This window comes from Photorhabdus namnaonensis (assembly GCF_001684335.1).
Lineage (GTDB): Bacteria > Pseudomonadota > Gammaproteobacteria > Enterobacterales > Enterobacteriaceae > Photorhabdus > Photorhabdus namnaonensis.
In genome coordinates, this window is record NZ_LOIC01000018.1 from 108766 (window position 1) to 166436 (window position 57671).

Genomic DNA, 57671 nt, shown 5'->3' on the forward strand with positions numbered 1-57671 from the left:
GCAACAAATTGATCAACATACCCAGAATACGATCGCTACCACGAATAGCTTGCTGTCGTCCTGACATCATGGAGCCAAAAACAACATCGGATTTACCGCTGCATTTGGCAACCACCAACGCCCAAGCCAAATAAAAAATATTCGCAGCACTGATGCAGTGTTGAATAGACAAGCCAATAATCTGTTGCGCTAAACGCGGACCGACCAATTCTCTGACAGTCTCTATTTTCAATCCGTCGTTATAAACATTTAATAACCCGAAAGGCGCGGTGGTTTCAGCAACATCAGACAATTTAGCTTTAAAGTAATCAACACCGCTATTGGATTGATTAGCTCTTAACGAATAAGCAACAAACTCACGATACTGAACCGGGGCAGGTAATAATACATTGGGATCTTCAAGCAAAGCGTGCATTTCTGCAATTTGCAATAAGACAGAAATATGATCACTGAGTAAATGATGTTGCTTTAATAGTAGAAAACACGCATCGCTCTTCGTATCTTTAGCCGCAATCGCTTGCATCATAGGCGCACGATCCAGCTTCATATAGTGGTGTTCAATAGCAGATAATTCTGACAAAGTTTCCAATGCTGAGCAACCTGGAGCAACAGCTTGCCATTGTAAAGGAACAGAAGCAGTTCGATGAACAACCTGAACCGGAGAAGTTAAATCATGCCAATGAATAGAGGTGCGGAAAATATCATGACGCGCCACTATCTTATCAAGCGTATGTAGAAATGCTGTCAGCTTTTGCTCATTAGTAAACTTTATCAGAATGGGAATGATATAAGTATCATGCTCTTCATTCATTCGATGGTGAAAGAAAATGCCTTCCTGCAACGGTGATAATGGGTAAATATCTTGTATGTTACCGGCGCCGCCCTCAACTTGTCGGCAAATAATTGCGATCTCTTTTTCATTCAGAGTCACCATATCCAACATATCAGGCGTGATATGTTCAACGTGCTCTGCAAGCTTGTTAACTACCGCCTCTTGGCGGGTTGACGTTTCCTCATCTTTACGGACACAAGATAGATGCAATGCCAGTTCTGCCAGCGTGTTAGTTCGGTAAATCGCGCGCATAGGCAGTTCATAACCACGCTGAGCCAACTCTGCTCGCATTGACATAATTAATAAAGAGTGACCACCCAGAGCAAAAAAGTTGTCATGGCGGCTGACTTTATTTAAAGCTAATAACGATTGCCACAGTTGTGCTAATACCCGCTCGGCCTCGCCTTCAGGGGCAACAAATTCCTGCTGACTATAATCTTGTTTTTGTGGTAGCGGCAATTGCTTAAAATCTAATTTGCCGTTTTGTGTCAGTGGTAATTTTTCTAACTGCACAACGGCAACAGGCAACATGTAATCAGCCAGTTTGCTCTTCATCGCTAGACGAATAGCATTAATATTAATGGTTCCTTCAGCAACAACATAAGCAATTAATTGCAGTCGATCATCAGAGCCAAGCTGTCGAGGATAGACAACCGCTTCATGAATGCCGGGATAATCCATTAATTGATTGCTAATTTCTTCCGGCTCAATACGAAAACCGTTTATTTTTACTTGGTTATCATTGCGCCCAATAAACTCTAAATTACCGTCGGGTAACTGACGTACAATATCTCCCGTGCGGTAAAGTCGCCCCGGACCAAAAGGATTAGCCACAAAGTACTTCGCGCTATCTTGTTCACGATTAAGATAGCCGCGTGTTACACCTGTTCCACCAATATATAATTCCCCCTGAAACCCTGATGGAACACTTTTTAAATTCGTATCTAATATATAAAGTTGGGTGCCATAATTAGCTTTACCAATGGGAATCATCGCCGTGACATCAGCCAGGGATGCCATGCAATAAGCGGATGCGGTCACGGTTGTTTCGGTCGGGCCGTATGTGTTGATAAGTTCGATAGCAGGACCATGCTCGAACCATTCGCGAGCACTAACGGATTTAACCATTTCGCCGCCTAAGATCACTAAACGTAGTGAAGAATCAATAGGTTGACGACTGTGATTCACCAGTTGATGCCAAAAAGCGGTAGGTAAACTGGTCACCGAAATTTCATGGCGTCGGCAAAATGCCCAAAATGCATCAAAATCGTAATGAATATCATCAGCTCGTAACACCAGAGCGCCGCCGTTGCATAGGGAGCCAAAACATTCTTCCACAGAAATATCGAAGCTGACCGAAGAAAACTGCAAAAACTTATCATATTCAGTCAGTCTATAAGACTCTGTAATATGCGCGACAAAATGGCTCAACTGCTTATGCTCAACCATCACCCCCTTGGGCTGTCCCGTTGTGCCCGAGGTATAAATCACATAAGCCAGATGTTCCAACTGTAAACCAATATTGCTTGCGGATATATTTGCCACAGAACGCAGGGCCAAATGTTCATTAAGCTGAGCATCATCAAGCAATAGTGTTGTAATCTTGCATGCTGCGAATCGATGTGCAATAGAAGACACTGTTATGCAAACAACAGGTTCAGCATCGGTCAGCATAAACTGCAAACGACCATCGGGATAATCTGGGTCCATCGGTACATAAGCAGCTCCGGCTTTCAGCGTCGCCAACATCGCCGCCGCCATCTCGCTCGAACGCGGCAAGCAAATCGCAACACGGCTATCAGGCCGAACCCCCTGCTCAATTAAATAGTTAGCTAACTGATTGGCTTTACTGTTCAATGTGGCGTAAGACATTTGTCGTTCGCCATCCACGATAGCAATGGCATCAGGATGCCGTTCCGCATATTGCTCAATTTGCTCATGTACTAATGTGATGGTCGGGCAAGCAAGTTTTTCGCCTGCCACAGCAGATTGACTTAGATTCCATAGCTCCTGCTCAACGTCTTTACTCACCAGATCAAATGAAGTTAATAACGCTTCAGGCTGTGCAACCATTTGTTCAACCAAAGTCATAATACTTTGCAATAAATGTTCAGCCTGATGTGACGAGAAATAATCATGACGATAGTCTAATTGGAGCTGAGTGCTTTGCTTATCGCCGTAATTACATAATATAACGGTGAGAGGAATATCTTCTCGCCCATGACTAAGGTAATTAGTCTCCGTATCCAAGCCACTAGAGCTGAAATCAAAATCAATCTGTTGATAGTTAAAAACAATATCAAAAAGACGTTCACGACCTTGAGCACGTAAAGACAAATCCTTATATAAAGCACTCGAAGGATAAGAGCGATAACGATAGCCGCTTTTTATCGTACGTGCTGTCATTGCGACTGATTCAGCCACCGACATCCGCTCATTTTGCATGCACATTATCGGTAGCATTGACATAAACGAGCCAACCATATTGCGTTGAGCTGATGTAGTACGATTATGTAAAGGCGTCCCGATGAGAACCCCATCACTTTGGTTGATACGGTTTACTAGGGAAGCAATAGCTGTAATAAAAAGTGGCGATATTGCTAAATTGTATTGACTCGCCTTGGTTAAAAATGACTGATATCTATCAGGTTTGATAAAGTATACAAGCCTGCTATTTTTTCTCGAATCGGCAGTGTCAAAGCCTTCTTTCCTACATTGGAAAGGCACATCCGGCAATTGGTGGAGCAACTCTTTCCAGTACTTAGCAGCCTTTGCGAGTTGCTGACCATAATTCTCCGGTAACGGCTGCGCAGCAAGATCAAGAAACCGTTCCCCCGTATTTTCTTTAGGCGTATTTCCCAGCCCCAATTGCTGATAAGTGTCGAAAATACTTCGAAACCAGTTAGCATAACCAACACCATCAATGATGATGTGATGAGAAATAAAGTATAGCCAGAAACGATTTGTAGCCAACTGAATTAAGCCGACTCGATAAAGAACATCCTGCGCTAATCTAAATGGCTCAGAGAATATCCGCTCAATAATAGCCAAAGCTTTAGATTCCGTCCCTTCTTCATGCGAAAGATCTAAATGAGACAGTTCAAAGTGATGGTCTTGAACAATATGAGCAAATTCAACTGTACTGTTTAGCACATCCGAATCAAAATAACGCGGCATTGAGTACTTATCTACTATTGAACATCGAAGTACCGCGTGTTCTTGGATAGTGTGTTTTATGGCACATTCGAGATTTTTTATATTAATAGATTGTTTAATCTCAACATAACCACCTATATTGAACGCTGCGGTATCCTCTCTATTTATATGATCAAGATAAATTTCTTTTTGCTGTTGGTTTAGTGGAATAACAAGCTGTTCAACTTTATCTAGAAACATACTATAATCCCTTTGAAAGATATTATTCTTGGTTTTTATTATTTACAAGCTCATTAAAATTAGCTCCTCACAATAATTTCAGCTAGCATTTCCTCATACTCTTCATAATAGCCGACTTCTACAAAACCAAAACGTTGATAAAATGATTTATGGCGTTCGCTAGTTTCGTCATAGCAGACAGTAATCCTGTGACAATCAGATTGCTGTTTCATTTCATCCAATAATAACTGCATAGCCATCCTTCCAATACCTTGACTTTGGTAAGATTTATCAATCATCATTCGATACAGATTATATTCGTTGGGTTTGCCTTCATTAACGCAACGCTCATACATTGCAAAACCAACCACATCCTCGCCGTAACAGATCACTCTTGCTCTGCAATATTCATTAAAATGTGATTCGACAATTGACTCTGAGTTTGGTGCGACGAAAACTTCTTGTCCAGGTTCAACTTCAAGAGACATTACATCCTCATAGTTGTCTTTATCGACATCAACCAAAGATACTTTCATAATTAACCTGCTTACTTTTTAAGAAATATAATTAAGATACGGGCGGTACTTCTCGAAAAAACTTTCACGCTTCATTAATCCCAAAAGTCCACATAAACTTAGCCAATTGTAATACAGATTTTCACGCGGCATTTTTTCTTTAATGCTCTTAAAACTTACAATGGCTGAAGCTCGAGTATGAAAATCGACATTAAAAGAAATGCTATCAGTCAACGTTCTTACATGATGCAGCATACCCGCTGGCATGATTAATATATCGCCCTGATGCACTTCAATCGTGGATTTATTTATATTAGCTATCTCACTAACATTCTGAACTTCTGGATTATACTCAAACCAGCGCCACCCTCGACGAGAACAGGCTGCTCTTTCTTCCCAAGGAATAAAAGAGAATCTCTTGCTTCCCTTGATCTGAAAAAATAGATTGTTTGTTCTTAAAGTATCAAAATGCAGTGGCGTTATAGCGCCGGCTGGAGACATAAAAAATTGGGCAAACTTCCACCATTCATTTCGGTAAAGCTTTGGCAAAATAGTTAGCGGAAAATCACTAACGTCATTAAGTAACTTCTGAGCTTGTAAAAAGATAGGAATGTCATGACAATAGGGAATATTATTACCCATCTCTCCTTTTTTATATGCATGCAGAATTTCTAAATAACGATACATCTTGGCTTGCTCAAAACGCACGCCATTTGCATCAAAGAATTTGATCACAACGTCAATTTGAGGAAACTTATCTTGAAAGTATTCAGAATTCCATCGCTTTATCGCAGGCCAGTCTCGCAGTAATCCTCGGTAAACAATCACGTATCCCCGAGCAAGTGTGTGATGGAATTCAAGCTGATTAAACTTAGTAAGCTCTACTACACGGCTCATAATTCTACACTCCCAACTAGAACTTTATTCCTAATCGCCACTAACCGATAACCTTTGGTCTTCACTTTCGCAGTTATTACTATTCCTCGATTTTAAACTGGCGAGAGCCTGTTCTATAATATTCAATCCTTTTACAAGTGTGTCTTCGTCAATGGTCAAGGCAGGCATCAATTTCAACACTTCATCATTGGGGCCACATAACTCCACAATCAAACCATTTTCAAAGCAATGCTTCACCAAATACTGTGTTAATGAGGAATCAACCATCTCTATACCCTGCATGAATCCAATGCCTTTAACTCGCAGTATGAATTCATGGTACTTTTCAGCCAAAGAATTCAAGTATGCCCGAATTAATTCAGCCTTATGTTCAATTATCTTCTGAAAAGCGCTATCACCCCAATATTCATTTAACATCGCTTTTGAAGCGACAAACGCCAAGTTATTACCTCGAAATGTGCCGTTGTCTTCTGCCGGTTTCCACACATCGATATCGGGAGAAATAAGCAGTAAAGACATTGGTAGCCCAATACCGCCAATAGATTTGGAAAGACAAACCAGGTCAGGTTTAATATTTGCGCGCTCAAAACTAAAGAATGTTCCGGTACGACCACAACCAGATTGAATGTCATCAACGATTAATAGAATGTTGAACTCTTCGGTGAGTTTTCTCAACGCCCTCAACCATTCAACAGAAGCAACATTTAATCCGCCTTCTCCTTGCACAGTCTCGAGAATTAGCGCAGCAGGAAGATCAACCCCTGAACTGGGATCGGTAAGTAACTTTCTAAAATATCCTATATAATCAAATTTTCCATCGATATAACCGTCAAATGGTAAGCGCGTAATTTGAGAATATAATCCAGGTTGGCGATGATGTTGACTACCGGTTAGACTGAGCGATACCCCTGTCATACCGTGGAAAGCGTTGGTAAAACAAACAATATTTTCTCTTTTTGTATACTTTCTTGCTAATTTTACCGCAGATTCAATGACGCTCGTGCCCGTAGGGCTGGTAAATTGTAAACGATATTCAAGCTGTCTCGGTTTCAAAATCTTATCAACAAATGTCGATATAAATTCCATTTTCGCTTCTGAATACAAATCAAGCCCCATAATAATACCATCATCTTGAATATACTTGAAAATCTGTTGTTTTATGATTGTATTATTATGCCCATAGTTCAACGCGCCAGCGCCACATAAAAAGTCAATGTAACTTTTTCCCTCTATATCGATTAAGGTAGAACCTATACCATTTCTAAATATTACGGGAAATCTACGGCAATATGAGCGAGCGTTAGACTCATAATTATTAAATACTTCTTCTATTTCCATAATAACTCCACAGTAATCCAGATAAAAGCTAGATTGATTTAAGTCGGAGCAACCTGTTTATATTGAGTTAATCATAATATAATAACTAAAAAAATTATTTCAGTTGTAACTTTTTCATTATAATCTTTAGCTGAAAACCTATAAAACCATCAAGGTAATCGGGTATTCTTTCACTATATCATACAGCCCTAAAGCCTTTCCCGATACATACAGGCTTGAAGCATACTTCATCACACCACTATTTTCTTCACTCATCTATTTTTCTAAGAAAATCTATTCCCATCACCTATAATTGTTATCCGTAATAATTACCTACAATTGTTACTAGTAATTATTACCTATAATTCGTAATTGTTACCGGTAATTTTTACTTCATAACAGGTATGAAATAGGTTTGTGTTAATATAATGCTTTTCTAATCACAGAACTCTGTATATTCCTAATATCTATTTTTTCAATAGTTCCATAACTAAATCTACTACAATTATACATTTGATTAAATCACAGGCAATTTAATGTCGTAATATTTAATTCTGTGCTTCAATATACCGCTGAAAAATAATAACCAGCCAACACATGTGAAGGCAAAAGCAAAATACTGCCTGGAACAATTGTTTATGTTTAGACAATAAAATTAACGTTAACACAAGCTGAACATTAACACAAACACAAGCCAAACACCAATCAAATAAATAGAAAAATAATAGAAAGATTTAATATATTATAAAGAAACTTTACTTGCTTTCGAACTCATGAACCTCTAAACAACAATCGCTTTTACCTATTAACATCAATTGATAAAACTATCGCTGCTAGTGAAGCACTTAAACCATATATAGATCAAGTTGGCTACCGTTATTTATTCTCCTGAAATAAACAGAGCATTGGTTCTTACTTTGCCCTTGGAGTTAATTAACAGACGTTATAATTATGCTCAACAGAAAAAACCAATCAGGCAGCTCACCACTTCGTAGCTCCCGATTGGTGCGTTCTATACTATTCATCATTTAGCAAAAAACAGCTTCTCGAATGACTTCTAATGAGGCAGGATTTTCAATCAGGGAAAGATCACCGGGTTCACGCCCTTCACATATTGCCTGCATAGTTCGACGCAACATTTTTCCTGAACGTGTTTTGGGAAGCTGAGAGACAAAATAGATCCGTGCCGGGCGGCCTACACTGCCAATTTGCTTATTGACCAAATCCATCAAAACTTTTTCCAATACAGCAAAATGCTCGGCGCTTTGGATTTCCTTCCCATCCTTAAGGACAACAAAGGCAACTGCGGCTTGTCCCTTGATTACATCTTTGATGCCAATAACAGCGACTTCGGCAACATCTTCATGGCTGGCAATACACTCTTCTATCTCCCTTGTTCCCAGACGATGCCCGGCCACATTAATCACATCATCCGAACGCCCCAAAATAAAATAATAACCATCACTATCACGGATACCCCAATCGAATGTGGAGTAAACAGTGTGATCAAAGTGTCGCCAATAGGTATTGAGAAAACGTGAATCATCACCATAAATAGTTTGAATACAACCCGGCGGCAAAGGTCCTTCAATAACGAGCATTCCTTTTTCGTTATCACCACACTCCTCTCCGGTCAGTTCATTGATGAGCTTGACATGAAAGCCATACATCGGGAAACCTGTACTGCCAAATCGACTCGGCCTGTCATCCAAAGTGCGGGCGATAGCCATAATCGGCCAACCGGTCTCGGTCTGCCAGTAATTATCTATGACCGGGACATTAATAGCCTCAGCAATCCAGCGCGCGGTATGCTCATCTAGCGGTTCTCCCGCCAAATACAATGATTTAAGTGATGAGATATCGTATTCACCAATACATTCCATCGGATACTTTTTCAGTACACGAATAGCCGTCGGCGCTGAAAACATCCGGGTTACCTGATATTTCTCTATTATCCTCCACCAAATGCCCGCATCCGGCCGTATTGGCAACCCTTCATACATAACCGTCGCCATTCCTGCAATTAAAGGCGCATAGACAATGTAAGAGTGCCCCACGATCCAACCAATATCTGAGGTGCTAAAAAACACCTCACCCGCTTTACCACCAAAGATAATATCCATAGATGTTGCCAATGCGACGGCATAACCACCAATATCACGCTGTACGCCTTTTGGCGTACCCGTCGTGCCGGATGTATAGAGCACGCAGGAGGTTTCATTTGATTCAAGCCAAGTCACGGGTACATCAGCATCAAAGTGTTCTTGCCGCAATGTAGCGAAATCGATATCTCTCCCCGGCACCCAAACCATTTCCGACAGTCCGCGGTTCACCATCAACACATAACGGGGTTTGTGGTTCGCCAGTTCAATAGCTTTATCCAGTAGCGGCTTATAAGGAATCACTTTTCCACCACGTGATCCCCCATCAGCAGACACCACCAACACAGGTTCAGCATTATCCAGCCGAGTAGCAAGGCTCTGAGAAGCAAAACCACCGAAGACAACAGAGTGAACAGCACCGATACGGGCGCAAGCGAGCAAAACAAACAAAGCTTCAGCAACCATTGGCATATAAACTAAAACCCTGTCGCCTTTTTTAACGCCTAGAGAGAGCATCATAGCCGCCGTTCTATTCACTTCCTGATGTAATTCCCTAAAGGTGAATTCTTTCTCACTATTCGTTTCTGTTGAAATCGTGATAAGCGCTTTGGCATCGGGCTGGCTTTCCAGCCAGCGATCCACCGCGTTGTAACATAGGTTGGTTTTTCCCCCGCAAAACCAACGAGCAAAGGGAGGATTGCTATAATCCAGCACTTGCTCAAACGGGTGTTGCCAGAAAATACGTTGCGCCTGTTCAGCCCAGAATGCATTGGGATCATCAATGGATTGCTGATAAAAAGCGGTGAATGACATAATCTCTCCTATATGCTGCCGTAGATGATAGAGCGGCACTTGGGAGAGCGGCCGCCAATAACATTACAAATCTAAATAACGTACAAATCGAGGTATTCGTTTACAGGCATGTTTTCCAGTGACGAACGGTCAAAAGAAACAGACAGGATTCTGCTTTGCTGCGTTTCAGGGAACTGACGTGCCAGATTGGTTCTGAATTTTTTCAACAATAATGGAATGCCTTCCTTACGGCGGCGAGCATGGCCGATGGGGAATTCGACTTTAACTTCATCAAGCCGGCTGCCATCTGTAAACGTAACAGTTAATGCGTTAGCAATAGAGCGTTTTTCCGGATCGTGATAGTCACGAGTAAAATCAAGATCTTCCACACACACTATTTTTTCCCGCAGTGCATCAATACGGGGATCTGACGCAACGCTATCTTCGTAATCCGCCGCAGTAAGGCGGCCAAAAATCAAAGGAATCGCAACCATGTACTGAATACAGTGGTCTCTGTCCGCAGGATTGTTTAACGGGCCTTGTTTATCAATAATCCGTATACAAGCTTCATGGGTACGAATAGTAATTTTTGTAATGTCATTGATGGTCTTACCCACATCTTTCAATTGCTGATGCAGGCTCATTGCGGCTTCCACCGCGGTTTGCGCATGAAATTCTGCCGGGAAAGCGATTTTGAACAGCACGTTTTCCATCACATAAGAGCCATAGGCACGCTGGAATTTAAAAGGCTGACCATTGAACAGAACATCATAGAATCCCCACGTTTTTGCGGTTAATACCGAGGGATATCCCATTTCACCCTTTTGCGCCATCAAAGCCAAACGCACCGCGCGGGATGTCGCATCGCCGGCAGCCCAAGATTTGCGTGAACCGGTATTGGGAGCATGACGGTAAGTTCGCAGTGATTGACCATCAACCCAAGCCAGTGATACCGCACTCAGGATCTCTTCCCGATTCAATCCCAACATTTCAGCAACAACAGCCGTCGAAGCCACTTTTACCAGCACAACATGATCTAAACCGACTTTATTGAATGCATTCTCCAGTGCAAGACATCCCTGAATTTCATGCGCTTTAACCATACTCGCCAAAACATCTTTGATCGTAAGAGGCTTTTTCCCACCAGCAACGGCATTTCTTGATAGCCAGTCAGCTATTGCCAAGATGCCACCGAGGTTATCGGATGGATGCCCCCATTCAGCGGCAAGCCATGTGTCATTGAAGTCTAGCCATCGGATCATCGCACCAATGTTAAATGCCGCCTGTACCGGATCGAGTTGAAACTGCGTTCCCGGCACGCGCACGCCATTAGGTACCACTGTCCCCGGCACAATCGGCCCCAGTAATTTCTTACAGGCCGGGTATTCCAGCGCCTCTAACCCACAACCTAACGTATCCAGAAAACAGTAATAAGCCGTTTCATAGGCGATGGATGATGTGATGGCGTAATCCATAACATAATCCACAATATCCGCAATCACTTGATCATATTCAGGGCGATTGCTTATAACAGAGGTAGACATAATAATTCCTTGTTAAAAAAACAGTCATGCAAGAATCTCTGCACCAAAAATAGTGCTATCCACGTTTACTAATTGGCGTAAATACCTGATTTTCCGGCCCAGTATAGTTAGCCGCAGGACGAATAATTTTGTTATCAATCCTCTGTTCAATGATGTGAGCAGCCCATCCCGCAGTACGGGCAATCACAAACAGTGGTGTAAACATCGCAGTTGGCACCCCCATCATGTGATAAGAAACCGCTGAGAACCAATCAAGGTTTGGGAACATTTTTTTATTGGCCCACATCACCGTTTCTATTCGATCCGCGATATCAAACATTTTGGTTGTTCCTGCCTGTTTGGAAAGCTGCAAAGCCAAATTTTTAATCACTTTGTGACGAGGATCTGAAATGGTATAAACCGGATGACCAAAGCCGATAATGACCTCTTTTCTTTCTAATCGCGCCAGGATATCCCTTTCAGCTTCATCAGGATTTTCATAACGCTGTTGAATTTCAAAAGAGACCTCATTTGCTCCACCATGTTTTGGTCCTCTCAACGCACCAATCGCTCCGATAATGGCAGAGTAGATATCTGTGCCAGTTCCTGCGATAACCCGGCTGGTAAATGTCGAAGCATTAAATTCATGTTCTGCATAAAGGATTAGGGAGGTATGCATGGCTTTCCCCCACGACTCACTGGGTTTTTTACCATGCAGGAGGTGAAGAAAATGCCCGCCTATCGACTCATCATCCGTTTCCACCTCAATACGGCGTCCATTGTGGCTATAGTGATACCAATAGAGCAACATGGAGCTGAGAGAGGCCAGTAATCTATCAGCAATATCACGCGCCCCCGCAAGATTATGATCGTCTTTTTCAGGTAATGTACAACCAAGAACAGAGGTGCCTGTACGCATAACATCCATCGGATGGGCGGCTGCGGACAATGTTTCCAATGCTGCCTTTACGCTACTCGGCAGACCTCGTAATGCTTGTAATTTCGTTTTATAGGCAGCCAGTTCAGCGCAGGAAGGCAATTTTTCATGGATCAGTAGGTATGCAACTTCTTCGAATTCACACTGGGTTGCAAGATCAAGAATATCGTAACCACGGTAATGCAGATCATTACCGGTCTTTCCAACGGTACAAAGCGCAGTGTTACCCGCACTGACGCCAGAAAGTGCTACCGATTTTTTAGGCTTGAAAGTGGTTAACTCAGTCATCGTGTTCTGTTCGCTCATGGGTATCACCTCTACTGTTTTTATGCCATATAAGACGATGAAATCTAGGTGGAACTGTCCATCATTGAGATTTTTTCTGGGAGAAAAGCACATCCAGTTTTTGTTCAAAATCGTAGTAGTTGATGCTTTCATATAACTCATTGCGAGTCTGCATCATGCTAATCACATTCTTCTGTGTCCCTTCGCGGCGGAGTGTGGCATAAACCTGCTCGGCGGCCTTATTCATTGCCCGGAAAGCAGAAAGCGGGTAAAGGGCAATGGAGACGCTCACACTTTTCAATTCCTCAATCGTGAAAAGCGGAGTCGCACCAAATTCGGTGATATTAGCTAGTATTGGAACCCCGGTTGTTGACGCAAATGCTTGATACATATGTAATTCAGTTATCGCCTCAGGAAACAGCATATCTGCCCCAGCTTCAATATAGGCTTTTGCCCGATCAAGGGCCGCTGCTAATCCTTCAACAGCCAAAGCGTCAGTGCGGGCCATAATGACGAAATCTTTATCAGTACGGGCATCGACTGCGGCCTTGATGCGATCAACCATTTCCTCTTTGGATACAATCTCTTTATTCGGTCGATGACCACAGCGCTTCGCACCGACCTGATCCTCAATGTGCAACCCCGCCGCTCCTGCTTTAATCATTGAACACACTGTGCGGGCCACATTAAAGGCGGAAGAACCAAAACCGATATCAGCATCCACCAACAATGGCAAATCGCATACGTCTGTAATACGGCGGATATCTATTAACACATCATCCAGCGTTGAAATTCCCAGATCAGGCATCCCCAATGAACCCGCCGATACACCACCACCAGAAAGATAGATGGCTTTATAGCCAACCCGCTTTGCCAGCAACGCATGGTTAGCATTAATGGCGCCAACGACCTGTAGTGGAGATTCAGCTTTTATAGCCTGACGAAGTGCCAAACCGGCAGAGGAAAGCGCCATACATGACCTCATTGTTATTGTAATGAAACACATTTGTTACTTAGCAATATACGTACCAATAAAATAAAAAATGGCTGATAGATTAAAAAAATAAATACAAATCAGACGCTAGCAATTTGTTTTCTAATTAAAAAAAAATACTAAAAATATTCATTATCTTGTGGCAAAGGGCCATTGATAGAAAAATTCATCTGTTTCATAATGAATCAATTACGTTTCACGAAACACGAATGAAACAATTGCGAAACATTGAATTGTTGTGGCGGGCAAACGAATAAAGTTCATCCAGGAAAAGTGAAAACAGCATACAGAACGTACAGATAGAGGAATAGCATGGCAGAAACACCATCAGCAGAACGTAATAAACCGGTCATTTGGACAGTCTCTGTTTCCCGTCTTTTTGATCTCTTCCGTGATATCACACCAGAGTTCGATCATCAGGCCAATATCACACCCATCCAACTTGGGTTTGAAAATGCGGTTCAACATATCCGTCAGCGGTTAACAACCGAATGTTGTGATGCCGTACTCTGTGCTGGTTCCAACGGAGCCTATCTGAAAAGCCGTTTGTCGGTACCAGTCATCATTGCCAAGGCCAGCGGTTTCGATTTTATGCAGGCATTGGCCCGTGCACGACAAATCAGCTCCCGTATTGGTGTTATCACCTATCAAAACACGTTACCCGCGCTAGAAGAATTTCAGCAACGGTTCAATTTGCGAATTGAACAACGCAGTTACGTAACGGAAGAAGATGCACGGACCCAAGTCAACGCACTAAAAGCCATTGGCATTAAAGTGATTGTCGGTGCCGGGTTGATTACCGATCTCGCCTATGAAGCTGAATTGGTGGGCGTTTTTGTCTACTCTGCTGATTCTATTCGTCAGGCATTCCATGATGCACTGGATATCGCCAGAATGACCAAGCTCAACCAAGCTTCAATTTCTGCCTATTCAACCGAGAATAGTTTGCTTACTCGCCATACTCTCAATGATATCCGGGGAGACTCAGCGGTAATGGAACATGTGCGCAACACTATTATGCTATATGCCCGCTCGCCTGCCACAGTGCTAATACAAGGGGAAAGTGGCACAGGGAAGGAGCTTGTAGCACAAGCCATTCACCATGAATATGCTCTGCGGTATGGTCAGATTGCAGGTAAACATCAACGCCCGTTTGTCGCCGTTAACTGCGGCGCCATTGCTGAATCCCTATTGGAAGCTGAATTGTTTGGTTATGAGGAAGGGGCTTTCACTGGTTCACGACGTGGAGGGCGTGCAGGTCTTTTTGAAGTTGCCCATCGAGGCACGTTATTTCTGGATGAAATTGGTGAAATGCCACTGCCTCTTCAAACGCGGCTATTGCGGGTATTAGAAGAAAAATCCGTTGTCAGAGTAGGAGGACACCGCCCCATTGCCGTTGATGTTCGGATCATTTGCGCCACACATTGTGATCTGGATACCTGGGTACAAGAGGGGCGTTTCCGAACAGACCTGTTCTATCGCCTGAGTGTATTGCGCATCAACATCCCGGCCCTCAAGGAGAGAGGTCACGATATTGGTATATTGGCGCTGGAATATCTGCGACGAGCATTCGCCGCATTGAACTTACCGGTATCACAATCAAGAGTGCAAGAGCTTGCCGCCTGTCAGGAGGCGTTGCAAACCTATCACTGGCCCGGCAATGTCCGGGAATTACGTAATCTCATAGAACGGGTAACGTTATATCTCAGTGCTCATCCTGAGCATACCTTAACACCAGAATTGATATTAGCCCTTTCACCGGAGCGTAAATCTACACTCAAGCTGGCAGAAAAAAGTATAAAACCTTCGTTGACTGAACAATCTTCACTTGTCGCACCACTTTCAGCCCATGAAACCTTGAAACGGTTTTCTGATGATCGCCAAGCCGCCGCGGAATATCTGGGGATTAGCCGCACTACGCTATGGCGACGATTGAAGAAAGAGATGGCGGAGGATAAAGAGAATAAATAGCTAAAATGTCGCTTTGAAGTGCTTACGGTATTCCTGTGGGGTACTACCGAACGCCCGGAAGAAACCACGGCGTAAAGTATCTTCACAGCCAAAACCGCAACGGGAGGCTATGCACTTAAGCGACAACGTAGATTCAACCAAAAGATGACGCGCCGCTTCCAAACGAAATCGCTCCACCGCCTTGGCGGGTGTCATTCCTACATGTTGGCTGTAGTGGCGCACGAAACTACGCTCACTCATATTTGCACGGGCGGCCAAAGCTGTAACTGAAAGATCTCCCGCCAGATTGTTGGTCATCCAGGCGTGTAAATCTGAAAATTTACTCGTGCTGCTTTGTAACGCCAGTGGCGCACTAAACTGCTCCTGTCCGCCAGAGCGTTTTAGAAACATAACGAGCTCCCGCGCAACATCCAGCGCCAGTTTATGACCGAAATCCTCCTCCAGCAATGCCAGAGCCAAATCAATGCCTGCGGTGACGCCAGCAGAAGTCCACACTGGGCCATCCTGAATAAAAATGGGATCACATTCTACCCGCAATTTACTGTAACGCCGGGCCAGCTCGGCACAACTACTCCAGTGTGTGACGACTCTGCGACCATCAAGCAACCCGCAAGCAGCCAGAATGAATGCCCCGCTGCATATAGACACAATACGCCGGGCCAGCGATGCATGCCCCTTTAACCAATCACGTAATGGCAAATGGTTCGACGCTGATTCAACGCCAATACCTCCTGCAACGATCAGAGTATCGGCGGGAGAATCCAACTCAGGTAGGGGTTCTGCCTGCACAGTTATTCCGGCCTGCGTCATCACCTGCCCAGGCTCACAAGCCACGACTTTTATGGCATAAGGCCGCCTGTGGCCGGCTTTCTCTGCTAGTTCATTGGCTGTGGTAAAGACCTGCAATGGTCCTGAAAGGTCCAGCAGATTTACGTTGGGGAAGATGAGAAAATAGAGCGTTTTAATGTCCATAAGGCAATTATGGCAGTTGGCGTAAATCGTCGCAATATTGGCATATACGCCAATTAGTTTACGGTTACAGTTGTTCCATCAATTTACTACCGGGAATACAGATATTCAGCGATCGCTAAAAATAGCGGCACATGAATTTCAGTTCTCGTTTCAATCTCGATAAGGAAAACTTCTCCATGAAAAACACATCTAAGGAACATCCTGCGGCATTATCTTCGTTAACGAAAACATCGGCTGGAGAAAAACCCACTCTCGCCTTTGTCATTTTTCCAGGCATGACGCCGCTTGATATGATTGGTCCCGCAACAGTTCTTGAAGTAGGAGGATGGTTAAATATCGAATATGTTTGGCGCGATTTACTTCCGGTGCGTACTGAGCTGGAATATATATCATTCTCGCCGAGCACTACATTTGAGCAATTAGATAAAGTGGATATTTTGTGTGTTCCCGGTACAGGAAATCCTTATGCTTTGCTTGCCGAATTAGACATGCTTGATTGGATGCATAAAGTGGGAAGTAAAGCATCCTGGGTCACAAGCGTGTGTACAGGATCTATCCTGTTAGGGGCCGCAAGCTTGCTAAAAGGGTATCAGGCGGCGACTCATTGGTCGATGATAGACGATCTCAACGAATTCGGTGCAATACCGGTTAATAAAAGAGTCGTTATTGATAGAAACCGGGTTACTGGAGGTGGAGTCACCGCAGGTATTGATTTCGGTTTAACATTGCTGGCTGAAATCAAAGGTGAAGAATATGCACAAGCAGTCCAATTGGCAATGCAATATAGCCCAGAACCCCCGTTCAATAGCGGCATGCCAGAATTCGCCGGCAAAGAAATAACTCATGCCACGCTTCAAGCTATATTTTCCAATGTGGAAAAACAGACTCCTGATTACAAAGAAATCTTAATTAAAAGCGCCAAGAGAATATCAGATATCTACTGAATATATTTTCGTATGATGGCTTAATTCAACCTGTTTCAGCGGTCGATTATTTACCAATAACGGAAATATTTCCTATTCTGAGAACGACTAATTCATAGGTGCATAAATCCAGATTTTTTTTTAGATTAAAAGGTATAGGCAACCAATCCGGTTGCCGCTTCCAAGAGAAAATTTATCGGATTACAATGTTTCGAATATTATATTTGAGGAATATTCTTTAATTATTCAAATACTATTTCAATTAAAAAGCTTAATACCCGACAGAAAAATTATGATTTCAAACTTATCCAAACAATATACCGCTTCTATGTAAAGTTTTGTGCACTTATTTACACGAACTTTCATGCCGATTAAGGTATCAGCATAAGTCAATCGGCTATTTGTTCAATCTTACTCCGGCTCATCACAATGATTTTAATTATCGTTTCATGGTCTATACCATTGTCTATCATTGCATACACGATTTTCACAAGCGCCAGTTTTCTACCTATCTGTAATCCTTTTCTGTATCCTTCTCTATATCCTTCTCTATATCCTTCTTGGTATGCTTTCTGCGTTAGTTTCTGCGCTATTGTCATCAGTACCTCCTCATATTTCAGGGACTGTTCTGCCAGTCGCCAGACAAGCCCCTCTTTTAACACGAATCGTTAAATACCGATTCAGGCTCTCAGCACGAATCAGTGATGTATTTGTTCAAGTTCTTTCTGGCTCAACCCTGTACTTTTCATTATCGTTTCATGATCGATACCATTATCCATCAACGCACGCGCGATTTTCAGACTCGCCCGTTTTTCACCTTTCTGTAATCCTCCTTGATGTGCTTCTTGGCATTTTTGAAGTCCTTCTTGAAGTCCTTTATGTTTCAATTTCTGCGCTATTGTCATCAGTACCTCCTCATACTTCGGGAACTGTTCTGCCAGTTGCCGGACAAACTCCTCTTCTAACACGAATCTTTAAATCCGATTCAGGCTCTCAGCACGAATCAGTGATGTATTTGTTCAAGTTCGTTCTGGCTCAACCCTGTGTTTTTCATTATTGTTTCACGATCGATACCATTGTTCATCATTCTACAGGCGATTTCCAGAATCGCCTGTTTTTTACCTTTCTGTAATCCTTCTTGATGTGCTTCTTGGCATTTTTGAAGTCCTTCTTGAAGTCCTTTATGTTTCAATTTCTGCGCTATTGTCATCAGTACCTCCTCATACTTCGGGAACTGTTCTGCCAGTTGCCGGATAAAACCTTCTGGATCGGCGGTATCTCCCACCAGTAATATGTAGTTTAGCATGCTTTTTAGCTGCTCATCTGTATAGTAATCATACGCAAACAACATAGCCAGCTTTTGCCGTAACTCCGCCATATCACGTTGCCGGATATGTTTTTGTACTATTTCCAGTAGTGCGACCCGTTTGTGCGTCAGGATTTCATCATCCGGGATTACCGTCACATCTACCAGCGGAAACGCGCTGGAATAGATCTCTTCCGCCAGAGCCGAAGCATCAAAGCAATCGAGCCAGTTGGTACTCCACGGATATGGCCGCGTTTTCCCGTGATAGAACAACACCGGAATAACCAGCGGCAATTTTTCATGTCCCTGCTCCAGATGCCATTGCATCGCTGAAATACTGTAACGCATCAGACGGAATGCCATCATCTTATCCGGGGAACTCTGGTGTTCAATCACGCAATACACATAACTCTCACCCTGCGTAGTTTTTAATGAATACAGGACGTCGGAATAATGTACCCGCAGATTGTCCTCAATAAATGATCCCGATTCCAGTCGCAGTGTATCAAGATCACAAACTGCCCGTAATGTCGCAGGTAAGTGTATCTCTAGAAAATCTCTGGCGGTATCAATATGACTTAAAAACTTTTTAAAAATAGCATCATGTGGCGTCGGTGTATTTTTTCTTTTCATAAGAGGATAGTAACATATTTTTATATTGAAGGAATATTAAATAAATACCGTTTGCGGCTTGAATGCCGAAACGGTATTTAAACTAACAATTAATGTATTTCAGTTAAATAATTCAATAATAGAACGTCTTAAAAATCAAATTTAATTAGTCCAATCAAGCCTAATTAATTATTCTACGGAACTAATTAACTATTCCCATCAATATGACCTTACAGCAGATTTTAATGCATTAATATCCGAAGCACAGAGATAAGGTTTTAAAGCATTAAATTTCTCTTCTGACCAATCATATATCTTTAACGCCAGTAGCTCATTGATAATGTGCGGCTCAAAGCGATATTTAACTAATTTCGCAGGTGTGCCAGCAACAATACTATATGGTTCAACATCTTTAGTGACGACGCTATTAGCAGCGACTATAGCGCCTTCTCCAATGGTGACGCCTGGCATAATCATTGAACGCATACCAAGCCACACGCCATCATGAATATGCGTGTCACCTTTGCCTACATACGCCTCTTCGATATATTCCATGAATGGATATAAACAGAACCAATCCGCTCTGTGTGTATTGTTTCCACCCATAAGAATGATAGTTTCAGCGCCGATGCAAACATAATCGCCAATATACAATTTATCAATTGGCCACTTAGACTCCCATTGAAGACTGATCTTATCACCATACAAATAGCGAACGACAGATTCTTCAAAACCGCCACTCCAGCAATCGCTATAATAGCTATGGGTTCCTTTGATGACAATACTTTGATTAGTTATAGCTTCATGTAAAAATTGGGTTTTCGACCAATGTTTTTCTTTCATGGTAAATAGTCTCTATTAATTATTTATTTACCATAGAATGCTTTCTATGGTGATGTATTCGCACTCAAAATACATCACGCCTAGCTGATTCGGGGTTGATTTAATAATGGGATTCTTTTCATATTAAACGATGAGTTAATTATTAACTTATATTGATTATCATTCTTAAATTCTTTTTATTTAATTTACATCATATCAAAAGGTATATTTTCAATGCGACAGCATTTTCTAAAAAGAATACAGAACTGGAGCGAGCGAAGGGAATCGAACCCTCGTATAGAGCTTGGGAAGCTCTCGTTCTGCCATTGAACTACGCTCGCTTGGGGATAACATAAATTATTATAGCGACTTCGTTGGCATCAGCAAGCCATTATCTGTTTCAGTTGTCTATATTTAAGGCAGTTGAAAATAAAAACTCCCCTGGCAGTTATACTACAGGGGAGTTGGAATTTAAAATTTAATTCAAACTGTTATTTTTGCGGGCGCATTGCCGGGAATAGAATGACGTCACGGATGGTATGGCTATTTGTCAGCAACATAATCATACGGTCAATACCAATACCTAAACCGGCTGTTGGCGGCATACCATGTTCCAAAGCCGTTACATAATCTTCATCGTAGAACATGGCTTCGTCATCGCCTTCGTCTTTCTGGCGAACCTGTTCAGCAAAACGTTCCGCTTGATCTTCGGCATCATTTAATTCTGAGAAGCCGTTGCCAATCTCACGTCCACCAATAAAGAATTCAAAACGGTCAGTGATAAACGGATTTGCATCATTACGACGCGCTAGCGGAGAAACTTCTGCCGGATATTCAGTGATAAATGTTGGTTGAATCAGATGGCTTTCAGCCGTTTCTTCAAAGATTTCACACTGAACACGACCAAGGCCCCAACCTTTTTCCACTTCAATGCCAAGAGATTCAGCGATAGCCACCGCTTTATCCATATCATCCAAATCAGCTATGTTGGTTGCAGGACGATATTGGCAAATGGCCTGTTTCATGGTCATTTGGGCAAATGGTTTACCGAAATCGAATTCCTGCTCGCCATATTTAACCAGAGTATTCCCCAAAATATTTTGAGTCAGCGTGCGGAACAGCTCTTCTATCAGGACAATCAGATCTTTGTAATCCGCATACGCCATGTAGAGTTCCATCATGGTGAACTCAGGGTTATGGCGCGGAGATACGCCTTCGTTACGGAAGTTGCGGTTAATTTCAAACACACGTTCAAAACCACCAACAACCAGACGTTTCAGGTAAAGTTCCGGCGCAATACGCAGATACATATCAATATCCAGCGCATTATGGTGAGTAATAAATGGACGAGCCGCCGCACCACCAGGGATTACCTGCATCATTGGCGTTTCCACTTCCATAAAGCCTTTACTGACCATAAAGCTACGCAGAGCCGATAAGACTTGAGAGCGAATTTGGAAAGTTTTGCGCGATTCTTCGTTGGCGATCAGATCCAGATAACGCTGACGGTAACGAGTTTCCTGATCAGCCAAGCCGTGGAATTTATCCGGCAATGGGCGCAGCGCTTTTGTCAGCAGACGCAGTTCGGTACAGTGAACAGAAAGTTCGCCGGTTTTGGTTTTAAACAGTTTGCCACGAGCCCCCAGAATGTCTCCCAGATCCCATTTTTTAAACTGTTCGTTATAAATACCTTCCGGCAGATCGTCACGGGCAACATATAACTGAATACGACCGCCCATATCTTGTAGCGTGACGAAAGAAGCCTTACCCATGATGCGGCGAGTCATCATACGACCGCCAACCGTCACTTCAATATTCAGTGCTTCCAGCTCTTCCTGAGTTTTGTCGTCGTATTTGGCGTGCAAATCTTCTGAAATATTTTCACGACGGAAATCATTCGGGAACGCAATACCATTTTCCCGTAAAGTAGCCAGTTTTTCGCGGCGAGTTTGCAGTTCATTATTTAAATCGGGAGCCTGTTCAGCACCCTGTTGTTGTTGTGACATTTTAGTTCCTCATAAGCCAGCTTTAAGGCTTGCTTCAATGAATTTATCGAGATCGCCATCCAGCACCGCTTGTGTATTACGCGTTTCAACGCCGGTGCGCAAATCTTTGATGCGTGAGTCATCCAGAACATAAGAGCGAATCTGACTACCCCAACCAATATCGGATTTATTCTCTTCCATTTCCTGTTTATTGGCGTTCTTCTTCTGCATTTCCAGTTCATACAGCTTCGCTTTTAGCTGTTTCATCGCCTGGTCTTTGTTTTTATGCTGAGAACGATCATTCTGACACTGAGTCACAATGTTGGTTGGAATATGGGTAATACGCACCGCGGATTCTGTTTTGTTAACATGCTGACCACCCGCGCCGGATGCACGATAAACGTCGATACGTAAGTCCGCCGGGTTAATTTCAATGTCGATATCATCATCCACCTCGGGATAGATGAAAGCAGAACTGAATGAAGTATGGCGACGACCGCCAGAATCAAATGGGCTTTTACGTACCAAACGGTGCACACCGGTTTCAGTACGCAACCAACCATATGCATAATCACCCATGATCTTAATAGTCGCTGATTTCAGGCCAGCCACCTCACCATCTGATTCTTCTATAATTTCAGTTTTAAAACCTTTGGATTCAGCCCAACGCAGATACATACGCATCAGCATACTTGCCCAATCCTGAGCCTCGGTACCACCAGAGCCGGCCTGCAAGTCAAGATAACAATCCGCACTGTCATACTCACCAGAAAACATACGGCGAAATTCTAACTCACCCAACTTGTCTTCAAGTTGTTCCAGCTCTACCACCGCTTCATTAAAAGTCTCTTCATCGTCAGCTTCTACTGCCAATTCCAGCAGGCCCTGTACATCTTCCAGACCTTGCTCAAGCTGATCGATAGTCTCAACAATCCCTTCCAGTGAAGAGCGCTCTTTACCCAAAGCCTGTGCCCGATCCGGTTCATTCCAAACATCAGGCTGTTCCAGTTCAGCATTAACTTCTTCTAAACGTTCTTTCTTGGCATCATAGTCAAAGATACCCCCTCAGAACCGTTGTCCGTTCAGACAGGTCCTGAATGTGGTTTTTTACCGGATTAATTTCAAACATATTTTCGTGTCTTACGTTGTGTAGTCGTAGATAAATGGATAATTTTCGAACCGCGTATTGTAGCGGATTCGACACAGGGTTTATAGCACTTCAACAGATTTGTCACGTATTCATACAAGCGTACATGACAATAACTGGCTACCTACTGATCGAGCGGTTAATAAGGCCAAAGATGTTGGATCAAAAGCTGTACATTACGGTTGCCACGAAATTCATTAATATCCAGTTTATAGGCAAGTTCTACTTCGCGGACACTGTTATCCGGCCAGCGGGTAGGATCGATATTGAACGCGATCCCGTCTAGCGTCGGCCCACCATTTAATGGCTCCACTATCACCTTTAAATGGCGTTCTCCAACAATACGTTGTTGCAGTAGTTTGAATTTTCCGTCAAAAACCGGCTCCGGGAATGCCTGCCCCCAAGGACCGCCATCACGCAATATCTCTGCAATGTCCAATGACAGCTCGTTGATCGCTAGTTCACCATCACTCCAGATAACACCTTCAAGTTGCGAAATATCTAACCAATCCGCCATTAACGCAGAGAAGTGATGCTGAAATTGTTCAAATTTATCCTGTTCAAGCGACAAACCCGCCGCCATCGCATGACCACCAAACTTAAGTATCAACCCCGGATGCAACGTATCAAGCCGTTCAAGCGCATCACGCATATGCAACCCCTGCACTGAACGGCCAGAACCTTTCAAAATACCATCGCCTGCCGGTGCAAAAGCGATCACAGGCCGATGAAAACGTTCTTTAATGCGAGAAGCCAGAATGCCGACTACCCCTTGATGCCATTCTGGATGATAAAGCGCTAGCCCATAAGGCAACTCAGTGCTAGTACGTTCAAGTTTGTCACAAATTTGCAGCGCTTCCTGTTGCATTCCCTGCTCTATTTCACGCCGGGTATGGTTAAGACCGTCCAGTTCGCAAGCTATCTGCCGCGCCTTCGCCATGTCGTCAGTTAACAATAAAGTGACGCCAATGGACATATCATCGAGGCGACCAGCGGCATTCAGTCTTGGCCCAAGAAAAAAGCCTAAGTCACTGGCTGCTAGCTTATAGGCATCACGTTTGGAAACTTCCAATAATGCCCGAATTCCCGCACAGCAACGCCCTGCACGAATGCGATTCAATCCCTGATAAACCAGAATCCGGTTATTGGCATCCAAAGGTACAACATCGGCAACCGTGCCTAACGCAACCAAATCCAACATTTCCGCCAGATTCGGTAGAGCAATTCCTTGCTTTTCAAACCACTGATCTTTTCTCAATGCCGCCCTTAAAGCCGACATCAGATAAAACGTGACGCCAACCCCTGCCAGTGATTTAGATGGGAAAGAGCAATCGGATAAATTGGGATTAATAATGGCATCGGCAGCCGGCAAAATATCGCCCGGCAAGTGGTGATCCGTAACAATCACTTTCATACGGTGCTGATGAGCAGCCGCAACTCCTTCATGGGAAGAGATACCATTATCCACGGTAATAATTAGGTCAGCGCCTTTTTTGACGACCTCTTCCACCACCTGCGGGCTTAAACCATAACCATCGTCAAAACGATTTGGCACCAGATAATCCAGATGGCGATATCCCATCGAGCGTAATGATCGGATCGCCAATGCCGTGCTCGTTGCCCCATCAGCATCAAAATCACCGACAATAACAATACGCCAGTGTTCATGAAGTGCTGTCAACAAGAGCGCCACCGCCTGTTCCATGCCACTGAAATGCTGGTAATTCAATAAGCCTTGAACGCCACGCTCCAATTCATTAGCTTGCTGAATACCACGAATGGCATACAAACGACGCAGTAATGGATGAATCTGTTGTGGAAGATGACTGTCATCCACCACCGGGCGGCGGCGAAGTTGTGTTTCAATATTCACTAACTTATTTACCACGTTGCGCCAGTGCCGCCGCCAAAGCCTCTGGCGGCATATATCCACCTAACAGACTACCATCCTTAAGGATAATCGCCGGCGTTCCCTGGACGCCAAACTGGAGACCCAATTTATAATGGTTAGCAATATCCACTTTACAGCTCTTAATTGGCGAAACATCTTCGTTTTTAAACGCAGCATCCAATGATTTCTGCGGTGTTGCGCTACACCAGATAGATTGCATATCTTTAGCAGATTGGTGCTGCATACCCTGACGGGGGAACGCCAGATAACGCACAGTAATACCCAGTTTATTGTACTCTTGCATGTTCTCATGCAATTTATGGCAGTAACCACAGGTAATATCCGTGAAAACGGTAACGACATGCTTCTCTTTTGGCGCTTTGTAGATAATCATTTGATCTGTCATTGCTTCCAGCTTTTTCATCAACAATTGATTACTGACATTCACAGGAGCGCTACCACTGACATCATAAATTGGCCCTTGCAATAAATATTTCCCGTCATCAGATAGATAAATGATCCCTTGCTCAGTCACTACCGTATTTAAACCAACAATAGGCGATGGCTGGATGTTTTCTGCTTTTATCCCTAGTTTCTGCATTGTTCTATGGACAGCATCATCATCAGCAAGCGCATTTCCGCTAAACCAGGCCAGTAATAGAGGGAAACATAACACGCTTTTTTTCATTTTCGGTTCCTTTAAATCCGTGCTCACCCACGCGGATGATGTTGTTGATGTAGCAATTTAAGCCGTTCTGTTGCTACATGAGTATATATTTGTGTTGTGGATAGATCACTATGCCCCAATAACATCTGCACAACTCGCAAATCAGCGCCATGATTAAGCAAATGTGTGGCAAATGCATGACGCAAAACATGGGGAGATAACCGATCAGCATCGATTCCAGCCAACAGCGCATAATGTTTAATACGATGCCAGAAAGTCTGCCGGGTCATTTGTCGCCCCCGTTTGCTAGGAAAAAGCACATCCAGCGTCGCACCATTCAGTAACCCGGCTCTTCCATACTCCATATAATGCTCTAGCCAGTAAATCGCCTCTTCCCCTAAAGGTACTAACCGCTCTTTATTCCCTTTACCAATCACTCTCACCACGCCTTGACGCAAACTGACATCGGAAAAGGTCAACCCTACTAGCTCAGATACTCGCAAACCACAGGCATAAAGCACTTCAAGCATCGCTTTATCCCTTAGCTCCACCGGTTGATCTGTACAGGGTGCATTAAGTAGATCCTCGACCTGTTTTTCACTCAAATCTTTAGGTAATCGCTTTGGTAATTTCGGTGCGGACAAAAGCGCTGTCGGATCATCTTCCCGCATTTTTTCCCGATAAAAATAGAGAAACAACTGGCGCATAGCACTGAGTAAACGCGCCGAGCTACTGGCTTTATACCCGCCATCCATGCGTTCCGCCAGAAAAGAGTGCAAATCTATTGTCTGGACAGATAATAAATTATGACCATGATGTATCAACCAGTTATCCAGTGCTTGTAAATCCAATCGGTAAGAAGCAAGCGTATTTTCCGCGAGATCATGTTCCAACCAGATAGCATCAAGAAATTGTTCTATCAGTGGATTAGTCAACTGAGTTGGTTGTTTTGACACGAAACACTTTCCTTAAATCTGCACATCTCTGCCGGCTATTATACCCTATGGATTTCAAGATGCATCGCGACGGCAAGGGAGCGAATCCCCGGGAGCATAGAAAACTATGTGACCGGGGTGAGGGAGTGCAGCCAACAAAGAGGCAACTTGAAAGATGACGGGTATATGCCTGAAAAAGCAATTATTCTGTTACAATGCCAATCCAGATATTCAAAAACCATAATGATTAATGATGAAGATTGGTCTTTTTTACGGCTCCAGCACCTGCTACACCGAGATGGTAGCAGAGAAAATTCGCGATATCCTCGGTGAAGATTTAGTTGATCTCCACAATATCAAAGAGACAACACCTAAATTAATGGAAGAGTACTCTGTACTGATTCTTGGCATTCCGACATGGGATTTTGGCGAATTACAGGAAGATTGGTTGGATATTTGGGATCAAATTCCTTCCCTCGATTTACAAGGGAAAATTGTCGCCATGTATGGTATGGGCGATCAAATTGATTATAGCGATTGGTTTCTTGACGCTCTCGGTATGCTATATCACCATTTACGCCTTTCAGGCGTCCATTTCATTGGCTTCTGGCCAACCGAAGGCTATGAATTTACCAGCCCAAAGCCATTAACAGATAATGGCTCACAATTTGTCGGGCTGGCATTAGATGACGTAAACCAGTATGAACAAACTGATGATCGTTTATCGCAATGGTGTATGCAAATTCTGCAAGAAATGGAGCCTCTGCTTTAAATTCAGAAAAATTTCAGCTCAATCAGATATCAGGATATTGCAACAACAGTTGATTAATATGCCTCCATTCATCCTGTGACATACCATCGGATGCGACCCATAAACGGATTTTTTTCTGGTTATAAAAAGATTGAGCCGTAATTAATATGCCATAGCGACATAACCACGGGCGCCGGATAATTCGCCATTCGTGCTTCTTCCATTGCAACTTATTATCACTGAACAGAACTAAAAGCCCTTGTGATTTACGGATATTTTTCTGGCTACGCCCCCAATTGGCAATAATCAACAATACCAAAGGGAGCCAGAAAATCCAGAAAATAGCATCACCCGCAGGCCACGGAGCAAGTAGCACTATAAGCGCGACCGCACCATGAACACAGGTGGAAATTAACTGGGTATGCCAAGATACCCTGAGATCACATTTCCACAGGACCACGATCTTTATTTCTATTCTGAATAAGTTTAATCATGCGAAATAGCTCTTCATCTGCCGGGCGTCCATGATTCATCAACCAGTTAAATAGATCAGGATCAGCACATTCAAGCAAACGAATAAAAAGTCGTTTATCATCATCACTGAGTGAGTCATATTCATACTCAAAAAACGGCATAATTGAAATATCCAGCTCACGCATTCCACGTCGACATGCCCAATGAATACGTGCTTTATTATCAATATCCATGTTCAAAAAATCCCCTTTTTAATTCTCATTGTTAGTTTTAACGCCATTAGCCATTAAGTCGCCCGGCAAACTCATGCATCATGCCAGCTAATAGCAATAATAACTACTTGCATTGTGCCTCAGCTCTTTTACCATGATGCATCATTGGCTCAAATATCTGACTGGCAGGATGTGTCATGGCTTACAAAACTCCGTTCTCTTCACAATCTCCATCGTCTTCATCAACCCTTCCCCTGACATTAATATCACTGGATGACTGGGGCCTGATAACCGCAACTGGACCGGATACAGAAAAATATCTACAAAGTCAGGTTACAGCAGATATTTCCGCACTTGCAACGAATCAGCATGTACTTAGTGCGCATTGTGATGCAAAAGGCAAAATGTGGAGTAACCTACGCCTCTTCCATCGTGGTGGAAGCCTTGCTTATATTGAGCGTCGCAGTATGCTGGAAAACCAGCTTACAGAACTGAAAAAATATGCTGTATTCTCTAAAATTACGCTAGTTCAGGATGAAAATGCGGTACTGCTCGGCGTTGCAGGTAAAAACTGCCGCGAGGCACTGAATAATATTTTCCCAACACTACCCGATGCTGATAATGCTGTCGTTGAATATGAAACTACGACTTTGCTCCATTTTACCTTGCCGTCTGAACGTTTCCTCTTGGTAACAAACACCGCAACCGTTGAACAATTAACAGAAAAACTTCAAGCTCAGCTTAATAACAGCGAACAGTGGTTAGCTCTGGATATTGAAGCTGGTTTCCCGGTCATTGACGCCGCAAATAGTACGCAATTTATTCCTCAGGCAACTAACCTCCAAGCATTGGCAGGAAGTATCTGTTTTAAAAAAGGGTGTTATACCGGTCAGGAAATGGTGGCCCGCGCCAAATATCGCGGCGCCAATAAACGCGCCATGTACTGGCTGGCTGGCAACGCCGCCAAAACTCCTATGGCTGGAGATGATTTGGAATGGCAATTAGGGGATAAGTGGCGGAGAACAGGCACCGTTTTGGCTGCCGTTAAGCTGAATGATAATAGTGTCTGGGTACAAGTCGTCATGAATAACGATATGGAAAATCACAGTGTATTCCGTGTCCGCGACGATGAAGGACATTCACTCACCATTCAGCCTCTGCCTTATTCTCTCGATGAAGAAAAATAATTGATGAGGTTTATATGTCGTTAGCAGTACCTACCGTTGATTTTGGCCCTTTTACGAATGTCATCGGTTTTTTGATGGAGCTGGATAAGCTGAAAAAAGTTCAGCGGCGAACTAAGTTATTGGATAACTATCGTCGGGAAAATTCAGCCGAGCATAGTTGGCATTTTGCTATCGCCGCAATGAGTTTTGCTCCCTATGTAAAAGAGGTCGATATCCAGCGTGTTATTCAAATGGCATTAATTCACGATATTGTAGAAATTGATGCAGGTGATGTGATGGTTTACGATTTAGCAGCCCGTGAAGCCATTCATGAACAGGAAGTCAAAGCCGCCCACCGTCTTTTTGGTTTACTTCCCGAACCACAGAAAAGTCATTTTATGTCACTTTGGCAAGAGTATGAAGCGGGAGAAAGCCAAGACGCCCGCTTTGCTCTTACATTGGATAGACTCATGCCGATACTGATGAATCTGTATAACAAAGGGCAAAGTTGGGTAGAAGATGGCATTCGTTTTGAGCAAGTAATTAACCGCAATAAATTTATTGCCGATGTCTATCCTGAATTGTGGCAATATCTGCTGCCACAATTGGAAATCGCACAGAAGAAAGGTTGGTTGAAATAACTTTTCCCGAAAATTTTACACTACAAATTCAGTGCACACATTAACCACATGGTGCACTATTAATGTAGCCAATATCATTATCCCTAATAAGCTAATGCGATACAGGAGAAAACCCAAGCTCACTCATTGCCAAATAATTTGTATTTAGGAAACGGAACGTTCAACATAATTTTCCTTCAATACAATTTGCCATTGATATATATCTGCCCCCCCTTTCCTTGCATCCCTGGCTCACCTGACTTTCCATTAATCCCCTTTTTACCAGGAATTCCAGAACAACTTAAGTTTCTAATTCTATCCTTAACATCACACCACGCAGAACCACCATCACCGCCTTTCCCTCCCCTTCCCGCGCTACCACCAGCCCCAGGCAAACCTGCCGTTGACCAATAACTCATGTTTGGATTACCAGTAGAATAGTTACACTCTATGTCACCGCCATCTCCACCATTCCCCCCATTACCTCCATTCCCGCCCGCCCCTCCATTTGCTCCATCCCCTCCATGCCCAGAAAGATACCGTGGGTCCGTAGTAACGTAACTATGACCACCAGAACAATCCCCATCGGCGCCATTATAACAAAAGCCTCCATCTCCACCATTTCCCCCACCGCCGCCATCACCACCATGCCCGCCATTTCCCCCAGCCCCTCCTTCAGACGCCAAATATACAATCCCATCCAGACGAGTAGTTGAGACATTCAATTTCTTCGCCACTCCACCTGATTCTCCATTCGATCCTTTCGCTCCCGGAGAACCATTAGTTCCATCGGTACCCGATGTAGGGGGAGTTACACAGGTATCTTTTTTCTTACGACCAGGTAAACCTTCAATGCCATTCGCTCCGCTACTTCCAGTCGCACCAGGAGCACCAATTTCTCCATCTTTCCCTTTACTGACTAAGTGCAACGGCGTGCTTCCCAGCCCTTGAATGACATCCGCTTCAATCCTGCCATTGGTGTAGCAAATCACTTTACCTTCCGGTTCAATGGTTATCTTGTTGTACACCAAGACAACCAGTTCGCCACAGTATTCTTTATCTTTAATAATCAATGGATTATTTGCAGACACAGTGATCTCTTCACCATTGTAGAACGCAACTTTCATCGGAAAACACTTAGCATTAAGCATTTCTTCATAATCTTTAACCAAAGCAGAATCACCATAGATATAGGCACGAAAGGCTTTGTATAAATCAATATGATTAGCCGAGACATTTGCCAGTCGTTCAGCAGAAAACGGTTCAGGCAACGGATGATGGGATTCCATTTTTCCAGGACCATATCGACTGTCAGGCACACCGTTGAGCGCCTTCAGCTCTTGTATCGTTTGCACTGTAAAAAATGCAGGCGGCACAGTAGCCGTTTCCGGATCGTTAGAAAATATTACCGGCCCGTCAAAGTCGGCGGTCTTAAGTTGCTTTGGCTGTCGTTCCAGACCAAACGGATGGTGATATTGATGTAATATTGCCAACGTCTCAGCAACCGTTCTTATTTTTTCCATGAAAATTCTCCTAAGTTTAAATTTATACATTTAGAATAACTTCATATACCAATTATCCATCTGACCAAGTTCCCAAATCTCTACCACTATCACTACCGGTTATGTCACTATTACCCATCATCTTTCAAGTTGCCTCTTTGTTGGCCGCACTCACCCCGGTCACATATTCGCAATTAACTTCACTTGCAATCGATACGTAATTAACGACGCAAGTTCCGACAGCGGCTTATTGTTCAACAACAATTCCAATGGAATATCCACGCGTAACTGTTTGTTAATTTTTTGCACCAACATCAACCCATTCAGCGAATCAATACCATTGTCAGTCAGTGGTTGATCCGGATGAAAAACCTCAGCTTTCGTCCCAACAATTTCACCGCAGAAAGCCTGTAACAAACTGACAACATCACCCAAGTTATTGACCTCAAGCACTGTGTCTGCTGGTAAAGCTTGAGCTACGCTTTCCTGCTGAATATCACGAAATAATGCCAACTGGCGCATTGGACCGGAGAGTAACACTGACCAATCAGCCAAGAACGGCACCAGTTGCGGCTCAATACGGGCAAACAGACGCTCTAACGTGGCTAATCCCTCCTCTAAGTTAAATAGCGGCAGCCCATTGTCTTTGGACACCGGGAGCATGCGACTATCTCGTAAAGCGATACCTGCTTTCCATGGCCCCCAGTTAAGGCTCAACGCAGGTAAACCTTGCTGACGCCGCAAATAGGCCAAACTGTCCAGCATGGCATTTGCTGCCGCATAAGATGCCATACCCGGCAAAGACAATAATGAGCTTATTGAGGAAAACATGACGAAATGCTCTAACGGCGCATCAGCTAACGCCTGATGCAATGTCCACGCAGAAAGCGCTTTAGCGGCAAAGACTCTATCAAAAGCCTGAGTACTCAATTCACGGTATCCTTGAGCTTCAACATGCGCGGCACAGTGAATCACGCCTCGTAACGGCTGACTGGCCCGCTGCCGATACTGAGCCAGACAATTATTAGTCATTTTTACATCACCCAGATCAACCGGCAGATATTCTGCTTCAACTCCCTGTCGACGTAGTATTTCCAGTAACATCTGATCATCCGCATCAAGCGTATGACAACGGCCGATCAACAACAAATGACGAGCACCATGCTTCACCATCCAGGAAATCAACTGACGTCCCATTCCCCCGAAAGCCCCCGTCAGCAAATAGCTGCCATCTGGTCGAAAATGTACCATTGGCAACAGGGGCGGCACTTCCGGCAATGGCGCAAGACGTAGTGCATAGCGTTGATCACGACGCAGAGCTAACTGATCCTCACCATCATCCGTTAATAATGCATTCCACCACTGGGCTGGCGTAGTAGTACTGTCAATATCTAACAACCCTCCCCAGAGTGAAGTCGCTTCCTGTTGACCGATAACTCGCATCATTCCCCATAATGCCGCAGCAAACGGATCAGGGAGATCTTGTTCAGTCACCTGATGAGCATATCGAGTCACGACCCATAAACGTGGTTTCACCGCTTGTTCTGCCAGTGCCGCACACAAATAGATCAAAGCATGATAAGTCTTGCGTGGATTATGTAACGGCCAGAGGATCAGTATCCTTTCAACCTCGGAAGGAAGAGTATCCACCAACTCCTGAACTTTCTGCTCACTGTCAGGCAGGCCGGAACGTAGGCAGGCATATCCACCACGCCGTTGCAATTCACTCGCCAATTCCTCTGCCAACACAGTTTCACCGCCAAGAATAGCCCATTGCGCTAAACATGGCGCTAAAGGTTCTATCGATGGGCAAGAAGGCACTTCACGCCACAAGGGTTGACCTATCACCAGATTGTGAGGTACCGGCAATAAATCGCTTTTCCTGTTACTGACAAGCTGAACGCAAAACCCTTCGATTTGGCAAATCAGTATGCCGCGGTCAGTGTATACATCGATATCACCAAGCCACTGTTGTTGTGTCTGCTCAGTCATTCGAGCATAGGCTCTCACTCGGCCTGATAGTTTACCGCTAATACGTAGATGTCGAATAGTTACCGGAATACGGAAATCGCTAGCAGGGATTGGGGCATTAACGCCAATAGACTGAATCGCCAACAATGACTGGAAAATGCCATCCAAAGCCGCCGGGTGGAAATTCATTCCCTCTGGTGTAGGTGGCAACTCAATCTCACAGATTGTCTCACTTTCACCGACAATCGCTTGACGCAGAGTACGAAATCTCCCGCTGTAACTAAAATGCAGATGTTGAAACGCCTGATACAATTCTTCCTGATACAGCTCTTCCTGATACAATTCTTCCTGACACAACGCCTCCTGATTCTGCGTACCAAGATAGCGATCATTTACAACAGATGATGGGATAACACAGGCAGCCGCGCCCGGTACGACAATGTTCACTTGTGCACTGGCTGCAAATTGGTATTGGGTATCTTCATCCAGATTACTGGCAGTGTATACCTGCACTTCCATTCGCTGTCGATCCAAGCGAGTTTTTAGTCTGAACTCCATACCGGGTTCCAACAGTAAAGCCGATTGCAACACAATATTATTCAGCGCCAATCCGACACCTGGAAAGCAGATACGAGCCGCAGCTAACATGACTTCGATATAGCCGGCAGCAGGGAACATCGCATTTCCCATGACGACATGATCGAGTAACCAAGGCGCCTGCTCAACAACCAATTCAGCCTGCCAACTCTCACTACCCGGCTGTACTTCGCCCAATAACACACCGCTCGACTTGCGCAGCCGGTGGCGACGGCTGATTTTCGGTTCATGCCAATAAGATTGCTGATGCCAGGGATAAGTTGGCAGATCGATTAAATAAGCCGTAGGCGTGATAGTCCGCCAATCAGGTTCAATACCAGCTTCAAATAATTGTCCCAATAACTGTGACCAGTTCTGCCCTGTTCGACAAGCAAACACCTGACCGCGATAAGGTTTACTCCAATCCTGCAATCCACCGCTCAACAGGGATGTGGGTGAAATTTCAAGGAAATGGTGAAAACCTGCTTTCAGCATATTTTCCATCGCATCATCAAAACGAAAGGGTTCGATCATGTTGTCAGCCCAATGCTCAGGACCCAACTTATCATTAATTTCCTTCCCGGTGACTGATGAAAACACAGGCAATAAGGGCTTTGAGGCCGAAATAGCCGCGGCATCGGCAATTAATCCTTCCCGGAGTGGCTCCAGCAATGGGGAATGGGCAGCAATACCATAGTTAATACGACTACTGGCGATACGATGATGTTTTAAACGATGGGAAATGGCGGTTAATCCGCTTACAGGGCCCGATAACAGACAACTATTGGCGCTGTTTCTTCCTGCAATCACGACAGCGGGATCAATATCATGGGCAGACAAATAAGGCTGTATCTGTTCCACCGTAGCCGCTACCATCAACAACCCTCCCTTCCGATCCAATGCGCTTTGCAGATCGCGATAGCGGTAATAACGATGATACAAAAGTGTCAATGCCTGAGTCAGATCATAAATTCCTGCCAGATAACAAGCCGCCATTTCACCGGTACTATGGCCAAGCAATGCCGCTGGTCTAAGTCCCCACTGCTGCAACTGAGCGACCATAGATATTTGTACCGTAAATTGCACCGGCGGCGCCATTAAATCGTCAGTAACCAGTAATGCAGCACGTAGAGACGGCGCAGAAAATTTAGCCCAAATAGCTTCGCAACGCCTGAATTGCTCGGCAAATGCAGGAAATGGCTGAAACCAAGCTACCACCTCCTGCCACCCTTCACCACCAACGCCAGGAAATACCCAAGCCAAGTGATCTACTTTTCTATTATTATGCTTCGGCGACAGATTCAGATGAGTTAACTGTTGTTGCAACTGCTTTCGGTCACTAAATATTATGGCTTTACGCAGCGGGAAACGGTGACGAGTCATCGCTAAACTGTAACATAGATCATCAAGGGCAATCTCTGGCTGCTGCTGTAGTAAATCGGCGATACGCTGCACTTGTTGTGTCAGGGAAAACTCAGACTGGGCAGACAATGGCAACATGAAAGCCTGCCCTTTGGTCTCGCGAAGTTGTACGGAAGGAGCCGCATGATTACTCAATACCACATGGACATTCGTCCCGCCAAAACCAAAAGAATTCACTCCCGCGACAACTCTACCTTCAGGCAATAGCGTTAACTGCCGCGGAACTTGCAATCCTAATTCCGCAAAACGGATATAGGGGTTAGGCGGATCGGCATGTAAATTGCCCGGCACTTGCTTTAGTTGTAAACACAATACCGCTTTAATCAGTCCGGCAATGCCCGCCGCGGCTTCCGTATGACCAATCACGGATTTACACGCACCGATCAGTAATGGGCGATCTGTCGGATCTGGACGGCATACCTGCCCCAAAGCTTCTGCTTCTATCGGATCACCGATCGCCGTTCCAGTACCATGAGCCTCAATATAATCAATCTCTGCTGGGGAAATACCCGCCTGAGCACAGGCCATCCGAATCACTCGTTGCTGTGCCGCACTACTTGGCTGAGTAATCGTGGGAGTATGACCATCTTGATTTGCCGCCGAGCCGTGGATCACGGCCAAGACGGGATCGCCATCCTGTAAAGCTGCATTCAACGGTTTCAGCAAAACAGCACCTACCCCTTCACTACGCACATAACCATCAGCGTTAGCTGAAAAACTGTGACAACGATTGGTAAGCGACAGAAAACCAGTACGGCTTTCTACTATCGAAAAATCAGGGATTAGCATTAACTGACTGCCACCTGCCAGCGCCAATTGCGACTCTCCCCGCCGCAAGCTGTCACAAGCCAAATGTACCGCCAACAGGGACGATGAACAGGCGCTATCGATGGTCAAAGACGGCCCTTGAAAATCAAACGCATGGGAAATACGGTTTGACAACATGGTTCCCATTGCGCCAGTTGAGGTATAACCCGTTATCTGACGCAAATCAGTAAATTGCAGGTGCAAATAATCATGAGTGAAAGCACCAATATAGACACCAACCGCCTGACCCGCTAATGATTTTGGCGGTATTCTTGCCCGCTCCAGCGCTTCCCAAGTTACCTGCAACATCAGACGATGTTGTGGATCAATAAAAGGCGCTTCTGTACTACTGATATTAAACACTGCTGCATCAAAGCCAGCTATATCAGTGATAAATCCCCCTTCTCGCGCCACCATTCTCCCCGGCAGATTGCGATCACGGGAACTATAAGCCTGAGTTGACCAGCGTTCGGGCGGTACTGGGGTAATAGCGTCACTTGAACCACACAACAGTTGCCAGAACTCCTCTGGGGAGTTAACGCCCCCCGGAAAACGGCAGCCCATACCGATAATGGCAATCGGCATATTGTCACTTCTCATCATATTGATATCCATAGTGGTATTCTTTACTCCGATTAGTCGTTTGCCAGATCATCGTTCTTACTTATCAACACCAAGTCGTCGGGCTGGGAATACATTTCGGTGGATGAGGGGGTAATCCCGGTGTCATCAATGATTGATAGCTAATACCCTTACTGAGCAACTGATAACGCAAACCACTTGGGCAGGTGGTGTCACCATCCATCGCTTGAGTAATATCAATTGTCACCCCAAAAGCGACATTAACCGGTTGTAGTGTATTGTCAGCCGCAGTACGGATGACACGTAATGGCGATCCACCACAAACTTGCAGATGGTTATTCCCGACCTCACTCACCCGAATCACAATAAAGTTACAATATCCTCGGTAACTCAGATCGGTATCCTGCGGCTGGTTAGAAATAATCCAATATTGATCATTTTGCTTTTCAATGATTTTGGCATTAGATAACAGGCTGTAACCGTTATCAGTGAATGCCTGCCGCAACTCTTTTGAGACTGTGCCACTATTCAATGAACTCATCAGCTCAAGCGCCGCACTGAACAAGGGAACACCTGTAAACTTCTTACCAGCTTCCTCAAGCGGCAAAGCTACCGCGCCATTAGTCAGATTAGCGCCAGTCAATTTAGCTTCAGTGAAAATAGTGCCTTGAATTGAAGCAAAAGCTAGAGATGCTGGTTTAAGACCTTGAGTAGGTTCCAACATCGCTTTACTAAAGTCAGTATTGACCAGATTGGCGTAGGACAAATTCGCCCCATATAACCGCGCCTGAGTGAAATTCATGGTAGATAAGTTAGCCTTTGACAAATTGACTTGTTCCAAATTGGCGTTATCGGCCCTAGCGTCGCTGCCGTACCAATGAGCGCCAGACATATCAACCGCATACAAATTAGCGCCAGTCAAAATCGCATTAGGCATAAATATGTTGGCAAGAATTGCCGCATTACCACCATTATCTTGAGCAACGTTTAATTGCCCCTCCTGACGATGGATAAATAGCGGTCTACCCTCATGTTCAACCAACCAGTTTTGGCCTAGCTGACGAACCAACACTTCCGCCTGACCGTTAATCAATACCTTGTCTTGATACAAAAGATGACGTAACTGTTCGGGTAGTTGCTGATTATCCAGTGCTTGAGCATCAGCTTCATCCAAATGTGTCACTGTGGATAAAGCACCAAATTGAGCGCCAGTTAAGTTAACATTTTCCAGACTCGCATTGGACAAATTCGCCCCTACTAAGGAGACATTACCCAAGACAGTGGAACCAGCCAGATTAGCACCGACCAAAACCGCACCATTGAGTGACGTATTATCCAGATTTACCTTCTTCATTGATGCCATCAGGAATATGACTTGATCCAACTTCTGCTTACTCAGATTGACCCCATCCATCTGTGCTTGGGTAAAATTGGTTTTAGCGGTAATCGTGGCATCAACCAGATCCATCCCTGTCAGCACCGTTGCTAATAAGGTACTGTCGCTGAGATTAAGCTGACTATAACCGGTGGTTAACGACAACCGGGCGTTGGTCAGATTCGCGCCACTGAAATTAACATGATTGATATTCGCCCCGGTAAAATCAGTCCCTACTAACGTGGCTTGATTAAAATTCGAAGTCTGCAAAGTGGTATTTTGTAAATTTACCAGCGTCATAATCGCCCCGGTAAAATTGCAGGAAGCCAGACTGGCGCCGCTTAGATCAACATTAACTAGATTCGCCTGCGATAAATCAGCATTCTCCATTATCACCGAAGGTAACAACGCACCAGAGAAATTCGCACCAGGCGCTTTTAGACGATTTAATACCGGCTGACCACCACTGCTCTTACAGCCACGGAAAATGGCGTTCGGTAGCTCAGCGTCAGGCATATTAGTATCACTACCCACGATACAGTTTTCAAAAAGCGCATTTTTGCCATGAACATGCGTTAAATCAGTCTTACTTAAATCACAACCGCTAAAATTGCAATTATCAACTTTGACATTAGTTAAATCAGCGCCAAGCAATGTCGAACCATGCAGGTCGGCATTTGACAAATCGACGGTCATCATCACCATCTCATTCAAATTTTCTTCAGCGAGATAGGCAAAACGCAGATCGGCACCCATTGCTCCCCAGTCTTTGAGAACTTCCAGACTTTTTGTCACTATGGTACGAGTGAATTGGGCTGACAGAGACGGACTGCTAGTGACTGCCTGCCAAATCAGCCCAGATTGTTGCGCCACCAAATAGCTGTCACCACTGCTACTGATACGGCGCAGGCGAAATCCAGATCCTCCTACCTCTTCCAACCGGATCTCAGCAACCGTACCATCGCGCGGTTGATTAGCTTGAGGAGTATTACCGCTTGCAGCCAAATATTGACCATTACCCGCCTGTAACCAAAAGCCAGTAACGCCATAAGCATTAATCATTTGATTAATCGCCCCTGATTGTTTGGCCGACAGGCTAAGCGTACCATCCGCTTGAACCGTAATCAGTTGGCCTGAAGTCGCTGCAAATTGCCATTTGCCAGCAAAAAATCTGGATTCGCTCATGTCATTATCCTCGCAGCAAATGATTTACAGAAACCTTCCCAACTCTCCCAGCCTGACCACCGCTGGCGCTAATCCCTCCAACACCATATTCTCCATTGGGTGCATGTGAACCGTCACCATTTACCCCACCGCGCCCGGCGATCCCCCCAGCACCACCGGGCTGACCGAGTCCTCCGTTTCCGCCATTAGAAGTGGCAGATACCGGTTTTGGTAAGCTAGTCTGGTTATATCTGACCCAAACATTACCACCATCGCCGCCATCCCCTCCATTGCCGCCATTTCCACCATTGCCACCATTACCACCAACACCACCTGGCTTGCCTGACGATGATGAATGACCACGGCCGCCATTGCCGCCATCCCCCCCATTGCCACCATAACCCGCTGTGCCACCATCACCGCCATTACCGCCATTATTGCTAATACGCACCACACTCTGTACGTCAAAACGAGTACAACGCAGGGCAAACCACCAGCCAGAACCTGATTGACCATCCAAACCACTCTGACCTGATTGACCATCACCACCAGGGCTACCGGCAGTGGCTGGCTTACGACGAGAAGCATTCTGACCATCAGCACCCCGTTGACCATCAGCGCCATTGGCTCCATCAGCACCATTCACACCGTTAGTACCGAAAATTTGAATATCTGCGACCATAACTCCTCCTTGCTGTTATTGTTTTTTGCCGTTGATATAAATCGCACCGATAGCACCTGCTTTTCCGGCAGTTCCAGTGCTCCCCGATGAACCACTTCGACCTGGGCTACCACTGGTATAACCCGTACCACCACCACCACCGGCACCACCAGATCCACCGTTGCCGCCTTTACCACCGTTACCGCCAACTGCTCTAGCTTGGAACGTCGCACTTCCCCCTTCATCATAAGTAAAATAGATGTTACCGCCGTCACCCGCATTACCGCCGTTACCACTATTACCACCATTACCGCCAGCACCACCATTACCACCATTACCAGCCCTACATTCGCTGGTAGAACCGCCGCCATTTCCTCCTTTTCCACCACTACCACCGTTACCACCGTTACCGCCATTACCACCATTGCCGCCTTGTGTCAGCATATTCACAAAACCGTTAATGGCGCTTGTTTTAAAATTAACATCATTCGCATTGCCACCATTCTCACCATCACTTCCTCTGGCGCCATCAGTACCATTGCCACCGGCGGTACCGTTCGTAGCCGACGTTGCACAGGAGTTTTTATTATCTTTACCAGCACTCCCATTGCTGCCATCTCTTCCATTGGAGCCATTGTTGCCGCTACCGCCATCACCTCCGTTACTGCCAATATTTTCGAGGTTCGGGCCATCATTATCACCCGGAGTTGGGTATGGATTTGGGGAATTAACTATGACGACTTCATTCGCTTCAACCGAGCCATTGGTCAAATAAATAATCTTACCGCCAGGTTCAATCGTTATCTTATTAAACACCAAGTTAACAGGTTCGCCGTGACTCTCTTTACTTCCAACAATCAATGGGTTACTTGCAGTGACAACGATATCTTCACCACTGTATAACGCGACTTTCATCGGAAAACGTTTAGCGTTCAGAATATCCTCATAATCTTTGACTAAAGGAGAATAACCATAGATATAAGCACTGAAAGCTTTACATATATCAGCATGATTACCGGTGACATTTGCCAACCGTTCAGCCGAATAGGGTTCAGGTAGCGGATGATGCGGTTCCATTCCGCCTGGTCCATAATCACTGTCAGGCACCCCGCCAAGTTCCTTCAATTCTTGTATGGTTTGTACGGTAAAAAACGCGGGTGGCACAGTGGCTATTTGCGGGTCGTGAGAAAATATGACCGGCCCGTCAAGATCCGACGTTTTCAATTGTTTTGGCTGCCGCTCTGTACTGGTCAAATGATAATGCTCACGCAACATAGCCAAAGTTTCTTTAACAGATCTCATTTTATTCATGGGTATTCTCCTGAGTTTGGGTATAAGTTTGCACATTTAGGATCACAGAGGCGTCACATATCAATTGCCCACCTTGCTTAACAGTCAGAGTGTCTACCGCTACCACGATCGGTTGTGGATTCGGATTGCTAATGTTCAGAATCCCCCCATCAGCGATCACCAGTTCTCCAATCGCAAAAACATCAACGGTTGCCGGAAACGTTATTGGCGCTTCAACTGGGGGAATACCAGAAAGGATCAACAGCTCCGCTGCTGACGACACGTTTGATTGGTGGGAAGGAGCCAGTGACTGAGGGTCGTCAGGCCGTAAAGAACCTTGCGACGAAGATGGAATAGCGACTTTCTCCGTTACATCGCCCTCCGAGAGACCTAATAATTGCAAGACCGCTTTAAATCCTGAACTATAACTTTTTAATAACATATTTTTCTCCGAGAAACTGTAGACAGAAATAATCTGCAAATTATCGCTATCTACTGTGCATATAACCGGGTAACGGGTATTAACATCGGTAATGATGAAATAACCATTGTTATTGATAGTTTCGATAGTTGCCTGATTACTAAGAGGATGTTTGTTCTCAGCAAAAACGGCGCGGATTTTATCCATATCGTGTTGCTGGAATATCGGTAGCTGATCTATACCCAGATCGAATATGGGTGTAGTCGGCGTCCACTGGCTGATTTGTGGCTGGGTACGTTGATTTTCCCCCAAGAACTTGCCGTAATTCATCGCCACTAAAGTACGGAATGGATCTATCGCCAGATGCGCGGCAACAATATGCTGACGTTTAGTTGGATCAGGTACCAGCGTCGAATCAGGGACAGTGACCAGAAACTTACCGTCAGGCTCATAGATATCGAGGATATAATCCGTTGGATCACGCCCTTCATTACGGTACGACAAAATATAAATATATCCCTTAGACTCAACCGCCACATCCAAATAAGTTATTCCCTCTGGCTTATTCAGTGGCATATAGGACAGATAATCAGCAACTATAATTTCAGAAGGATTCGTTACATCAAGGGTTAACAACCAAGAACGGGCGCCAGCAAGATCATCAATTTGCCATTTGACACCTTGACCGATAGCGATGACCCGCACGTTACTCAAATCGTTGTATACAGATACCGTTGGTCCCTGAGCGGTCAGCGTGTAGGTTGCGGGTTTCTGCGGATCATATACCAACCAGCTCTGCCCTTGCTGTATCACATCAACCGTTGTGCTGCCAACCGGGTCAATATTACCGTCTGCGGTCTGGTTATAACTTAGATAGATCCCATCTTGCGCAAAGACGGCAATAATCTGCTCATCCAGTACTCCGGCATTCAGTGAATAAATAAAGCTCGTATCACTGTTACTAAACAGGAATGTCAGCCCTTGTTCACGAAATGCTTGTTGTAATGCTGGAGAAAACACCTGAGCATCCAGTGTTGCCTGATACTCCGCAGTAGGCAGTTTAAACAGTGTTGCCCCTGGAAAACTTGGGAATGGGTTCCCTTTAGTATCGAACGCCTGAACACGGGTATTGATTGTTTCCAATAATAAAATGCGACCATCTGGCGTGACAGCTAGGGCAATTGGCCCATGCATGAGCCCTTGTCGAATCCCTTCGCCAGAGACAATCTGGGCCGCAGGTGCCTGAGCATCCGGGTAGCCCTGCTCACCCAACGGCAGAATCTGCATCTTGCTGTATTGCCAGCTGACAGCAATCACATAACCACTTGGATGAACCACCATCGCATCCAGATGAGGAATAGTGAAAGTCCCCCACGACAGCGGATTATCCGTCAAACCAAAATCATGTTTGCCGTCACGCAGATCCACCCGACGCAAGTGATATTCGCCGAATCGTGAATCAATAATAAAGTTATAAGGTGTGATGGTTTTGTCGTCCGGTCCTTCGCCAAAACTGTTATAACTGATCAGCGGTTGTACTTTGAAACCCACTTCGGATAATTTCAGCCGCTCATTCAACGTGTCATTACTCAGAGTGGAAATGTTTTGCAGCACATACATCTGACCGCTATTGGGTGGGCTTAATGGATCTTCCAATGGAATATTCTGACCGGAAGCCTGATAGCAATAACCCACCTGATAATCTGAATTCAGTATTGTCATATTGACCAGCTTGCAGATGTTATTGCCGACATTGCTACAATTGGTTGAAGACTGGGTTTCCAACGGCACGCTGCCTTCAATCCACTGATACTCTTTTTTATCGCTATCGTAAGACAACTGTTCCCAATATTCGTATTGAGTGACCTGAGTCAGAGGTACCAACATCTCTTTTATATTGCCACTGACGCGCATGATGCCCTCACTGGGGTCATCTGGTTGCGCATTCAGCAGCTCACTGGTATAGCTCCCCGCTAACCAGCCAGTAGCGGAATAAACATTAGCCTTAATTTTGAGGGTTCCCCCCCAACCAACCGAATTGAAATTAAAAGTTAGCGGCTTATTGGAACTGGTTGTAGGTAATGGAATAGTCTGGGTGTAGTAGGTGCCGTTGGTATATTCGACCGTCACCTGGCACTGCACTCCCACCGGCGGCCAGATTGCGGTTTCCGGGCGCCCCACTTCACCATGAGCGGGATCAGGATGCAGGGTAAAAGCCAAAGTCATTTGGCGCTTGATATCCACTTCCAAAGTGGCTGGCGTAGAGAGCAATTCCCCTGTAGTCACTGCAATCTGAGCCAAATCTAGCGCAATTGAAGCAATCCGGAACGCCCAACCCACCACAGGAACCGCCTGAGCGGCTGCACTGGCTGCTATCTGAGCTGTAACATAAGCGGCTAACGCTTCCAGTCCTTTTTTAGCCAAAATACCAATGGCAATACTGGCTAAACTGGTGAGCACTTTTTTAGTATTGAATAACGCTGAACCGACAGCGGCGCCACCGCCAATCAATGGGAAAGCAATACCTGCTAATATGGCAACGTTATCCTTATTAGAAATAAAGTCTTTATACCATTGAGTATTGGTTACAGCGGCTCCAGCCAACATCATGAGGGATGGAATACCGTATTGGAACATACCGGTTAAAATCACTCCCGGCCAAACAATCGGGTTTTCCCAACGGGAAGTTCCCAAACCACCAAACAAGAATTTAGCTGCCTGAGCTTCAGCCGGCCAAGGCAAACCAAAATTAGTGGGATCAGTGGGCATCGGAATTCCCATAATCGTATTGACATTAGCCAACACCCCAATGGCTTTTTGTGATTCCGTTTCAAATAACGCCGCCAGCTCAGGAGGGAAATAAAACGGCCAATCACCATGAACTGTTGGATTATCAATCGGTTGTTTCATCTCAGTGTCTTTAAAGAATTGAATATAGACACCTAATTGACGTAAATATTTATTCTTAAAATCAATGGAAAAATGGCTCTGCCCAGGATCGTAATGGATGCTGTCAGGATACACATCCATACCGTGATTAGGTGTACGGTTAGTGGCCGTCCAAATTTGACTAGTATTTCGCGGAGCATCCAATGCTGAAGCTTGATCTTTGAATTCGGTAACGTCGAGAGACGCACTTTGGCTGACACTCCAGTTATGATTTTGCAAACGGGTGTCATTATGCGAGGTTCTCAACGCATTAGAGGCCGGCGATCCTGAATAGTTCTCCGTTTCATCCGACAGATTATATTGCATCACCGGATCACCTTCGGCGAAAATCACCTGCCCGTCTTGACCAACCCAGTCAAATTCATAAAACATCTCGTTGCCATCAGGGTCAACCAATTGACCATAAGTGGCAAAACCGCCGGTCTCTGTCGCAGGTCCCTGACTTGATATTGATATAGCCAATTCATAAACCCGGTTATATTGCTGTGGGTCTATTTCCTGCGGTGGGGCAATATGCGCATTCATCACAATTGATGCTGCATAAGCCTGACTGTTAGACAATTCTGGGTGGGAAAATACAATAGAACAGGCAACCTCCCAGGGTGTTTTCACTTCATTAGCCGCAACCAACAAATCGCTACAATGAATAGGGTTTTGTGCTAAATGTTGGCTATTAACACCGAGAGCGCTAAGTTTACCTGGCAAAGCCACCGCTATATTATTTACGGCCAGTTTTTCTATGTTACGTTTGGCATAACGACGTAAATGAGCGTTAGGGATATGGTAAGAAAGATGGTAAAGAACCGGTAACGAAGAACGGTAAGGCCCGGATTTATCACCAACCACTTTAATTAGAGTAACGTGATTAGGTAAAAAATAGTGTTCGGGTACCTCCGCAAAGTGGCTAATATTGTGTGAACCGTAGCGCAGAACCATATCTATTGCAGGATTTTCTCCAGCTGCTCTGGCTAAACTTGACTCATCATGTTCTTGCAACGGTATATTATATTCACCAACCCAAAGGTTTAATTGACTGGATTGGGTACGTAAATGGCCTTGAGCTAGGTCAAAATGTAGAATATGCTTTTTCATTTGGATTTTATCTCTCTAAATGACTATTTTCGTTATCACAATAAATACTCAATAACCGTATAAATAACTCGGCGGAAAACCCAGAAAAAATAATTCCCATGAGAATGAATACATCCTCCTATAAACTTATTTTTTAAATGAGAAACACCTGAAACTAAGTAGAAAAAGATTTATCTACTTTACTGAAATCAATTGAATGTGACATTTAAACTCTACAATTAAGAATATTAATGCGATTTCAAATTTTTTCCATCAACTAAAGAAAATATTTATGTGACGCATAGCTGGTTTTCAATGTTAGCTGATTAAGAGTTTCAATTTTAAATCTTTATTATCCGAAATTATTAGCAAATAAAAATAAAATAACAACCCTCAGCAAGATGATATTTACTCATAATTACAACAAGATAAAAACACACAACCAATGAAATTATTAGCATGAGTTAAATTAATAGTAAAAATAATTATCTGAAATAATAAAGCCTATCTTCAATAATAAAACCAACCCTTGAATAAATTAACGCTTAAACGATATATCAGAATCTGATTTTATTGCCAATTATAAACCATTCTGTTTACAATACTTTCCAAATGTTTTAAACGCATCACCAATACTGTGAAATAAAATATTATCTTAGTGGCATTTAAAAAATAAAAATAACCGAGTCAGACCGTAATACCCTCCGTTCACTCAAGTACTGACTGCCTATTTAGCAGTCAGTATTTAGATACCACAAATTTGAATATCTATTCCCTAACGCTTCAATAAAAGTATTTGGTGTTATAACTGTTCTTTGCCATTAATATAAACATAGCCCTTAGTGCCGGCTGTGCCAACAACTCCATCTTTACCGGATACACCACTTGAACCCACGCTACCATAGGAAGAACCACTACCACCATTACCGCCGTTCCCTCTATAGCCCCCATAACCTCTGGCGCCGCCAGAGCCTCCTACGGACTTAGCATCAATGGTTGGAGTACCGCTATTATATTTAAAATAGATATTCCCCCCGTTTCCTCCTTTACTCCCATTTCCACCATATCCACCATCTCCTCCACGCCCTCCATTTCCCCCCCTTCCGGCACCGCAATAATTGGTGGAGCTACCACCATTACCGCCATTTCCCCCACTACCGCCATTACCACCGTTACCACCATCGCCACCATTTCCCCCTATCGACGCTAGGTTCACTATGCCGGTAACGTAACCAACTTTAAGACTAATATCTTCTGCATTGCCCCCATTTTCACCATTGCTTCCAGACCCGCCATCTATACCGTTAGAGCCGTCAGTACCTGCGGTAGCTGCTCTTGCACAGGAGTTTTTATTATCCTGTCCAGCATTACCATTATTACCATCCTTCCCATCTCCCCCATTCCCGCCATTACTTCCACTAGTTCCATTAGTTCCTTGATTAATAATATCGAACGAATCATTATATGAATCTAAAGAACTAACCATTGTCATGGTATTCGCTTGAACAGCCCCGCTGGTGCGATAAATAATTTGTCCACCAGGTTCAACAATTATCTGCTCATAAGCTAATACAATAGGTTCACCGTGATTATCTTGACTTTGAACGATCAATGGCTTATCCGCAGAAACAATCATGCTATCACCGCCATATAACGCAACTTTCAGCGGGAAACGCTTGGCATTGAGAATATCTTCATAATCTTTGACCAAAGCAGAATCACCATAGATATAAGCACGGAAGGCTTTACATAAATCGGCATGATTACCGGTGACATTCGCCAACCGTTCAGCTGAATAAGGTTCAGGCAGTGGATGATGCGGCTCCATTCCCCCAGAGCCATAATCACTATCAGGCACACCTCCCAACCTTTTTAATTCTTGTATAGTTTGTACGGTAAAAAATGCGGGTGGAACAGTGGCTATTTTCGGATCATCGGAAAATATGACCAGTCCATTAAAATCCGCAGTCTTCAATTGCTTTGGTTGCCGCTCTATACCCGTCAGACGATAATGTTCACGCAATTCAGCCAAAGTTTCAGCAACAACTTTTACTTTATTCATAAAAAATCTCCTAAGTATAAATGTGTAGTTTTAGAATCATCTTTACGTTATATAACTCTCTGCAATATTTTATTCTCACATGATCCCTTTAAATCCAAAGCATCAATCATTCAATGATATATTTATCTCCATTTAGAGTAAAAATTTATAGGCAAAGGTAATTTATCACCTATCGTTATTCACAATGTTTATTTTCAATCTTATCTTCTTGCGTGATTACTTTATTCATTATAATAGACACTCAACAACTGAATAAATAATTTCAGGAGAATTAACACATCTTCTATACCTTATTCAAAAATACCTATAATTAATTAAAACCCTATAGCGGATTCGACTAACAAGTGCAATTTTTCAGAAGGACGGCCAGTCGCTATACTTCGGCATCTTTCCACCTAAAAGGAAATGCATTATGAAATACAAACAACTGACCTGTGGCGAACAATTATTAGATGTACAACTCCATCACGAAATTTACCGTAAACATGATCTATAATGATAAAAAAAGAGTTATTTATGAACACATCTTCGTTGTCGAGAGTAAACCTTGCCACAAACGATACGGAAAATATGAACCCATTCCCCTTATTTATAGCCTAACCAGTCTAAAGCCCGATCATCACCATGCTTCTGTGCATTACCATTAACATATACCTTGCCAGAAGTACCTGCATCGCCGGGTTTTCCATCAGTACCAGCTTCACCAGATACGCCGGGATGACCATTACTATTTGAATCACTATTACCGGAACCGCCTGACCCACCGGCTCCGCCTATTCCTCCCCTACCTCCTACCCCTGCTCTTCCGCCATCCCCTCTATATGACAGAGCATTAATTACTGGCTGCCCCTGGGTGAAATTCACATATATATTACCGCTGTCCCCACCTTTACCCCCATTGCCCCCATCCCCTCCATTTCCGCCATCCCCTCCTCTTCCTCCATACCCAGCACTACATTTGCTTGTGGCATATCCACCATACCCACCATTTCCTCCATTCCCTCCATTACCGCCATATCCACCATTTCCTCCATTTCCACCTATCGATGCCGCATTGACTACTCCAGTAAAAAGTTCAACATCAATAATTACGTCATTTGCATTTCCAGCCTTTCTGCCATCCATCCCTTGCGCTCCCGAAGAACCGCCAGTCGCATCAGTACCTGGTGTGGATTTAACAGAGCAGCCGTGTTTATCATCTGAACCAATATTTCCATTGCTGCCATTAACCCCATTACTTCCCTGTTCGCCCTCAAAACCATCAGATCCATCAGAGCCTTTACTGATAATGCTCTGCTTTTTATCATTGCTATTCTCATTCCCTACAACAGCGTTAGCTTCGACCTTACCATTAGTGCGGTAAATAATTTGACCTCCCGGTTCAATGATTATCTGGTCATATACCAAGACAACGGGTTCGCCATAATCATCTTTATCTTCAACAATCAATGGCGCATTTGCGGTAACAGTGATCCTTTCGCCACTGTATAACGCAACCTTCATCGGAAAACGCTTAGCATTAAGAATTTTTTCATAATCTTTAACCAAAGCAGAATCACCATAGATATAGGCCCTAAAAGCTTTGCACAAATCGATATGATAACCCGTGTCATTTGCTAGTCGTTCCGCAGAAAACGATTCAGGCAACGGATGATGGCGCTCCATTCCGCCAGGACCGTACTCACTGTCAGGAATACCCCCGAGAGCCTTCAATTCCTGTATGGTTTGTACCGTAAAAAACGCAGGCGGCACAGTAGCGGCCTCCGGATCGCTAGAGAATATTACCTTGCCGTCAAAATCCGAGGTCTTAAGTTGCTTTGGCTGCCGTTCTACACCAATCAGATTATAATCCTGACGTAATACCGCCAAAGTTTCAGCAACAGTTCTTCTTTTATCCACGGTAATTCTCCTGAATTTATATGTTGTTTAAGATAGCTTCATATATCCATTATCCATTTGGTCAATCTCCAGAATATATGCTGTTATTACTACCGTTCGTGGTACTGAATGACTAAATAGTCAAAGTTTTGCCTTTAACTAATCACCAGATTAGTCATAGCGAAAACATCGATTTTTTTCTGGCAAAGGATATAAAATTTCAACAACGGGTATGCCAGAAAAATAATTACTATGAGAATTAATTAGGTAAGCATTTATACCCGTTATATAAAGTGATTGGATATAACATTTAAATCACACAATTTAAAATATTAATGTAAATCCCCATTTTTTCCATTAATTATGGAAAATATTTCTGTGATATATCACTACCTTTTAATAGATGCTAATTAAAAATTTCAATTTTATACTTATCTCATGAGGTATTATTAGAAAATACAAATAAAAACAATAAACATGATTGTATTTTCCAAAAATCACAACAAGGATAAAAACTCACAAATAATATCAAACAATGAAATTATGAATATTATTTAAATAAAAGTCAGAAAATAGTTTTTTACAAAAAGAGGATTTTTCTACGAATAAACCTCAATTTTTAGATAAGCTCACTTTACAAATAACTGCTTAAGTGACCGACAAAAAATTCAATAAAATAACCTTAGTAAAATAATCAGCAAATCAAAATAATTGAATCAGATAATAGAACCGAAGCAATAATTATCATGATAGTGCAGCTATTAGCGATAGCTGCACATCTTGTCATTCAACATAGGCAAATCGGCAATTTAACATGATGGCGGTTCCCCGGCTCTGCCGAGCACAGCTTCCAATTTCATGAGCCATCAGAACCGCAGCCGATTCACATTGATATTCCTTACTTCGATTAATCACTTTTACATTTACTCATCGACGCCAAATCGTCAGCTCAATTATAGTCGTTTAAACCAGCCTGATTATTGCGCCACTAAGGATAACCCTGCACATTACCATTAACATATATCTTGCCAGCTACACCTACCCCTCCTGATTTTCCATCAACACCATCTTGACCAGATACTCCTGGTTGACTGCTATCGCCAGCTCCTCCTTTCCCGCCTTCTCCCCCTTTCCCGCCTTTCCCTCCATTACCGCCATTTCCTCCATATGACCGAGTATTAATTACCGGCTGACCTTCGGACAAATGAATATATACGTTACCACTATCTCCACCTTTCCCTCCATTGCCCGCATGCCCTCCATCTCCGCCATTACCCCCATTACCCCCACTCCCTGCGCTACATTCGCCTACCTTATTACCTCCATTGCCCCCCATCCCTCCATTACCGCCATTTCCTCCACTGCCGCCCTTTCCACCATTGCCGCCTACCGATACCACATTTATTGACCCAGTAAGAAGTTGAACATCAATAACGATGTCATTTGCATTTCCACCACTTCCTCCCCCCATCCCCGCGCCTCCGGAAGAGCCGTCAATCGCATCAGTACCGGCTGTGGATTCAACAGCGCAGCCGTATGCCTTCTCTATACCAGCAACACCATCTCTGCCGTTAAGCCCATCATGCCCTGACTCACCATCAAAACCATCAATTCCATTACTGCTTTTATTGATAAGGTTCGGCTTCTGAGCGCTTCCATGACCTGCAATAGTGCTAGCTTTAACCGTACCATTAGTGCAGTAAATAATTTCACCTCCTGGCTCAATGGTTATCTGGTCGTACACCAAGACAACAGGTTCACCGTGGCAATCTTTATCTTCAATAATCAATGGATTACCTTCGGTTATCGTGAGTTCTTCACCACCGAAGAACGCAATTTTCATCGGAAAACGCTTAGCATTAAGGATTTCTTCATAATCTTTGACCAAAGTAGAATCGCCATAGATATAGGCACGAAAGGCTTTGCATAAATCAATATGATTACCAGAGGCGTCTGCCAGCCGTTCAGCGGAAAACGGTTTAGGTAACGGATGATGGGGTTCCATTTTTCCAGAGCCATACTGACTATCTGACACACCACCGAGCGCCTTCAGCTCTTGTATCGTTTGCACCGTAAAAAATGCAGGGGGCACAGTGGCCGTTTCCAGATCGTTAGAAAATACCACCGGCCCATCAACGTCGGAGGTCTTAAGTTGCTTTGGTTGTCGTTCTATACCAAACAGATGGTGACGTTGATGTAATACTGCTAAAGCCTCAGAAAACGTTCTTATTTTATCCATGAGAATTCCTCTGAATTTAAGTTTATACATTTAGGATAACTTCATATATCCGTTGTCTATTTAGCCAAGTTACAAAGTCTCTACTTACCAGTAATGTCACTAAACTGTTAATAGTCAAAATCTTGCTTTCGGCTAATGACCAGATTAGCCATAGCGAAAACATCAATTTTTCCTGGCAAAAGATATAGGCACTTCGATAGCGGATATGCCAGAAAAATAATTACGATGAGGATTAATTAGGTAAATATTTATTCACTTTACAGAAAGTGATTGGATGCAATATTTAAACTACACAACCTAAAATATTAATGTAATCCCCCACTTTTTTCATTAATTAGAGAGAGTATTTCTGTGATATATCACTACCTTTTCGTGATTAAATTTTTCACCTATTTTATCATCGGTGAGAATTCGGTAGTGATAGTCGCGATGCATCTTGAAACCCATAGGGTATAATTAACCATTAATTTAATTAATTCAATAACAGAAATTCCAAATAAATATAATAAAATTTTATTATTCATTCTATTTATATAAATATAAATATAAATATAAATAATACTGTGGGATGAAATGTTATTTTCGGGATATTTAATAATTGCGGGTAACCACTCAAAACATAGCCGCTCAAAACAATAGTGCAGCCATTTCTAATGGCTGCACGTAAAACTATTATTACTCAAATTAGTACTCAAGCACCTGTTCTTTCCGCGGCGCTTTCAGCAAACGCCAGGCAAGCAATACCACCCCCGCAGTCAATGCCGCTGTCAACCAGCTCATCATATGAATAGCGCTGGTGAATGATTCCGCCGCCGCTGTCATCAGTTTCCGCCCCTCTGATTCAGCTAATGAGTTTGCTACAACGTAAGCTCCAGCTAAAGTCTCTAAAGCCAATCCTGCCTGTTCCTGAGAGACCTCATTCGGCAATTGTAATGTTATACGATAGAAGGCCGTGACCAATCCCCCCAGAATCGTCGTACCAAGTACAACCCCCACTTCATAAGCTGTTTCGCTTATTGATGATGCCGCCCCTGCTTTAGAGGAGGGCACTGACGAAAGCACCAAATCGTTAGATACCGAAGCAATGGCTCCCACACTAATATCCAATAATGCAAAAGCAACGATCAAAGTGACTAAATCACTGCCAATACTCGCGACCAGAAGAAATGAAATACCTGAAATACTCAGCAAAATTGGCACCAGATAATGCGCTGGCACCCGTTGAGCAATGGGCACTATCGCCATCCCCATAACAATCGCCATTATTTGTCCAGGAACCAGTGCCAAGCTAGCTAAAATCGGCTCCATACCAAGTACGATTTGCAAGACCTGGGTGGCAAAAAAGACAAAACCAACCAGTAATGCCAAACTCAGTAAGTTAACAATAATCGAACCGGTAAACATGCCATTACGGAATAGGGAAAGATCCATCAACGGCACAGGCAGGTGCCGCTGTCGGCGAACAAATAGCACGCCGGCAATAAGACCAACCGATAGTTCAAATATGACACTTATTTCAAACCCATCACTGGCAAGGTGTTTAATCGCATAAACAATCCCCCCCATAGCGATGATCGATAGCAGAACGCTATACACATCGATAACGCCATCCTGTTTCTTATCGGACTCAGGCAATAACATCGGTCCGAAAATCAGCAATGGTACTAATACCGGTACCGCCAATAGGAAAATTGCACTCCAATCGAAGAATTGTAATAGAACGCCACCCACTACAGGACCTAAAGCTGAACCAATAGTTAATGTTGTCGCCCAAATAGCAACAGCCAATCGACGCTGCTCACGATCCTCAAAAAGAACGCTTATTAAAGCCAAAGTAGAAGGCATCAGCATCGCACCAAAAAATCCAAGTACGGCTCGCCCGATAATCAATTGTTCAGGTGAAGTTGACAGTGCTGTGAACACCGAAATAACCGTGAATCCCAACGATCCAAATAACAGTAATGAACGATGGCCTACACGATCGCCAATACTCCCCATTGATACCAATAAACCAGCCAATACCAATGAATAAGCATCAATTATCCATAATTGCTGACTTGCACTAGGCCCCAGAGCTTCCGCAATTTTTGGTAAAGCAAAGCTTAAGATCGTATTGTCCACAGTCACCAATAATACTGGCAACATCAATATCAGTAATCCCAGCCAATTTCTGAGTCCTGCCCGCCCGTTAGCCTCAGCAACTCTATTTAACGACATCCCCTCAACTCCTTTCCTATATCATTTAAGCGTTGAAAAAATATGCTGGCAATCAGCAGCACTGATATCGAGCTGTTCCCCCAGTTGTCGCGCAATATCTCTGAGGTTATTGCCAAATTCAGTTTGATCGCCAGCCTGTACTATCGAATTTAACTGTTGTATGGCATGCAGCAACGCTTGACGCGGTTCGGCAGCCATCGGGTTTTCATATTGAACGTCCCAGTACACTTCTATTGGATTACGTAAGATCCTTGATAATAACGCCAGCATTGTACGCATAGGCGGTGGCGCGATAGTTGCCAAGGTACCAATATCTAACGGACTTTTCGCCAGTACCAGGCCAAAAATCAGGATCGCGGCATGAGGCAAAGCCTGACAAAGCGCCATAACCCGATCATGTTCCTCCGGCGTCATCCTACTGATACGCATATCAGCCCGCGTCAATACCCTCTCAATCCAATGTTCACTAACATGACAGTTATCGAGAGTGACCGCAACCGGCCTTTTTTGTTCCGGCAAAGATGGTGAGAACATCGGATTAACACCAATGAAAGGCTGCCCTAGGGCGGCAGCTCTTAACGCAGAATGGAAAGGGGCCTGAACTGAACAAGTTGACACGATCTGTACATCATCATCAATAGCAGACAACACCCAAGGCAACCCTTGTATGGCAACAGCTTCCGGTAAAGCGAAGACTACCGCCTTTGCCCCACTAAAAACCTCTCCAGCATCAGCAGCCGGGTTCAAGATATCAATCTGATAGTCATGAGAATGATAGTCATGAGAACACATTCCCTGCGTTCGTTGGTCAACACTGTAAGCCATGTGACCACAGCGAGTAAAAAGGCGACTCAATAAAGAGCCAATAGCCCCTTGCCCACCAAGAATGACCACTTTATGGCTATTCACACAATGGTTACCTACACAATGGTTACCCACAGAATGATTACTCACGCACTTGCTCCGCCATATGACTAAAACTGAAATAGGGCACACTCGCTTTGACCAATGTCTCTTCAAATTCGCCATAAGGATCGGAGTGAGCGACAATTGCGCCTCCAATGCCGAATTCAGCACACTCTTGATGTAATACAGCCGTACGTATCACAATGCTCAATTCCACTTCACCACTGAAAGATAGCCATCCGAGCGCACCGGAATAAACTCCACGAGCCGATGACTCTAAAACATCAATAATCTCCATTGTACGTTTCTTCGGCGCACCAGTCATTGATCCTCCCGGAAAACATGCCCGGATAGCTTCCATCGATGAAGTTTCTTCGCATAATTCACCGCGTATGGTCGAAACCAATTGATGTACAGAAGAGAAGCTCTCCACTTTAAATAATTCAGGTACATGCACACTGCCTGGGCGACATACCTGATTAAGATCATGGCGCACTAAGTCCACTATCATCAGATTTTCCGCTCTATCCTTAGTTGACTGACTCAATTCCATCTGCAAACGCTGATCATCTGCTGCCGTTTTTCCTCGCGGCCGAGTCCCCTTAATCGGTCTGGATTCAATATTTCTGGTCTCATCAATACGTAAAAACGTTTCTGGTGATGCACTAAGTACAGAAAAATCCCCACATGCCAGATAAGCGCCATAAGGTACAGGGCTGGCATAACGCATACGCCGATAAGCATCCAATGGATGCCCGGAATAAGCCATCTTGGCCCTATTCGTCAGGCAGATTTCGTAGGACTCGCCATCTGTGATGTATTGAAGTGATTTATGGATTACATCTATATACTTCTGAGCGCCATATTCCAGACAAATTTTGTTCTGATCAACCGCACCAGGAATAAAGTCAGGTATCACTTCGCCGGTATTTTTCGCATTGGTAATTAAAAGTTCCGGCGGCCAATTTTGTGGCTGTCCTATTAGCGAGATAAGACACTCATAAAGCTTATTCTGTTGATGATCAAATACAAAAAAATGCGGAGCAAATATTAAGCTGGCATCAGGATGTTCTGAACGGTATTTATTGCTGCCAATTGTCAGCGCCTTTAATTCATATCCTAAATAACCGACAAAGCCGCCTTTAAATACAAATGGCATCGATTCTGGCGTCAAAATTTCCACAAAACCAAGCAACTCAGACATCAGTGAGAAAAAATCGCCTTGAACACTTCTCTCGCCATCAGGACCGGTTAAACGCAAACTCTCAGTCTGTACACTATATTCAAGTCTGACAGCGCCCTGTTCATTACCACTTCCCATCATTGAGAAACGAGCATTGGGTCTGTCAGAATTTTCACTATCAAGCCAGAAAGCGTGTGGATCATTGCCGTAACGTTGAATAAACAAGGATTCAGGATCGACTATCTCCTTACATTCACGATAATTCAAGTTGAGATATTGTCTTCCACCTACCGCAAGATAAGCCTCATTGACATCAGTGAATATATTCCGAGCGGCAACCTCCTGTTTGTTATTCTCTTTATACATTTTCGCGATACGCACGAAATTACTGAGTAACTCATGCCCATATTCAGAATCAATCGATTCAGGATGAAACTGAACACCCCAGATCGGCCTTTCGGTGTGCTCAATCGCCATGATTAAGCCATCATCAGTCCAGGCCGTACATTTTAGACTGTCAGGAAGCCGGGTACATACCAGCGAGTGATATCTGACCACTTCAAACTGTTCAGGCAAACCGAGGAATAATCCTTCTCCAGTGTTCCTGATGCGGCTGCGATAGCCATGTACCGGATTGGGGGCATGTTCCACACAGCCGCCAAATGCCAGGCTAATTCCCTGATGACCGAGACAAATACCTAACAGTGGAACTTTGGCGCGAGCAATAACCTCAGCACAGACCCCAAAATCACTGCTTTCAGCCGGATGTCCCGGCCCTGGCGAAAGGACTACCGCATCATATTCGTCTATTGTTAACTCTTCATAAGTCAAAGAATTGGTGACTACAGACGGCACACTGCCCGTCACTTCATACAGATATTGAGCAATGTTTTGCGTAAAGGAATCATAATTATCAATGAGCAGTATTTTCATTATTCTTTACTTTCTCTTGTAACAACTGGTCAATCAGCTCTTCTTCTCGACAGCAAGTCTCTTCAATAACCAGTTGAAATATTGATTCAGTATATTCAGGCCGTAACCCAAAATCTGTTGATTTATCCCGCAACATATCCAATAACGAGATAATACGTTGTGGCTGCATCATCGGAATATCCTGTTCCGCCTTTACCTCGGCGATTTTCATGCAGACTTTCATACGTTCAGAAAGCAGCGCCAGAATCTGCATATTAATATCATCCAGAGATTCCCTGTAAGGTTGTAATATATCCTGCTTATTTATTATTGATTGAGTCATATGTTTAATCTTCGTCACTGATTCATTTCAATTATCTTCTTTATTGATAAGCTAGCGTCGTTTATACCTGTGGAACCACAGCCTGTGGCTCAACCCAATTCAGCCCTTTTTCCCTTA

General features: G+C 44.0%; 38 protein-coding genes, 1 tRNA gene and 1 pseudogene (2 of these 40 only partly in view). 5 read left to right on the plus strand and 35 right to left on the minus strand.

The window, feature by feature from the left end:
• The 8 genes from Phpb_RS02780 to prpB all read right to left on the minus strand — a co-directional run.
• A protein-coding gene (locus Phpb_RS02780) for a non-ribosomal peptide synthetase (protein WP_065389073.1) crosses the window boundary here: on the minus strand, positions 1-4228 show its 5' end (the start). It extends 5606 nt beyond the left edge of the window; 4228 of the gene's 9834 nt are visible here — the first part of the coding sequence; its start codon is at positions 4226-4228; the stop codon falls past the left edge of the window.
• 59 nt (positions 4229-4287) lie between these two features.
• Positions 4288-4743, minus strand: coding sequence for a GNAT family N-acetyltransferase (locus Phpb_RS02785; protein WP_065389074.1), 456 nt, complete (start codon positions 4741-4743; stop codon positions 4288-4290).
• Between the two features lie 18 nt (positions 4744-4761).
• Complete coding sequence (locus Phpb_RS02790; protein ID WP_065389075.1) at positions 4762-5619, minus strand: cupin-like domain-containing protein; 858 nt, start codon at positions 5617-5619, stop codon at positions 4762-4764.
• Between the two features lie 30 nt (positions 5620-5649).
• Positions 5650-6957: a diaminobutyrate--2-oxoglutarate transaminase gene (ectB, locus tag Phpb_RS02795; RefSeq protein WP_205634726.1), complete on the minus strand. Its 1308-nt coding sequence runs from the start codon at positions 6955-6957 to the stop codon at positions 5650-5652.
• Between the two features lie 1007 nt (positions 6958-7964).
• Positions 7965-9851, minus strand: a complete 1887-nt coding sequence (locus Phpb_RS02800) for a propionate--CoA ligase (protein ID WP_065389076.1) — start codon at positions 9849-9851, stop codon at positions 7965-7967.
• A gap of 71 nt (positions 9852-9922) precedes the next feature.
• Positions 9923-11374 (minus strand): bifunctional 2-methylcitrate dehydratase/aconitate hydratase, encoded by a 1452-nt coding sequence (locus tag Phpb_RS02805; protein ID WP_065389077.1) that lies wholly within the window; start codon positions 11372-11374, stop codon positions 9923-9925.
• Between the two features lie 55 nt (positions 11375-11429).
• Positions 11430-12596, minus strand: a complete 1167-nt coding sequence (gene prpC, locus Phpb_RS02810) for a bifunctional 2-methylcitrate synthase/citrate synthase (protein ID WP_065389078.1) — start codon at positions 12594-12596, stop codon at positions 11430-11432.
• Between the two features lie 61 nt (positions 12597-12657).
• Positions 12658-13548, minus strand: a complete 891-nt coding sequence (gene prpB, locus Phpb_RS02815; protein ID WP_065389079.1) for a methylisocitrate lyase — start codon at positions 13546-13548, stop codon at positions 12658-12660.
• 333 nt (positions 13549-13881) lie between these two features.
• Here prpB and prpR point away from each other — a divergent pair, with 333 nt between their 5' ends.
• Positions 13882-15540 (plus strand): propionate catabolism operon regulatory protein PrpR, encoded by a 1659-nt coding sequence (prpR, locus tag Phpb_RS02820; RefSeq protein ID WP_065389080.1) that lies wholly within the window; start codon positions 13882-13884, stop codon positions 15538-15540.
• On the opposite strand, the gene Phpb_RS02825 is transcribed toward prpR, so the two are convergent.
• Entirely contained in the window at positions 15541-16512 is a 972-nt protein-coding gene (locus Phpb_RS02825) for a GlxA family transcriptional regulator (protein ID WP_065389081.1), read from the minus strand.
• Between the two features lie 176 nt (positions 16513-16688).
• Here Phpb_RS02825 and Phpb_RS02830 point away from each other — a divergent pair, with 176 nt between their 5' ends.
• Positions 16689-17456 carry a DJ-1/PfpI family protein gene (locus Phpb_RS02830; RefSeq protein WP_065389082.1) on the plus strand — a complete coding sequence of 256 codons (768 nt, stop codon included), beginning with the start codon at positions 16689-16691 and terminating at the stop codon, positions 17454-17456.
• 368 nt (positions 17457-17824) lie between these two features.
• Here the strand turns inward: Phpb_RS02830 and Phpb_RS02835 are convergent, their stop codons facing one another.
• The 10 genes and pseudogenes from Phpb_RS02835 to xerD all read right to left on the minus strand — a co-directional run bounded on the left by Phpb_RS02835 (position 17825) and on the right by xerD (position 26821).
• Positions 17825-18034, minus strand: a complete 210-nt coding sequence (locus tag Phpb_RS02835) for an RpnC/YadD family protein (protein ID WP_065389083.1) — start codon at positions 18032-18034, stop codon at positions 17825-17827.
• A 99-nt stretch (positions 18035-18133) separates the two neighbouring features.
• Positions 18134-18394: pseudogene (locus Phpb_RS02840) on the minus strand (ISNCY family transposase); the annotation flags it as partial.
• 44 nt (positions 18395-18438) lie between these two features.
• Positions 18439-19374 (minus strand): Rpn family recombination-promoting nuclease/putative transposase, encoded by a 936-nt coding sequence (locus tag Phpb_RS02845; RefSeq protein WP_065389085.1) that lies wholly within the window; start codon positions 19372-19374, stop codon positions 18439-18441.
• 198 nt (positions 19375-19572) lie between these two features.
• On the minus strand, positions 19573-20196 hold the full coding sequence (locus Phpb_RS02850) for a CatB-related O-acetyltransferase (protein WP_065389086.1): 624 nt from the start codon (positions 20194-20196) through the stop codon (positions 19573-19575).
• Positions 20197-20442: 246 nt separating this feature from the next.
• A tRNA-Gly gene (locus Phpb_RS02855) sits at positions 20443-20516 on the minus strand.
• 150 nt (positions 20517-20666) lie between these two features.
• Complete coding sequence (gene lysS, locus Phpb_RS02860) at positions 20667-22181, minus strand: lysine--tRNA ligase (protein WP_065389087.1); 1515 nt, start codon at positions 22179-22181, stop codon at positions 20667-20669.
• 9 nt (positions 22182-22190) lie between these two features.
• Positions 22191-23289 (minus strand): peptide chain release factor 2 gene (gene prfB, locus Phpb_RS02865; RefSeq protein WP_109396523.1). Its coding sequence is split into 2 segments (ribosomal slippage): positions 22191-23213 and positions 23215-23289, totalling 1098 coding nucleotides; the frame shifts between segments, so codons are not numbered across the junction.
• Between the two features lie 157 nt (positions 23290-23446).
• Positions 23447-25180 carry a single-stranded-DNA-specific exonuclease RecJ gene (gene recJ / locus Phpb_RS02870; protein WP_065389351.1) on the minus strand — a complete coding sequence of 578 codons (1734 nt, stop codon included), beginning with the start codon at positions 25178-25180 and terminating at the stop codon, positions 23447-23449.
• Between the two features lie 4 nt (positions 25181-25184).
• A complete protein-coding gene (dsbC, locus tag Phpb_RS02875) occupies positions 25185-25886 on the minus strand; it encodes a bifunctional protein-disulfide isomerase/oxidoreductase DsbC (RefSeq protein ID WP_065389089.1) in 702 nt (233 codons plus the stop codon).
• Positions 25887-25909: 23 nt separating this feature from the next.
• Complete coding sequence (gene xerD / locus Phpb_RS02880) at positions 25910-26821, minus strand: site-specific tyrosine recombinase XerD (protein WP_065389090.1); 912 nt, start codon at positions 26819-26821, stop codon at positions 25910-25912.
• Positions 26822-27053: 232 nt separating this feature from the next.
• Between xerD and fldB the strand changes: the two genes are divergently transcribed.
• Positions 27054-27572 carry a flavodoxin FldB gene (fldB, locus tag Phpb_RS02885; protein ID WP_065389091.1) on the plus strand — a complete coding sequence of 173 codons (519 nt, stop codon included), beginning with the start codon at positions 27054-27056 and terminating at the stop codon, positions 27570-27572.
• Between the two features lie 22 nt (positions 27573-27594).
• On the opposite strand, the gene Phpb_RS02890 is transcribed toward fldB, so the two are convergent.
• Both Phpb_RS02890 and sdhE read right to left on the minus strand, forming a co-directional pair.
• Positions 27595-28011 (minus strand): protein YgfX, encoded by a 417-nt coding sequence (locus Phpb_RS02890; protein WP_065389092.1) that lies wholly within the window; start codon positions 28009-28011, stop codon positions 27595-27597.
• On the minus strand, positions 27992-28258 hold the full coding sequence (gene sdhE, locus Phpb_RS02895) for an FAD assembly factor SdhE (protein WP_065389093.1): 267 nt from the start codon (positions 28256-28258) through the stop codon (positions 27992-27994). The genes Phpb_RS02890 and sdhE overlap by 20 nt, the downstream gene beginning before the upstream one ends.
• Before the next feature lie 176 nt (positions 28259-28434).
• Between sdhE and ygfZ the strand changes: the two genes are divergently transcribed.
• A complete protein-coding gene (ygfZ, locus tag Phpb_RS02900) occupies positions 28435-29424 on the plus strand; it encodes a tRNA-modifying protein YgfZ (protein WP_065389094.1) in 990 nt (329 codons plus the stop codon).
• A gap of 14 nt (positions 29425-29438) precedes the next feature.
• Positions 29439-30044 (plus strand): HD domain-containing protein, encoded by a 606-nt coding sequence (locus tag Phpb_RS02905; RefSeq protein ID WP_065389095.1) that lies wholly within the window; start codon positions 29439-29441, stop codon positions 30042-30044.
• A gap of 176 nt (positions 30045-30220) precedes the next feature.
• On the opposite strand, the gene Phpb_RS02910 is transcribed toward Phpb_RS02905, so the two are convergent.
• From Phpb_RS02910 to Phpb_RS02975, 14 genes are all read right to left on the minus strand, one after another.
• Positions 30221-31546 carry a collagen-like protein gene (locus Phpb_RS02910; RefSeq protein ID WP_065389096.1) on the minus strand — a complete coding sequence of 442 codons (1326 nt, stop codon included), beginning with the start codon at positions 31544-31546 and terminating at the stop codon, positions 30221-30223.
• 159 nt (positions 31547-31705) lie between these two features.
• Entirely contained in the window at positions 31706-36904 is a 5199-nt protein-coding gene (locus Phpb_RS02915) for a type I polyketide synthase (protein WP_165603264.1), read from the minus strand.
• A gap of 64 nt (positions 36905-36968) precedes the next feature.
• Positions 36969-39443 carry a pentapeptide repeat-containing protein gene (locus Phpb_RS02920; protein WP_065389098.1) on the minus strand — a complete coding sequence of 825 codons (2475 nt, stop codon included), beginning with the start codon at positions 39441-39443 and terminating at the stop codon, positions 36969-36971.
• Positions 39444-39447: 4 nt separating this feature from the next.
• The gene (locus tag Phpb_RS25820; protein ID WP_065389099.1) at positions 39448-40104 is read right to left on the minus strand and encodes a hypothetical protein; all 657 of its coding nucleotides are present in this window, start codon (positions 40102-40104) and stop codon (positions 39448-39450) included.
• 15 nt (positions 40105-40119) lie between these two features.
• Positions 40120-41394, minus strand: a complete 1275-nt coding sequence (locus tag Phpb_RS02930; protein WP_065389100.1) for a hypothetical protein — start codon at positions 41392-41394, stop codon at positions 40120-40122.
• On the minus strand, positions 41387-45835 hold the full coding sequence (locus tag Phpb_RS02935) for a C-type lectin-like domain-containing protein (protein ID WP_065389101.1): 4449 nt from the start codon (positions 45833-45835) through the stop codon (positions 41387-41389). The genes Phpb_RS02930 and Phpb_RS02935 overlap by 8 nt, the downstream gene beginning before the upstream one ends.
• A gap of 781 nt (positions 45836-46616) precedes the next feature.
• Complete coding sequence (locus tag Phpb_RS24745; RefSeq protein ID WP_065389102.1) at positions 46617-47876, minus strand: hypothetical protein; 1260 nt, start codon at positions 47874-47876, stop codon at positions 46617-46619.
• A gap of 585 nt (positions 47877-48461) precedes the next feature.
• The gene (locus tag Phpb_RS02945) at positions 48462-49775 is read right to left on the minus strand and encodes a hypothetical protein (protein ID WP_065389103.1); all 1314 of its coding nucleotides are present in this window, start codon (positions 49773-49775) and stop codon (positions 48462-48464) included.
• Between the two features lie 967 nt (positions 49776-50742).
• On the minus strand, positions 50743-51993 hold the full coding sequence (locus Phpb_RS02950) for a hypothetical protein (RefSeq protein ID WP_065389104.1): 1251 nt from the start codon (positions 51991-51993) through the stop codon (positions 50743-50745).
• 684 nt (positions 51994-52677) lie between these two features.
• Positions 52678-54210 (minus strand): MFS transporter, encoded by a 1533-nt coding sequence (locus tag Phpb_RS02955; RefSeq protein ID WP_065389105.1) that lies wholly within the window; start codon positions 54208-54210, stop codon positions 52678-52680.
• A 21-nt stretch (positions 54211-54231) separates the two neighbouring features.
• A complete protein-coding gene (locus Phpb_RS02960) occupies positions 54232-55164 on the minus strand; it encodes a prephenate dehydrogenase dimerization domain-containing protein (RefSeq protein WP_240492389.1) in 933 nt (310 codons plus the stop codon).
• The gene (gene pabB / locus Phpb_RS02965; protein WP_065389106.1) at positions 55157-57232 is read right to left on the minus strand and encodes an aminodeoxychorismate synthase component I; all 2076 of its coding nucleotides are present in this window, start codon (positions 57230-57232) and stop codon (positions 55157-55159) included. Before pabB ends, Phpb_RS02960 begins: the two co-directional genes overlap by 8 nt.
• Complete coding sequence (locus Phpb_RS02970) at positions 57213-57554, minus strand: chorismate mutase (protein WP_240492390.1); 342 nt, start codon at positions 57552-57554, stop codon at positions 57213-57215. Before Phpb_RS02970 ends, pabB begins: the two co-directional genes overlap by 20 nt.
• Before the next feature lie 61 nt (positions 57555-57615).
• Positions 57616-57671, minus strand: partial view of an 8-amino-7-oxononanoate synthase family protein gene (locus Phpb_RS02975; RefSeq protein ID WP_065389108.1) — the final stretch only. 1219 nt of this gene lie beyond the right edge of the window; 56 of the gene's 1275 nt are visible here — the last part of the coding sequence; its start codon lies off the right edge, out of view; the stop codon is at positions 57616-57618.

Bases quoted from the DNA above. Each gene is read 5' to 3' on its own strand.
- Phpb_RS02785 (WP_065389074.1), bottom strand. From the start codon at position 4,743: ATGAAAGTATCTTTGGTTGATGTCGATAAAGACAACTATGAGGATGTA.
- Phpb_RS02790 (WP_065389075.1), bottom strand. From the start codon at position 5,619: ATGAGCCGTGTAGTAGAGCTTACTAAGTTTAATCAGCTTGAATTCCAT.
- ectB (WP_205634726.1), bottom strand. From the start codon at position 6,957: ATGGAAATAGAAGAAGTATTTAATAATTATGAGTCTAACGCTCGCTCA.
- Phpb_RS02800 (WP_065389076.1), bottom strand. From the start codon at position 9,851: ATGTCATTCACCGCTTTTTATCAGCAATCCATTGATGATCCCAATGCA.
- Phpb_RS02805 (WP_065389077.1), bottom strand. From the start codon at position 11,374: ATGTCTACCTCTGTTATAAGCAATCGCCCTGAATATGATCAAGTGATT.
- prpC (WP_065389078.1), bottom strand. From the start codon at position 12,596: ATGAGCGAACAGAACACGATGACTGAGTTAACCACTTTCAAGCCTAAA.
- prpB (WP_065389079.1), bottom strand. From the start codon at position 13,548: ATGGCGCTTTCCTCTGCCGGTTTGGCACTTCGTCAGGCTATAAAAGCT.
- prpR (WP_065389080.1), top strand. From the start codon at position 13,882: ATGGCAGAAACACCATCAGCAGAACGTAATAAACCGGTCATTTGGACA.
- Phpb_RS02825 (WP_065389081.1), bottom strand. From the start codon at position 16,512: ATGGACATTAAAACGCTCTATTTTCTCATCTTCCCCAACGTAAATCTG.
- Phpb_RS02830 (WP_065389082.1), top strand. From the start codon at position 16,689: ATGAAAAACACATCTAAGGAACATCCTGCGGCATTATCTTCGTTAACG.
- Phpb_RS02835 (WP_065389083.1), bottom strand. From the start codon at position 18,034: ATGACAATAGCGCAGAAACTAACGCAGAAAGCATACCAAGAAGGATAT.
- Phpb_RS02845 (WP_065389085.1), bottom strand. From the start codon at position 19,374: ATGAAAAGAAAAAATACACCGACGCCACATGATGCTATTTTTAAAAAG.
- Phpb_RS02850 (WP_065389086.1), bottom strand. From the start codon at position 20,196: ATGAAAGAAAAACATTGGTCGAAAACCCAATTTTTACATGAAGCTATA.
- lysS (WP_065389087.1), bottom strand. From the start codon at position 22,181: ATGTCACAACAACAACAGGGTGCTGAACAGGCTCCCGATTTAAATAAT.
- dsbC (WP_065389089.1), bottom strand. From the start codon at position 25,886: ATGAAAAAAAGCGTGTTATGTTTCCCTCTATTACTGGCCTGGTTTAGC.
- fldB (WP_065389091.1), top strand. From the start codon at position 27,054: ATGAAGATTGGTCTTTTTTACGGCTCCAGCACCTGCTACACCGAGATG.
- sdhE (WP_065389093.1), bottom strand. From the start codon at position 28,258: ATGGATATTGATAATAAAGCACGTATTCATTGGGCATGTCGACGTGGA.
- ygfZ (WP_065389094.1), top strand. From the start codon at position 28,435: ATGGCTTACAAAACTCCGTTCTCTTCACAATCTCCATCGTCTTCATCA.
- Phpb_RS02905 (WP_065389095.1), top strand. From the start codon at position 29,439: ATGTCGTTAGCAGTACCTACCGTTGATTTTGGCCCTTTTACGAATGTC.
- Phpb_RS02910 (WP_065389096.1), bottom strand. From the start codon at position 31,546: ATGGAAAAAATAAGAACGGTTGCTGAGACGTTGGCAATATTACATCAA.
- Phpb_RS02915 (WP_165603264.1), bottom strand. From the start codon at position 36,904: ATGATGAGAAGTGACAATATGCCGATTGCCATTATCGGTATGGGCTGC.
- Phpb_RS02920 (WP_065389098.1), bottom strand. From the start codon at position 39,443: ATGAGCGAATCCAGATTTTTTGCTGGCAAATGGCAATTTGCAGCGACT.
- Phpb_RS25820 (WP_065389099.1), bottom strand. From the start codon at position 40,104: ATGGTCGCAGATATTCAAATTTTCGGTACTAACGGTGTGAATGGTGCT.
- Phpb_RS02930 (WP_065389100.1), bottom strand. From the start codon at position 41,394: ATGAATAAAATGAGATCTGTTAAAGAAACTTTGGCTATGTTGCGTGAG.
- Phpb_RS02935 (WP_065389101.1), bottom strand. From the start codon at position 45,835: ATGAAAAAGCATATTCTACATTTTGACCTAGCTCAAGGCCATTTACGT.
- Phpb_RS24745 (WP_065389102.1), bottom strand. From the start codon at position 47,876: ATGAATAAAGTAAAAGTTGTTGCTGAAACTTTGGCTGAATTGCGTGAA.
- Phpb_RS02950 (WP_065389104.1), bottom strand. From the start codon at position 51,993: ATGGATAAAATAAGAACGTTTTCTGAGGCTTTAGCAGTATTACATCAA.
- Phpb_RS02955 (WP_065389105.1), bottom strand. From the start codon at position 54,210: ATGTCGTTAAATAGAGTTGCTGAGGCTAACGGGCGGGCAGGACTCAGA.
- pabB (WP_065389106.1), bottom strand. From the start codon at position 57,232: ATGAAAATACTGCTCATTGATAATTATGATTCCTTTACGCAAAACATT.
- Phpb_RS02970 (WP_240492390.1), bottom strand. From the start codon at position 57,554: ATGACTCAATCAATAATAAATAAGCAGGATATATTACAACCTTACAGG.